Source organism: Streptomyces hygroscopicus subsp. hygroscopicus, from assembly GCF_001553455.1.
Lineage (GTDB): Bacteria > Actinomycetota > Actinomycetes > Streptomycetales > Streptomycetaceae > Streptomyces > Streptomyces hygroscopicus.
Window position 1 is genome coordinate 1 of record NZ_BBOX01000051.1, and the last position, 55,713, is coordinate 55,713.

At 70.6% G+C, this 55,713-nt stretch carries 48 protein-coding genes and 3 pseudogenes; 26 read left to right on the forward strand and 25 right to left on the reverse strand.

The window, feature by feature from the left end:
- Positions 1 to 287: 287 nt before the first annotated feature.
- The 4 genes from AXW62_RS06815 to AXW62_RS06830 all read right to left on the reverse strand — a co-directional run bounded on the left by AXW62_RS06815 (position 288) and on the right by AXW62_RS06830 (position 2,788).
- Positions 288 to 1,193, reverse strand: a complete 906-nt coding sequence (locus AXW62_RS06815) for an RNA polymerase sigma factor SigF (protein WP_370682892.1) — start codon at positions 1,191 to 1,193, stop codon at positions 288 to 290.
- 17 nt (positions 1,194 to 1,210) lie between these two features.
- Positions 1,211 to 1,624 carry an ATP-binding protein gene (locus AXW62_RS06820; RefSeq protein WP_014054819.1) on the reverse strand — a complete coding sequence of 138 codons (414 nt, stop codon included), beginning with the start codon at positions 1,622 to 1,624 and terminating at the stop codon, positions 1,211 to 1,213.
- Between the two features lie 245 nt (positions 1,625 to 1,869).
- Positions 1,870 to 2,415 carry a GNAT family N-acetyltransferase gene (locus AXW62_RS06825; RefSeq protein WP_060943689.1) on the reverse strand — a complete coding sequence of 182 codons (546 nt, stop codon included), beginning with the start codon at positions 2,413 to 2,415 and terminating at the stop codon, positions 1,870 to 1,872.
- A gap of 112 nt (positions 2,416 to 2,527) precedes the next feature.
- Complete coding sequence (locus tag AXW62_RS06830) at positions 2,528 to 2,788, reverse strand: UBP-type zinc finger domain-containing protein (protein WP_030823102.1); 261 nt, start codon at positions 2,786 to 2,788, stop codon at positions 2,528 to 2,530.
- Between the two features lie 77 nt (positions 2,789 to 2,865).
- On the opposite strand from AXW62_RS06830, the gene AXW62_RS06835 reads away from it, so the two are divergent.
- Complete coding sequence (locus AXW62_RS06835; protein ID WP_060943721.1) at positions 2,866 to 4,479, forward strand: Na+/H+ antiporter; 1,614 nt, start codon at positions 2,866 to 2,868, stop codon at positions 4,477 to 4,479.
- A 190-nt stretch (positions 4,480 to 4,669) separates the two neighbouring features.
- Here AXW62_RS06835 and AXW62_RS06840 read toward each other — a convergent pair whose 3' ends face one another.
- Positions 4,670 to 5,260, reverse strand: coding sequence for a peptidoglycan recognition protein family protein (locus AXW62_RS06840; protein ID WP_060943690.1), 591 nt, complete (start codon positions 5,258 to 5,260; stop codon positions 4,670 to 4,672).
- Positions 5,261 to 5,466: 206 nt separating this feature from the next.
- Between AXW62_RS06840 and AXW62_RS06845 the strand changes: the two genes are divergently transcribed.
- From AXW62_RS06845 to AXW62_RS06855, 3 genes are all read left to right on the forward strand, one after another.
- Positions 5,467 to 6,378 (forward strand): glutaminase, encoded by a 912-nt coding sequence (locus AXW62_RS06845; protein WP_060943691.1) that lies wholly within the window; start codon positions 5,467 to 5,469, stop codon positions 6,376 to 6,378.
- A gap of 243 nt (positions 6,379 to 6,621) precedes the next feature.
- Positions 6,622 to 6,846: a hypothetical protein gene (locus AXW62_RS06850; RefSeq protein WP_030823122.1), complete on the forward strand. Its 225-nt coding sequence runs from the start codon at positions 6,622 to 6,624 to the stop codon at positions 6,844 to 6,846.
- Positions 6,843 to 7,643 (forward strand): helix-turn-helix domain-containing protein, encoded by an 801-nt coding sequence (locus AXW62_RS06855; protein ID WP_060943692.1) that lies wholly within the window; start codon positions 6,843 to 6,845, stop codon positions 7,641 to 7,643. Before AXW62_RS06850 ends, AXW62_RS06855 begins: the two co-directional genes overlap by 4 nt.
- An 18-nt stretch (positions 7,644 to 7,661) precedes the next feature.
- On the opposite strand, the gene AXW62_RS43790 is transcribed toward AXW62_RS06855, so the two are convergent.
- The 3 genes from AXW62_RS43790 to AXW62_RS06865 all read right to left on the reverse strand — a co-directional run bounded on the left by AXW62_RS43790 (position 7,662) and on the right by AXW62_RS06865 (position 9,241).
- Positions 7,662 to 7,829 carry a hypothetical protein gene (locus AXW62_RS43790; protein ID WP_159060822.1) on the reverse strand — a complete coding sequence of 56 codons (168 nt, stop codon included), beginning with the start codon at positions 7,827 to 7,829 and terminating at the stop codon, positions 7,662 to 7,664.
- A gap of 11 nt (positions 7,830 to 7,840) precedes the next feature.
- A complete protein-coding gene (locus AXW62_RS06860; RefSeq protein ID WP_060943693.1) occupies positions 7,841 to 8,224 on the reverse strand; it encodes a VOC family protein in 384 nt (127 codons plus the stop codon).
- Positions 8,225 to 8,302: 78 nt separating this feature from the next.
- Entirely contained in the window at positions 8,303 to 9,241 is a 939-nt protein-coding gene (locus tag AXW62_RS06865) for a beta-ketoacyl-ACP synthase III (RefSeq protein ID WP_060943694.1), read from the reverse strand.
- Between the two features lie 423 nt (positions 9,242 to 9,664).
- Between AXW62_RS06865 and AXW62_RS06870 the strand changes: the two genes are divergently transcribed.
- Both AXW62_RS06870 and AXW62_RS46895 read left to right on the forward strand, forming a co-directional pair.
- Positions 9,665 to 10,057, forward strand: coding sequence for an STAS domain-containing protein (locus AXW62_RS06870; RefSeq protein WP_030823135.1), 393 nt, complete (start codon positions 9,665 to 9,667; stop codon positions 10,055 to 10,057).
- A 275-nt stretch (positions 10,058 to 10,332) separates the two neighbouring features.
- Positions 10,333 to 10,935, forward strand: coding sequence for an STAS domain-containing protein (locus AXW62_RS46895; protein ID WP_079115504.1), 603 nt, complete (start codon positions 10,333 to 10,335; stop codon positions 10,933 to 10,935).
- A 107-nt stretch (positions 10,936 to 11,042) separates the two neighbouring features.
- Here the strand turns inward: AXW62_RS46895 and AXW62_RS06880 are convergent, their stop codons facing one another.
- The gene (locus tag AXW62_RS06880) at positions 11,043 to 11,255 is read right to left on the reverse strand and encodes a hypothetical protein (RefSeq protein WP_030823140.1); all 213 of its coding nucleotides are present in this window, start codon (positions 11,253 to 11,255) and stop codon (positions 11,043 to 11,045) included.
- 260 nt (positions 11,256 to 11,515) lie between these two features.
- Entirely contained in the window at positions 11,516 to 12,181 is a 666-nt protein-coding gene (snpA, locus tag AXW62_RS06885) for a snapalysin (RefSeq protein WP_060943695.1), read from the reverse strand.
- Positions 12,182 to 12,486: 305 nt separating this feature from the next.
- Between snpA and AXW62_RS47405 the strand changes: the two are divergent.
- Positions 12,487 to 13,296: pseudogene (locus AXW62_RS47405) on the forward strand (LysR family transcriptional regulator); the annotation flags it as partial.
- A 449-nt stretch (positions 13,297 to 13,745) separates the two neighbouring features.
- On the opposite strand, the gene AXW62_RS06895 reads toward AXW62_RS47405, so the two are convergent.
- Entirely contained in the window at positions 13,746 to 14,405 is a 660-nt protein-coding gene (locus AXW62_RS06895) for a TetR/AcrR family transcriptional regulator C-terminal domain-containing protein (protein ID WP_242438192.1), read from the reverse strand.
- Positions 14,406 to 14,475: 70 nt separating this feature from the next.
- Here AXW62_RS06895 and AXW62_RS06900 point away from each other — a divergent pair, with 70 nt between their 5' ends.
- A complete protein-coding gene (locus tag AXW62_RS06900) occupies positions 14,476 to 15,438 on the forward strand; it encodes a PDR/VanB family oxidoreductase (protein ID WP_060943696.1) in 963 nt (320 codons plus the stop codon).
- Positions 15,439 to 15,483: 45 nt separating this feature from the next.
- Positions 15,484 to 16,173 carry an MSMEG_1061 family FMN-dependent PPOX-type flavoprotein gene (locus AXW62_RS06905; RefSeq protein WP_060943697.1) on the forward strand — a complete coding sequence of 230 codons (690 nt, stop codon included), beginning with the start codon at positions 15,484 to 15,486 and terminating at the stop codon, positions 16,171 to 16,173.
- 364 nt (positions 16,174 to 16,537) lie between these two features.
- Here the strand turns inward: AXW62_RS06905 and AXW62_RS06910 are convergent, their stop codons facing one another.
- Positions 16,538 to 18,979 carry a SpoIIE family protein phosphatase gene (locus AXW62_RS06910; protein WP_060943698.1) on the reverse strand — a complete coding sequence of 814 codons (2,442 nt, stop codon included), beginning with the start codon at positions 18,977 to 18,979 and terminating at the stop codon, positions 16,538 to 16,540.
- A 207-nt stretch (positions 18,980 to 19,186) separates the two neighbouring features.
- On the opposite strand from AXW62_RS06910, the gene AXW62_RS06915 reads away from it, so the two are divergent.
- The 4 genes from AXW62_RS06915 to AXW62_RS06935 all read left to right on the forward strand — a co-directional run bounded on the left by AXW62_RS06915 (position 19,187) and on the right by AXW62_RS06935 (position 26,898).
- Positions 19,187 to 19,747, forward strand: coding sequence for a TetR/AcrR family transcriptional regulator (locus AXW62_RS06915; RefSeq protein WP_060943699.1), 561 nt, complete (start codon positions 19,187 to 19,189; stop codon positions 19,745 to 19,747).
- A gap of 340 nt (positions 19,748 to 20,087) precedes the next feature.
- Positions 20,088 to 20,630, forward strand: a complete 543-nt coding sequence (locus AXW62_RS06920; protein ID WP_060943724.1) for a DUF5994 family protein — start codon at positions 20,088 to 20,090, stop codon at positions 20,628 to 20,630.
- Complete coding sequence (locus AXW62_RS06925) at positions 20,627 to 21,121, forward strand: DUF5994 family protein (RefSeq protein WP_060943700.1); 495 nt, start codon at positions 20,627 to 20,629, stop codon at positions 21,119 to 21,121. The genes AXW62_RS06920 and AXW62_RS06925 overlap by 4 nt, the downstream gene beginning before the upstream one ends.
- A 674-nt stretch (positions 21,122 to 21,795) precedes the next feature.
- A complete protein-coding gene (locus tag AXW62_RS06935) occupies positions 21,796 to 26,898 on the forward strand; it encodes a hypothetical protein (RefSeq protein ID WP_214516845.1) in 5,103 nt (1,700 codons plus the stop codon).
- 155 nt (positions 26,899 to 27,053) lie between these two features.
- On the opposite strand, the gene AXW62_RS06940 is transcribed toward AXW62_RS06935, so the two are convergent.
- A complete protein-coding gene (locus AXW62_RS06940; protein WP_060943703.1) occupies positions 27,054 to 27,584 on the reverse strand; it encodes an NUDIX domain-containing protein in 531 nt (176 codons plus the stop codon).
- A 1-nt stretch (position 27,585) separates the two neighbouring features.
- A pseudogene (locus tag AXW62_RS06945) lies at positions 27,586 to 28,861 on the reverse strand (NsdA family TPR-like regulatory protein).
- Between the two features lie 222 nt (positions 28,862 to 29,083).
- Between AXW62_RS06945 and AXW62_RS06950 the strand changes: the two are divergent.
- The 4 genes from AXW62_RS06950 to AXW62_RS06965 all read left to right on the forward strand — a co-directional run bounded on the left by AXW62_RS06950 (position 29,084) and on the right by AXW62_RS06965 (position 32,128).
- Positions 29,084 to 29,833, forward strand: a complete 750-nt coding sequence (locus AXW62_RS06950) for a hypothetical protein (RefSeq protein ID WP_060943704.1) — start codon at positions 29,084 to 29,086, stop codon at positions 29,831 to 29,833.
- Positions 29,834 to 29,909: 76 nt separating this feature from the next.
- Complete coding sequence (locus AXW62_RS06955) at positions 29,910 to 30,821, forward strand: phosphotransferase family protein (RefSeq protein WP_060943705.1); 912 nt, start codon at positions 29,910 to 29,912, stop codon at positions 30,819 to 30,821.
- A gap of 1 nt (position 30,822) precedes the next feature.
- Complete coding sequence (locus AXW62_RS06960; protein ID WP_060943706.1) at positions 30,823 to 31,515, forward strand: class I SAM-dependent methyltransferase; 693 nt, start codon at positions 30,823 to 30,825, stop codon at positions 31,513 to 31,515.
- Positions 31,516 to 31,549: 34 nt separating this feature from the next.
- Positions 31,550 to 32,128, forward strand: a complete 579-nt coding sequence (locus AXW62_RS06965) for an HAD domain-containing protein (RefSeq protein WP_060943707.1) — start codon at positions 31,550 to 31,552, stop codon at positions 32,126 to 32,128.
- A gap of 356 nt (positions 32,129 to 32,484) precedes the next feature.
- Here AXW62_RS06965 and sodN read toward each other — a convergent pair whose 3' ends face one another.
- Positions 32,485 to 32,880: a superoxide dismutase, Ni gene (gene sodN, locus AXW62_RS06970; RefSeq protein ID WP_030823187.1), complete on the reverse strand. Its 396-nt coding sequence runs from the start codon at positions 32,878 to 32,880 to the stop codon at positions 32,485 to 32,487.
- Positions 32,881 to 33,039: 159 nt separating this feature from the next.
- Here sodN and sodX point away from each other — a divergent pair.
- A pseudogene (gene sodX, locus AXW62_RS45535) lies at positions 33,040 to 33,348 on the forward strand (nickel-type superoxide dismutase maturation protease); the annotation flags it as partial.
- A 56-nt stretch (positions 33,349 to 33,404) separates the two neighbouring features.
- Here sodX and AXW62_RS06975 read toward each other — a convergent pair.
- Positions 33,405 to 34,067 (reverse strand): CGNR zinc finger domain-containing protein, encoded by a 663-nt coding sequence (locus AXW62_RS06975; RefSeq protein ID WP_060943708.1) that lies wholly within the window; start codon positions 34,065 to 34,067, stop codon positions 33,405 to 33,407.
- A gap of 111 nt (positions 34,068 to 34,178) precedes the next feature.
- Here AXW62_RS06975 and AXW62_RS06980 point away from each other — a divergent pair, with 111 nt between their 5' ends.
- Complete coding sequence (locus AXW62_RS06980) at positions 34,179 to 34,955, forward strand: class I SAM-dependent methyltransferase (RefSeq protein ID WP_060943709.1); 777 nt, start codon at positions 34,179 to 34,181, stop codon at positions 34,953 to 34,955.
- A gap of 485 nt (positions 34,956 to 35,440) precedes the next feature.
- On the opposite strand, the gene AXW62_RS06985 is transcribed toward AXW62_RS06980, so the two are convergent.
- Genes AXW62_RS06985 through AXW62_RS06995 form a run of 3 tightly spaced genes read right to left on the reverse strand, consistent with a single transcriptional unit; the run spans position 35,441 to position 38,134 of the window.
- A complete protein-coding gene (locus tag AXW62_RS06985; RefSeq protein WP_060943710.1) occupies positions 35,441 to 36,202 on the reverse strand; it encodes an amino acid ABC transporter ATP-binding protein in 762 nt (253 codons plus the stop codon).
- Positions 36,199 to 37,137 (reverse strand): amino acid ABC transporter permease, encoded by a 939-nt coding sequence (locus AXW62_RS06990; protein WP_060943711.1) that lies wholly within the window; start codon positions 37,135 to 37,137, stop codon positions 36,199 to 36,201. The genes AXW62_RS06985 and AXW62_RS06990 overlap by 4 nt, the downstream gene beginning before the upstream one ends.
- 43 nt (positions 37,138 to 37,180) lie before the next feature.
- Positions 37,181 to 38,134, reverse strand: a complete 954-nt coding sequence (locus tag AXW62_RS06995; protein WP_060943712.1) for an ABC transporter substrate-binding protein — start codon at positions 38,132 to 38,134, stop codon at positions 37,181 to 37,183.
- 519 nt (positions 38,135 to 38,653) lie between these two features.
- Between AXW62_RS06995 and AXW62_RS07000 the strand changes: the two genes are divergently transcribed.
- Together AXW62_RS07000 and AXW62_RS07005 are read left to right on the forward strand one after the other, a co-directional pair.
- The gene (locus tag AXW62_RS07000; RefSeq protein ID WP_030823207.1) at positions 38,654 to 39,886 is read left to right on the forward strand and encodes an NAD(P)-dependent malic enzyme; all 1,233 of its coding nucleotides are present in this window, start codon (positions 38,654 to 38,656) and stop codon (positions 39,884 to 39,886) included.
- A gap of 322 nt (positions 39,887 to 40,208) precedes the next feature.
- A complete protein-coding gene (locus AXW62_RS07005) occupies positions 40,209 to 41,171 on the forward strand; it encodes a zinc-binding dehydrogenase (RefSeq protein WP_060943725.1) in 963 nt (320 codons plus the stop codon).
- Positions 41,172 to 41,400: 229 nt separating this feature from the next.
- Here AXW62_RS07005 and AXW62_RS07010 read toward each other — a convergent pair whose 3' ends face one another.
- From AXW62_RS07010 to AXW62_RS07020, 3 genes are all read right to left on the reverse strand, one after another.
- Positions 41,401 to 42,177, reverse strand: a complete 777-nt coding sequence (locus AXW62_RS07010; protein ID WP_060943713.1) for an antibiotic biosynthesis monooxygenase — start codon at positions 42,175 to 42,177, stop codon at positions 41,401 to 41,403.
- 154 nt (positions 42,178 to 42,331) lie between these two features.
- Positions 42,332 to 43,396, reverse strand: coding sequence for a PadR family transcriptional regulator (locus AXW62_RS07015; protein WP_060943714.1), 1,065 nt, complete (start codon positions 43,394 to 43,396; stop codon positions 42,332 to 42,334).
- The gene (locus AXW62_RS07020; protein ID WP_060943715.1) at positions 43,396 to 44,283 is read right to left on the reverse strand and encodes a DUF4097 family beta strand repeat-containing protein; all 888 of its coding nucleotides are present in this window, start codon (positions 44,281 to 44,283) and stop codon (positions 43,396 to 43,398) included. The genes AXW62_RS07015 and AXW62_RS07020 overlap by 1 nt, the downstream gene beginning before the upstream one ends.
- Before the next feature lie 464 nt (positions 44,284 to 44,747).
- Here AXW62_RS07020 and AXW62_RS07025 point away from each other — a divergent pair, with 464 nt between their 5' ends.
- From AXW62_RS07025 to AXW62_RS07035, 3 genes are read left to right on the forward strand one after another with little or no spacing between them, the layout of a single operon-like run.
- The gene (locus AXW62_RS07025) at positions 44,748 to 47,594 is read left to right on the forward strand and encodes a non-ribosomal peptide synthetase (protein ID WP_060943716.1); all 2,847 of its coding nucleotides are present in this window, start codon (positions 44,748 to 44,750) and stop codon (positions 47,592 to 47,594) included.
- 55 nt (positions 47,595 to 47,649) lie between these two features.
- Positions 47,650 to 48,594 (forward strand): NAD-dependent epimerase/dehydratase family protein, encoded by a 945-nt coding sequence (locus AXW62_RS07030; RefSeq protein ID WP_060943717.1) that lies wholly within the window; start codon positions 47,650 to 47,652, stop codon positions 48,592 to 48,594.
- Between the two features lie 15 nt (positions 48,595 to 48,609).
- Positions 48,610 to 49,116 carry a nuclear transport factor 2 family protein gene (locus AXW62_RS07035; protein WP_252368519.1) on the forward strand — a complete coding sequence of 169 codons (507 nt, stop codon included), beginning with the start codon at positions 48,610 to 48,612 and terminating at the stop codon, positions 49,114 to 49,116.
- 160 nt (positions 49,117 to 49,276) lie between these two features.
- On the opposite strand, the gene AXW62_RS07040 is transcribed toward AXW62_RS07035, so the two are convergent.
- The gene (locus AXW62_RS07040) at positions 49,277 to 49,897 is read right to left on the reverse strand and encodes a malonic semialdehyde reductase (protein ID WP_030823230.1); all 621 of its coding nucleotides are present in this window, start codon (positions 49,895 to 49,897) and stop codon (positions 49,277 to 49,279) included.
- A 147-nt stretch (positions 49,898 to 50,044) separates the two neighbouring features.
- Here AXW62_RS07040 and AXW62_RS07045 point away from each other — a divergent pair, with 147 nt between their 5' ends.
- Together AXW62_RS07045 and AXW62_RS07050 are read left to right on the forward strand one after the other, a co-directional pair.
- A complete protein-coding gene (locus tag AXW62_RS07045; RefSeq protein ID WP_060943718.1) occupies positions 50,045 to 50,728 on the forward strand; it encodes a TetR/AcrR family transcriptional regulator in 684 nt (227 codons plus the stop codon).
- A 20-nt stretch (positions 50,729 to 50,748) separates the two neighbouring features.
- Positions 50,749 to 51,564, forward strand: coding sequence for an AfsR/SARP family transcriptional regulator (locus AXW62_RS07050; protein WP_060943719.1), 816 nt, complete (start codon positions 50,749 to 50,751; stop codon positions 51,562 to 51,564).
- Positions 51,565 to 51,743: 179 nt separating this feature from the next.
- Here AXW62_RS07050 and AXW62_RS07055 read toward each other — a convergent pair whose 3' ends face one another.
- Positions 51,744 to 51,926, reverse strand: a complete 183-nt coding sequence (locus AXW62_RS07055; protein ID WP_030823239.1) for a DUF6104 family protein — start codon at positions 51,924 to 51,926, stop codon at positions 51,744 to 51,746.
- 333 nt (positions 51,927 to 52,259) lie between these two features.
- On the reverse strand, positions 52,260 to 55,713 hold a 3,454-nt coding region (locus tag AXW62_RS07060), incomplete at its 5' end, for a multifunctional oxoglutarate decarboxylase/oxoglutarate dehydrogenase thiamine pyrophosphate-binding subunit/dihydrolipoyllysine-residue succinyltransferase subunit (protein ID WP_060943720.1).

Below are 55,713 nucleotides of genomic sequence, written 5' to 3' on the forward strand. Positions count from 1 at the left end.
ACTTGGACGATCCCGACAACGCAGCGAGCGCGCGTGCCAGGCGTCGCGGGGCAGGCGGGACTTTCGAAACACGCCCTAGGTTCCCAGGGACTGTCGCCACAGGACGCGCCCCGCTCCCGACGCCTGACCGGGTACGTATGCGGCCGGGCACGGATGCGACCAGGTACGCGTGCGGCCGGGTACGCGGCCGGGGTGTCCGCACGGCCGGGCGCGCGGGTGGGCGGGCGGCCGGCGGGGTGCGGCCGGTGCCCGGGGGAGGCCCGGGCACCCTGGGCCAGGTGTGCTCGCTACTCCTCGACCAGCAGCTTGTCGCGCAGCTGCGCCAGGGTGCGGGCCAGCAGCCGGGAGACATGCATCTGGGAGATGCCGACCTCCTGCGCGATCTGCGACTGCGTCATATTGCCGAAGAAACGCAGCAGCAGGATCTTCTTCTCGCGCGGCGGCAGATCCTCCAGCAGTGGTTTGAGCGACTCCCGGTACTCGACGCCCTCGAGCGCCTCGTCCTCCGCGCCGAGGGTGTCGGCGACCGCCGGGGACTCGTCGTCCGTGTCCGGTACGTCCAGGGACAGGGTGCTGTAGGCGTTGGCGGACTCCAGCCCCTCCAGCACCTCCTCCTCGGAGATGGACAGATGCTGGGCCAGCTCATGGACGGTCGGGGCGCGGCCATGCCGCTGGGAGAGCTCCGCGGTGGCCGTCGTCAGCGACAGCCGCAGCTCCTGAAGCCTGCGCGGCACCCGCACCGCCCAGCCCTTGTCGCGGAAGTGCCGCTTGATCTCGCCCACGACGGTGGGGGTCGCATAGGTCGAGAACTCCACCCCGCGGTCCGGGTCGAACCGGTCCACGGACTTGATCAGCCCGATGGTGGCGACCTGGGTGAGGTCGTCCAGCGGCTCGCCGCGGTTGCGGAAGCGCCGGGCCAGGTGCTCCACCAGCGGCAGATGCATACGCACGAGGTTGTTGCGCAACTCGGCCCGCTCGGCGGAGCCCTCCGGTAGCCGTCGCAGCTCGGCGAACATCGCCCGCGCGCCGCTCCGGTTGTGCGGATCGGGTTGCTGGTGCACCTGCTCGTGCTGATCCATGTGGTCCGCCCGCTCTGGTCGGTCCCCTGCCGCCTCCGAGTCCGCGGGATGCGGCCGGGCCGGCGGGTGCGGGATGGCCGGGGTACCCACTCCCCGCGATGATGCAGTGCTCACGGAGCCCCCTTGTTCCGTCACGGCTGTCCGGGGCCGGCGCCGCGCTCCTTGTACAGGCTGATGCTGACCGTTCGGTCCTCGGCCACGGTCGAGTCCACCTTGCCCGCCAGTGCGGAGAGCACCGTCCAGGCGAAGGTGTCGCGCTCGGGCGCGCGGCCGTCAGTGGTGGGAGCCGAGACGGTCACCTGAAGTGCGTCGTCGATCAAGCGGAAGACGCAGCTCAGCACACTGCCGGACACGGCCTGCTGCAGCAGGATCGCGCATGCCTCGTCGACGGCGATACGCAGATCCTCGATCTCGTCGAGGGTGAAGTCCAAGCGGGCTGCGAGGCCGGCGGTCGCCGTACGCAGCACCGACAGATAGGCACCCGCAGCGGGCAGCCGGACTTCCACGAAGTCCTGGGTCCCGGGCTCGCCTGCGATCTGGGACACCCTCACCTCCAAGGTGACACAAGCTAGTTGAGCTGAGCTGATTGGAGCGTCGGCCCCGAACCCTTATGGTGGAGGGTGACGGACCGGCGCTGTATGTAGTTCGGCTGCGACGCTATCGCGATCTGCGGTGCGGTGTCGCCCGGACGAAGCACGGCCCTCATCACGGGTGAACCCGGCCCCGCAAAGTCGCGTTATCACTCATAGTAAGCACATGAGTACGCAGCGTGGCTAGAGGGTTGGCGGTCTCAATTCGAAAGAGATGTCGCCTCATTCAGGGAATCGCTGGTCACGGCGGTGCCACCGGCCTGGGCGGCCAGCGCTCGCAGGGGCTCTCCCGAGAGCCTGCGCACCGTCCATTCGTCCATCGGCTCCGCACCGATCGCGGCGTAGAAGCCGATCGCGGGCTCGTTCCAGTCGAGCACCGACCATTCGAAGCGGGCGTAGCCCCGCTCCACGCAGATCCGTGCCAGCTCGGCGAGCAGCGCCTTGCCGTGGCCGCCCCCACGGGCCCGCGGGGTGACGTACAGGTCCTCCAGATACACGCCATGGGTGCCTGTCCAGGTGGAGAAGTTACGGAACCACAGGGCGAACCCCACGGGCACGGCGGGCTCTCCGGCGCCACCGGCCTCCTCGGCGATCAGCGCGAAGACCGCGGGATGCGCCCCGAAGAGCGCCTCGCGCAGTTGCTCCTCGGTGGCCTTCGCCTCCTGCGGAGCCCGCTCGTAGGCCGCCAGCTCTCGGATCATCGTGTGGATCGCCGGGACGTCGGACGGCTTCGCTGATCGGATCATGTGGTGAAGGCTAGCGGGCCGTGGCGGCAAACGCGGCAGTCGATCCCCGCCAGAGCGCGGAAAACGCGAAGTCCGGGCGCCCGCGATACGCGGTGGCCGCCCACGGTGAGCGCTACACGATGAGCTGGTCCACGTAGCACCAGCGCCACTCCTCACCCTCCTCGAAGCTGCGCATCACCGCATGGCCGGTCCCCTCGAAGTGGCGGGTGGAGTGCTGGTGCGGCGACGAGTCGCAGCAGCCCACATGCCCGCACACCAGACACTTCCGCAGCTGGACGGGGTGGCTGCCGACCGCCAGGCACTCGGGGCAGGTGACGGTCTGGGGCTCCGGCTCGGGGCGCGGCAGTGCGGGAACATGTGGACACTCGCTCATGATTGCCAGACTAAAACGCCGCGTGAGCGGAACACATGGACGACCGGTGGCACGACCGCCGGGGACGGGGTCGGGCGATGGATGTACTGCCGCTGTTGATGCTGGTCGCGGGGAGCGCGGTGGTCGCCGGCGCGGCCCGCCGGACCCCGGTGCCCGCGCCGCTGCTGCTGGTCGCGGCCGGGCTCATCTGCTCGTACGTCCCGGGCGTGCCCGACTACACCCTCGACCCGCACATCGTGCTGCCCCTGGTGCTGCCGCCGCTGCTGCACACCGCGGCGCTGGACAGCTCGTATCTGGATCTGCGCGCCAATCTGCGGCCCGTCGCCCTGCTCTCGGTCGGCTATGTCCTCTTCGCCACGGTCGCGGTCGGCGCCGTCGCCCATCTGCTGATCCCGGGGCTGCCGCTGACCGCCGCGCTGGTGCTGGGCGCGGTGGTCGCCCCGCCCGACGCCGTGGCCGCCACCGCCATCGCCCGCCGCATCGGGCTGCCCTCCCGGCTCACCACGGTGCTGCAGGGCGAGTCGCTGTTCAACGACGCGACGGCGATCACCGGCTACCGGGTGGCGCTGGCGGCGGCGGTGGGGGAGGGGGTCAGCTGGACCGAGGGCGTGCGGGAGTTCGTCTTCGCGGCCGTCGGCGGCGTCGTGGTCGGTCTGATCCTGATGGTGCCGCTGCACTGGCTCCGCACCCGGCTGCGGGACCCCCTGCTGCAGAACACCCTCTCGCTGCTCATCCCCTTCGTCGCCTACGCCACCGCCGAACAGGCCGGGGCCTCGGGCGTGCTGGCCGTCGTGGTGGTCGGGCTCTACCTCGGACACCACTCCTGGCAGGTGGACTTCGCGACCCGGCTCCAGGAGGCGGCGGTCTGGCGGATGATCGCTTTCATCCTGGAGTCGGCGGTGTTCGCCCTGATCGGGCTGCAACTGCGGGTCGTGGTGGCCGGTCTGGGGGAGTACGGGGCGGGCCAGGCCGCCTGGTACGCGGCCGTCGTCTTCCTGGCCGTGGTGGCCGCCCGCTTCGTCTGGGTCTTCCCGGCGACCTTCCTGCCGCGCATGCTCTTCCCCGGCATCCGCGAGCGCGAGCCGGGCACCGACTGGACCGCGCCGGTCATCGTCGGCTGGGCCGGGATGCGCGGGGTGGTCTCACTGGCCATCGCCTTCTCGATCCCGCAGACCGTGCACGGCGGGGCGCCCTTCCCGGCCCGCAACCTGATCCTCTTCCTTACCTTCACGACCGTCATCGGCACCCTGGTCGTCCACGGGCTCACCCTGCCCTCCCTGATCCGGCTGCTCGGGGTGCCGGGCCGTGATCCGCGGGCCGAGACGCTCGCCGAGGCACAGGCGCAGAACAGCGCGTCGCTGGCGGCCGAGCGCCGGCTGGAGGAACTGCTCGCCGACGAGCGCAACGCCCTGCCGCCGCCGCTCGCCGACCGGCTGCACACGGTGCTGGAGCAGCGCCGCAACGCCGTATGGGAGCGGCTCGGAGCGGTCAACGAGGTGACCGGCGAATCGGCCGACGACACCTACCGGAGACTGGCCCGGGAGATGATCGAGGCCGAGCGGAAGGTGTTCGTGGACCTGCGGGACGCCCGGCGGATCGACGACGAGATGCTGCGGTCGCTGCTGCGCCGGCTGGACCTGGAGGAGGCGGCGCTCTACCGGGAGGGGGCCACGGAGGGGGAAGGGGGCTGAGCCCCCGGCCCCTCCGCGTCCTCCGCGTCCTCCGCGTCCTCCGCGTCCTCCGCGCCCGCCCGCCGCCCTCGGCGCTACGTGAGCCGGATTACGTGAGTCGTTCCCGGGTTACGCGAGCTGTTCCCGGGTTTCGTGGGCCGTTCCCGGGTCACGTGAGCCGTTCCCGGGTCACGTGAGCCGTCTTCCCGTATTACGTGAGCCGCTCCCGGATCCGGGCGCGCATCGCGTCCATGGTGAAGCCGCGCGGATCCACCTTGCCCGGCTGCCATTCCAGGTGGCCGATCACCGAGCGCTCGGTCCAGCCGTGATGGCGGCACACGGCGGCCGCGGCCCGCGCGATCGCGTCCAGCTGGTCCTCGGGCCACGGGTCCTCGCCGTCGCCGAGGTTCTCGCATTCGAAGCCGTAGAAGGCGCGGTTGCCGTCGGTGTCGGCCTCGTTGTCCGGCGGGAGGGGCTTCTCGGCGATCACCGCCCGCAGGACGTCGCCATCGCCCAGCCCGGCGTGGTTGGCGCGGCCGTAGCCGACCAGATGGACCCCGCCGTCCTTGGCGATCACGCCGTGGCACAGCGGACCGGGCAGCGACTCGAAGCCGTCCCGGCAGATCTCCACCGTCTGCTCGGTGCCGGAGGTGACGGTGTGGTGGATCATCACCCCGTGCACCGGGCCCCAGGGCCCCTTGTGGTTTCTGTTGTGGTGCTGCCAGTCGCCGACCTGCGTCACCCGCACGCCCTCGTTCGTCAACGCCGCCAGGAAGTCCCCCGCGGACATGGGTGAGGCCATGACCGCCTCCGTTCTGGTCGTACGGCGGGCCCCGGTCGCGGCCCGCCTGGTTCACTCGCTTGCTTACCCATCGCACCTCCATAAACACATGGCGTGATGATCGGTGCGGCGGAGGCTGGGGCGCGGGATGCGGCGGGGGATACGGCGGGGGATATCGTGCGAACCCGGCAACCCGCTCGACGTCGCACAGGAGACGCATCGCAACCATGGACTACCAGGCAGTGCTGGAGGAGGTCGCGGCCCATGTGGAGCCGCAGATCGGCCGGGGCCGGGTGGCCCAGTACATCCCGGCGCTCGCCTCGGTGGACGCGGACCGCTTCGGGATCGCCCTCGCCGACGTCGACGGCCGGGTCACCGGGGTCGGCGACTGGGAGCGGCCCTTCTCGGTGCAGTCCATCTCCAAGGCGTTCAGCCTCGCGCTGGTCCTGGCCGAGGACGGCGAGAAGCTGTGGCGGCGGGTCGGCCGCGAGCCCTCGGGCAACCCCTTCAACTCCCTGGTGCAGCTGGAGTACGAGAACGGCATCCCGCGCAACCCGTTCATCAACGCCGGGGCGCTCGTGGTCACCGACCGGCTGCACACCCTCACCGGCGACGCCAGCACCACCATGCTGGACTTCCTGCGCGCCGAGAGCGGCAACCCGGACCTCGCCTTCGACCGGGACGTCGCCGTCTCCGAGTCCGCCCATGGCGACCGCAATGCCGCCCTCGCCCACTTCATGGCGAGTTACGGCAACCTCGACAACCCCGTGCCGACCCTCCTGGAGCACTACTTCTGGCAGTGCTCGATCGAGGCGAGCTGCCGCGACCTGGCCCTGGCCGGCGGTTTCCTGGCCCGCCACGGGCTGCGCGCGGACGGCTCACGGCTGCTGTCGCGCAGCGAGGCCAAGCAGGTCAACGCGGTCATGCTCACCTGCGGTACGTACGACGCGGCCGGTGACTTCGCCTACCGCGTCGGGCTGCCCGGCAAGAGCGGGGTCGGCGGCGGCATCATCGCGGTGGTTCCCGGCCGCTGCACGCTGTGCGTCTGGAGCCCCGGCCTCGACGCACGCGGCAACTCGGTGGCCGGAGTGGCGGCGCTGGACCACTTCACCACGCTGACCGGCTGGTCCGTCTTCTGATGCCCCCGGTGCATGCGTCCTGCGGGTCGAGGGGCCGGTCCGGCGTTTCGGTGTCCATGCCGGATGCCGGATGTCTGGATGTCCGGATGTGCAGAGGCCCGGTCCGTCGCGTGGCCGCACGCAGGGGCGCGGGGGAGCAGGGGAGCGTGGGCGGCGCGAGGGCGGCCCGCGGACGGAGGTGGCGCCCGCCCCGGCGCGGCGGGAGCATGGAGGGGAGTGGTGGTGAGCAGGAGGTGTCCCGCCATGCAGCATGAGATGCGCGCCGAATACGAGGAGGGCAGCCCCGGGCGGGTCGCGGGCGCGCCGGTCAAGATCTGGCACATGGTCCGCGCCAACGGAACGACCGCGATGTGCGGGCGAGAGCTGGACCCGGACGCCGAGACCCAGGCCGCCGACCTGTGGGGCGCGGCCGACTCGGGGCCCTTCTGCCACTCGTGCGGCGCGATGTACCTGCGCGAGGTCCCGTGAGCGATTACCGGGAGCGGAAGGCGCTGATCGGTGGCGGCGCCGTGGTGTGGACCCGTACGGCAGGGGCCGGGCCGCAGCGGGTGCTGCCGGACGGCTGTACGGATCTGATCTGGAGCGGCACCGGACCGGACGGCGAGCTGATCGTCGCCGGTCCGGACACCCGTGCCCATCTGGCCTCCGGCCCGCCGGGCACCCACGCCGTGGGCCTGCGCTTCGCCCCCGGCGCCGGCCCCGCCGTGCTCGGCGTACCGGCGCATGAACTCCGTGATCTGCGGGTGCCGTTGGCCGCGCTCTGGCCGGACGCCGAGGTCCGGCGGCTGGCCGAACGGATCGCCGAACGGACCGCCGGGCGGGCCGCCGAACGGATCGCCGGGCGGACCGACGGGGGGATCACCGGGCGGGCCGCCGAACGGATCGCCGGGCGGGAGTCGGCGCCCGGCCGCGTGCTGGAGGAGGCCGCCCTGGGCCGGCTGCGGACGGCGGAACCGCCCGATCCGGTGCTTGCCGCGATCGTCGCGGGGGCCTCCCGCGGAACGGGCGTGGCCGGGATCGCCGCCGCCGTGGGGCTGGGGGAACGGCAGCTGCACCGCCGTTCCCTCGCCGCCTTCGGCTACGGCGCCAAGACGCTGGGCCGGGTGCTGCGGCTGAACCGGGCCCTGGACCTGGCGCGCACCGGTGTCCGCTTCGCGGAGGTCGCGGCGACGGCCGGCTACGCCGACCAGGCGCACCTCGCCCGCGAGGTCAGGACCCTGACCGGCGTCCCGCTGAGCCGTCTGCTCCGGGCGCCGGGAGGGTAGCGAGAGGCGAACCGGGCGTCAGCAGAAGAGGTCCACGCCGTCGGGGCGGGCGTGGGTGTCGGGGTCGGTGATGACGAGGCCGTCCACCAGCTCGGGACGGGCCGCGAGCGCGGCATCCCCGCGCTTCCCGGCCGGCGCTACCTCGCCCAGGCCGTGGACCCGGCCGACTCGGCAGAACAGGTCCACGCCGTCGAGCGTCAGCAGAACAGGTCCACGCCGTTGCCGTCGGGGTCGAGGACCACCGCGTAGCGCTGGCCCCACACCGCGTCCCACGGCTCCTTCTCCCCGCGCACCCCCGCCGCCACGAGGTCCTGATAGGTCTTGTCCACATCGGCCGCGCTGTCGCAGGCGAACGCCAAGGACACCCGGTGGGACCCGGTCGGCGGTGTCCACTCCGGGTCGAAGGAGCGCACCGTCTCGACGGTGTCCCACAGCAGCCGCGTCCCGCCGGGCAGGGTGGCCTCGGCGTGGGGCTGGGTGTCGGCCTCGGCGGGGATGTCGAGGCCGAGGCGGCGGTAGAAGGCGAGGGACGCGGCCATGTCCGCGACGACCAGGCCGATGGCGTTGAATCGTGCTGTCATGCGGGCAGCGTAGGCGGCGCGCCGACTGGTGGTCTTGAACGAATCGGACCTCCCCGGCCGTGCGGCCGGAGAGCGCGGTCAGGGGCAGAGGATGACCTGGCCGGCGTATGAGAGGTTGCCGCCGAAGCCGAAGAGGAGCACCGGGGCGCCGGAGCGGATCTCCCCCCGCTCGACGAGTTTGGAGAGCGCGAGCGGAATGCTGGCCGCCGAGGTGTTGCCCGACTCCACCACGTCACGGGCGATCACCGCGTTGATCGCGCCCAGCTTGCGGGCGACCGGTTCGATGATCCGCAGATTGGCCTGGTGCAGCACGACCCCGGCCAGGTCCTCGGGGGCGGTCCCGGCCCGTTCGCACACCTCCCGCGCGATCGGCGGCAGATGGGTGGTGGCCCAGCGGTAGACGGTCTGGCCCTCCTGCGAGAACCGGGGCGGTGTGCCCTCGATACGGACCGCGTCGCCCATCTCCGGGACCGAACCCCACAGCACCGGGCCGATACCCGGCCGCTCGGCGGCCACCACCACGGCCGCGCCCGCGCCGTCGCCGGTCAGGACGCAGGTGGAGCGGTCGGTCCAGTCGGTGGCCGCGCTGAACTTGTCCGCGCCGATCACCAGCGCCGCGGTGGCCGCACCGGCCCGGATGGTGTGGTCGGCGGTGGCGAGGGCGTGGGTGAAGCCGGCGCACACCACGTTGAGGTCCATGGTGGCGGGGCGGGGCAGCCCGAGCCGGGCGGCGACCCGGGCCGCCATATTGGGGCTGCGGTCGATCGCCGTGCAGGTGGCGACGAGCACGAGGTCGATGTCGGAGGGGGCGAGACCGCTGTGCGCGAGCGCCTTGGCGGCGGCCGCCGCGGCCATCTCGTCGACCGTCTCGTCGGGGCGCGCGAGATGCCGGGTGCGGATGCCGACCCGGCTGCGGATCCACTCGTCGCTGGTGTCGACCATGTCCGCGAGGTCGTCGTTGCCGAGCACTTTCGCGGGCTGGTAGTGGCCGAGGGCCAGTACGTGCGAGCCGGTCATCGGTCATCCCCTTTTCGCGCCGGTGTCGACGGATCCATGCCTTTTGCGTGGATCTCGACGCACAGTCTGCGGTGTGCCCAGTCTTGAGCCGAGCAGACGTGCCGTGCGCGGGCGTACCCGCCAATCTTGTGCGCCGAGATCTGGAGCTTTCCGCCTTCCCCCGGCGTGGGCCGGACCGGACGGACACCGCACGGGGTCCGGCGGTGCCGTGCGTGGTGGGGGTCATGTCCCGCGTTACCGGTGGGTCATGGGCGGCGGCCGAGGGGTCCAAATAGGCCAACGACACGTGCCTGGGCGTTCGTTGACTGGTCAGCCGGTAGGTGGGTATGTCATCTACTGAAGGGCCGGCCTGGACCCCGGCGATGACCGGTGTGGCCGCGGGCTCCGGTGTCGCGCGCCTCCCCCAGGGGCAAGGAGGCTTGCATGTTCGATGATCGGCCCGCCTTCGGCGTCCGAGTCCACGCGGTCGGCGGCGTCACTGTCGCCGAGATCGCGGGGGAGCTGGACATCTTCGCCGCGGGGCGGATCGTGGCGCGGCTCGATTCTCTCGCTCAGGCACCGGGTCCGGACCTGGTCCTGGACCTCCGGCCGGTCACGTTCCTGGACTGTGCCGGGTTGTCCTTACTGTGTCGATTGCGTAATCGCGTGCTGGAGCGGGACGGGCGGCTGCGGCTCGTCATCGACGAACCGCGGTTCCTGCGGCTGCTGCGCATGGTCCGGCTGGACGAGGCGTTCGAGGTGTTGGAGGATCTGACACCGGCGATCGCGGGGGCGGCGGGCCCGGTGACCGGAGGGGGCGGTGACACCCTCGCGTAGGTTGGATCTGACGAAGTGTCAATACTAAGAACCGAAATTCACTCGAACGAGCGGTCTTCATCGGCGGAATACCGCGTCCCTGCCTCTGTAACCGAGGGTTACCCTTTTACGCTCGCGAGACCTCGCCCAGGACCCGGCGGATTCGCACCCGACGCCCGACCCTGCCCGCTTCCGGGACCTTGACGAAGGTGAGAGGGGGCAGTGTGCCGTTCCGAGGGGATATCGCGATGACGCAGCCAGGCGCTCCCCGTCGTGCGGCTGCCCGTCGTACGCCGATGCCACTGGACCGCGGTGCCCGGAGCGCCGCCCAGGGCCCGGCCGACGGGGACCCGGCCGCGCAGGGCTCGGCCGACGGGGATCTCGCCGCGCGGGGCTCGGCTGATGGGGGTCTCGCCGGGCAGGGCTTCGCCGACGGGGATCTCGCCGCGCAGGATTCCGCCGATCACCTGGCCGCGCGGGGCTCGGCTGATGGGGACCTGGCCGCGCAGGGCCTCGCCGATGGGGATCCGGCCGGGTGGGACGGGGCCGCCGCGGACGCCGCCGCTCCCCGCGTCCATACGCACCGGGTCGGCGCGTACACCGTCGTGGAACTCCACGGCGAGATCGACATCGCCGGGGTGGGAATTGTGGGACCTGGGCTGGACGCGGCCACGGCCGGGGACGAGCCCGCGGTGATCGTGGACTTACGGCCGACCGCCTTCTTCGACTGTTCGGGCCTGGGGCTGCTGTGCCGGGCCCATCGGCGTGTCATGGAGTGGGGCGGGCGGATGCGGCTGGTCTGCGACAACGCCTTGATCCTCCGCACCCTGCGCGCGGGGAGGCTGCTGGATGTGCTCCGCCCGGTCGCCACACTGGACGAGGCGCTGCGCGAGGAATAGGGGTGCCCCCGGGGGCCGCGGTACCGGCTTCAGGGTCTCGGGTCCGGCGTCACGGGAAGCGGTTTCAGGGTCTCGCGTCCGGCGTCATGGGAACCGGCCTCAAGGTCTCAGACTCGGCGGTCCTGGGGAGGGGGCGTCCGGTGGCCCCGGCGCTGCCGACCACGGCCCCAGCCGCGATGGCGGGCCCGGCCGCCGGCCGGAGCGACGTCATGGCTCTCCGGGGACATGTGGTTGCCGTTCTGGACATTGGTCCGGTGGATCAGCAGGGCGCCCACGGCGATCAGCGCGAGAATCACGACCACGGTGATCACAGTCTCCATGGTGCTCACTCCCTGGGGCCGGGCCCCAGCTGGACGGAATCCGGCCGGTTTGTGCGGAATGCTCCTGTGTCTACACGGTACCTCCGGCCGGAGGCGGCGTCGCTTCCCGCACACGCCGACCGCCCGCACCCGGCGTCGGGAACCAGGTGCGGGCGGGTCATGCCCTGATCCAACCCTGATCCAGGGGATCAGCGGATTCGGTGGGCCCGGTGGGCCCGGTGGGCGCAGTGGGGCCAGTGTGTTCCGCGGGCCCAGTGGGCTCAGTGGGTCTTGGCGAGCTTCTTCTCGAGCGAGGCCAGGCCGTTGGCCCAGAGCTGGTTGACGCGGTTGATCTCGTTCTGGTTCGGCTGCGAGTTGGTGCAGGACGGGCCGGGGCCGCCGCCGGACATCAGCTCGCTGCACGGACCCTGGTAGTGGTCCGGCAGGCCCAGCACATGGCCGGTCTCGTGTGCGGTGACCCGGGTGGAGTCGTACTGCTGGTTCTGGGCGTAGTCCAGGAAGACGTAACCGCTGCCGTGGCCGTCGGTGCTCGCGTACGAGCCTCTGGGGTCGTTGCCCTCCCGGTAGGTGAAGTCCGGGTTGCTGCCCTCCTGCAGCTTCACGTTGCTCACCGCGGAGTTCCAGATCTGGGTGGAGCGGGCTATCACCGACCGGAAGGTCGGGGCCTGGCTCGCGCTGTAGGTCACGGTGACGGCGGCCGTCGCGCTGGGCGACTTCGCCCGCTTGGCCAGCGCCGACTTCATCACGGCCTTGATGAAGGCGTCGGTGTCCGCCCGCTCCTCACCGCTCGGGGTGTAGGCGGCGGTCGCGGCGCCCCGCTGAGCCGTGGCGTGGTCGGGCGTGGCCGCGGACGCGGGCACGGCGGCCAGGGTCGCCGCCAGGCCGAGGCCGATGGTCGCGGACAGCGCCAGCTTCGGAAGTGACATGTGGGGGGCTCCTCATCGTCCTCGGGCCCCGGTCGCCGTGTGGGGAGGCGGCCGGGGCCGTGGGATGAACTCTTGGCTGACGCCGAGTCTTGAGGAGATCCGGCCGTACGCGGAGATATCAACTGGTGATAGGACCACGACATATCCCCCGCCGGTGTCCCGGATCCTGCCGGACGGCGTTCGTTTGACCACCCGTCGACCGGTGTTTGGCCAGCTATTGATCATTCACGGTACGGGTTTGGCGGGGTTTCAGAGTCTGGTGTGACCGATGAAGGCGCAGTTATGCTCCCGCCGTGGAGCTCGAGGTGAGGCACCTCCGTGCACTGTGCGCCATCGCCGACACCGGCAGCCTACGGAAGGCGGCGCGGCAACTGGGCATGACCCAGCCGTCCTTGACGACCCAGCTCCGGCGCATCGAGAACACCATCGGCGGCCGGCTGTTCTCCCGCGAGGTCACCGGCAGCCGGCCGACTCCGCTCGGGCGGTCCGTGCTGTGCCGCGCCCGGCCGATCGTGGCCGAAATGAACGCCTTGCTGAACGAGGTCAGACAGGAGGCGGGGCAGACCGCCGACGCCCGGCTGCGCATCGGCAGCACGGGCAGCCGGGCCGTGGTCGGCTGGCTGCGCAGGCTCCGCGCCCGCTACCCCGACACGGACACCACCATCCACATCGACGTCTCCGCCAACGCGCTGCTGCAGATGGTCGCCGCCAACCAGCTGGACGTCGCCTTCGTCCATGAGGTCGAGGGCGCGCCGCTGCGGGTGCCCGAGGGGGTGGAGCGCCGGGTGCTGGTCGCGCGGGAGCCGCAGTTCGTGGCGCTGGCCGAAACCCATCCGGCCGCCGCGCGGTCCGTGGTGCGGCTCGCCGACCTCGCCGCCGACCAGTGGATGGTCGACCCCAGCGTGGACGGCGAGGGCCCCGGGCTGCGCCGGGTCCTGGCCGCCGCGGGGCTCAACCCGCGGGTCGTGTACGGGGACTATCTGACCGCCGCCGATCTGGTCGCCTCGGGCGAGGTGGTCACTCCCTGCCAGCCGACCGCGCGGTCCCGGCAGGGCGTGGCCGTACGTCCGCTGTACGGCGATCCGCTGATGGTCCGGCTGTTCCTGGCCTCACGGGTGACCCCGGCGACCCGCACAGGGGTCGTCGGTCCTGCTGGGGCCGCTGGGCCTGCTGGGCTTGCTGGATCAGCTGGATCAGCTGGGGCCGCTGGGTCGGCTGGGCCTGCTGAGGTCGCTGGGTCTGTTGGGTCAGGTGGGCCTGCTGGGGTCGCTGGGCACGCTGGATCTGCTGGGGCCGCCGGACCTGCCGAGTTCGCCAGGTCCACCGGGTCTGCCGCTCCCGCCGGGCACACCGCTCCCGCCGGGGCCGGTTTGGGCGTGGTGCCCGGTGGTCCCCTCGACGTCGATGCCCTCTTCGGCGACCTGGAGGATGCCTACTTCGAGATCGCCTGGGCGAGCGCTGCGTACCGCCAGTGGCTGGTGCGCAACGAGAGTCCGCTGCTGCGCTTCCACGCGGGCCGTGACGCGCTCGAGGCCATAGGTCTCGCCGGGCCCGCCGAGGGCTCTTAGCCAGGCGAGGCCGTCCGCTCGGCGGCCCCGATGCCCGTCAGGAGGAGTTCGAGCCCGAAGGCGAAGCGCGCGTCGAAGTCGAGCAGCCGGTGCGCCGGGCCCGCCGTGAGATGCGGGTAGCCGCCGGCGCGTAGGACGCCCTCGAGCATCTCGGTCTCTCCTCCGGCAGCGCCCTGTTGTTCGAGCGTCTCGCCCAGCACGTAGCAGAAGACCGAACTGGCGGCCCACAGGCTGTGGTCCCGGGCGAGACCGGCCTCGCGCATGCAGCCGACGAGGGTGTCGACGTACGTCAGGTTGTTGCGCTTGGCCGTGTAGTTGCCGCCCACGATGCGCGCCCCGTCGCGCTGCGCCAGCAAGGCCGCGCGCAGGCTTCCGGCCAGATGCCTGACGTGGTCGGTCCAGTCCGCGCCGTCGAACGGGTCGGCGGGCAGGGCCCGGGCGAGGATCGCCTCGGCCATCTCGCCGACCAGGGCGCCCTTGTTCGCGAACGACCGATAGATGGTCGGCAGATGCACACCGAGCCGATCGGCCAGCCGCCTCATCGTGAGTGCTTCCAGACCGCCTTCGTCCACCAGCGTGAGCGCCTCGCGCACCGCCTGGTCGGCGCGTGCGGCGGCCAGCGTGCCGCGCGTGCGGCCCGTCCCCTCGTTTGACACGTTAACGATGTTATCAGTAGCGTGGGCGGACCCGTTGATAACGTTGTTAACATGAGGGTCGGGTGACGAGATGAGTTCTCCCTCTTCCGTGTCCGCCGGGTTCGAGGTCACCGTGCGACAGCTGCGCTGGGAGGCGGACGGTGTGCTCTCGCTCCAGCTGCAGAAGGCCGCGGGCGGGCCGCTGCCGCCCTGGGAACCCGGAGCGCACGTCGATCTCGTGCTGCCGACCGGGATCCAGCGCCAGTACTCCCTGTGCGGTCCGCTCGGTGAGCGGTCGCACTACCGGCTCGGGGTACGACGGGAACGGGCCAGCCGCGGCGGCTCCGAGTACGTGCACGCCTTCCTGCGCCCCGGGCAGCGCCTGTACCTCAAAGGCCCCCGCAGCAACTTCGCCTTCCAGCCGGCCGCGTCGTACGTGTTCGTCGCCGGCGGCATCGGGATCACGCCGATTCTGCCGATGATCCGCCAGGCCGAGTCCTGGGGCCGGCCCTGGCGGCTGCTGTACGCCGGCCACACGGCGGCGTCGATGCCGTTCCTCGACGAGCTGAGGACCTACGGGTCACGGGTGAGCCTCCACCCCGCCGACACCGTCGGCCGTATCCCCCTGGCCTCGTACTTCGCCCAGGTCAAGCCCGGCGTCAAGGTGTACGCCTGCGGCCCGGCGCCGCTGCTGGCCGCGCTCGAGGACGCCGTGGGCCACTGGCCGCCGGACACCCTGCACGTCGAACGCTTCAAAGCCCGCCCGCAGGGCTCCGCCGAAGAGGACAAGCCCGTCGAGGTCGTCTGCCGGGCCTCCGGAAGGACCGTCACCGTCCCGGCCGGCCGCAGCGTCCTCGACGCCGTCGAGGAGGCCGGGATCCCGGTCCCGGCCTCCTGCCGGTCCGGGCTCTGCGGCTCCTGCGAGACCGCCGTGCTCGACGGCGTGCCCGACCACCGCGACGAGATCCTCTCCACGGACGAACGGGCGGCCAACGACCGGATGTTCGTCTGCGTATCACGCGCCCGGACGCCGCGTCTCGTACTCGACCTGTGACCACGAAGGCTCGACCTGTGACCACGAAGGAAAGGAAGGCACGCCATGGCAACGGCCGGTACCGCACGCCCACCGACCACCACCGCCGCGGACCTCTACACCCCGATCACGATGGAGCGGGTCCGCGAGGTCATCGGGAACCCGCCGAAGTTCATCGTGGAGAAGAAGGACTCGAAACTCGGCGAGTTCGCCGCCCGGTTCATCGCCCACAGCCCCTTCTTCTGCATGGCCACCGTCGGGGCCGACGGGCAGCTGGACACCAGCCCCAAGGGCGACCCGCCCGGCTCCGTGCGCATTCTCGACCCGTGGACGCTGGCCATCCCCGACCGGCCCGGCAACAAGCTCGCCGACGGCTTCGAGAACATCACCCGCAACCCGGCGGTCGGGCTCGTCTTCTTCGTCCCCGGCGTACGCGAGGTGATCCGGGTGAACGGCGACGCGTTCGTCACCGACGACCCGGAACTGCTCGACATCCTCAGCGCGGACGGCAAACCGGCCGTGCTCGCGACCATCGTGCGCATCCGCGAGGTGTTCGGCCAGTGCGGAAAAGCGGTCATCCGGGCCGGGCTCTGGGACGGCGACCCCCGCGGACTGGCCGACGCGGTCCTGCTGAACGGGGACTTCTACACCCTGACGATCGCGGAGAACGCCGCCAAGATGGCCGACAGCCTCGGTGACCTGGCTGACGGCCTGCACGACGTCATCGACGACCACTACAAGAACGACCTGTACTGAAGCCGCACGGCGGGTAGACGCTCGGCCGCGGCCCCAGACGCTCGGCCGCGGCCCGGCGGCGCCCCTCGGCAGGACGCCATGTGCCGGACCGGGCCCGGCCCCGTCCACCGGGCCCGCCCCGTGCGGCTCGCCCGGCGGGCCCGGCCAGGGGAGCGGGCACGCCCACGCGAGGCGCCGCCGCGCGAGGTGCCCGCGCGAGGGGTCGGCCCGGTGGCCGTGGGCCGGTGCGGTCGTGGGCCGACGCGGTCGTGGGCTCGGCCAGCCCAGGTGCGGCCAGTCCGGGTCCGGCCAGTCCGGGGCCGTCAGCCCAGGCCCGGTCAGCCCCAGGTCCGGTCAGCCCCAGGTCCGGTCAGCCCAGGTCCGGTCAGCCCAGGTCCGGGAAGACGGCGGACAGCCCGACCGGAAGAGTCTGCTCCGACCAGATCGTCTTGCCCTCGGTGGTCTGCCGGCTCCCCCAGCGCTGGCTGAGCCGCGCGACCAGCAGCAGACCGCGGCCGCCCTCGTCGAAGGCGCGGGCGCGGCGCAGGTGCGGGGCGGTGCTGGAGGCGTCGGAGACCTCGCAGATCAGCGAGTGGTCATGGATCAGCCGCAGCTGGATGGGCGGGGCGGCGTGCTGGATCGCGTTGGTGATCAGCTCGCTGACGACCAGCTCGGTGGTGAAGACGGCCTCGTCGAGCCCCCATTCGGTCAGCCGTTCGGTCACGTCCCGGCGGGACCGGGCCACGAACGCCGGATCGGCGGGCACGTCCCAGGTGGCCACGTGCGCCGCGTCCAGGGTGCGCACGCGGGCGAGCAGCAGCGCGACATCGTCGAGCACGCCCTCGCTCGGGCGGAGCGTCCGCACAATGGCCTCGCAGGTGCTGTCCAGGGACCGGGCGGGGCGGGCCAGCGCGCCGGCCAGCAGGCGCCGCCCCTCGTCGACGTCGCGCTCCCAGCTGCCCATCAGCCCGTCGGTGTAGAGGGCGAGCACGGCGCCCTCGGGCAGTTCGGCCTCCATCGTCTCGAAGGGCAGCCCGCCGACCCCCAGCGGTGGCCCGACCGGCACCGGCAGGAACTCCACGGTGCCGTCGGGCCTGGCCAGCGCCGGGGCGGGGTGCCCGGCCGCGGCCAGTGAGCAGCGGTGCGAGACCGGGTCGTAGACCGCGTACAGACAGGTGGCCCCCATGTCCCCGGTGGTCTTCCCGGCCCCGGTCTCCGCGGCCAGACGGATCACCAGGTCGTCCAGGTGGGTGAGCAGCTCGTCCGGCGGCAGATCGACATCGGCGAGGGTGCGGACCGCTGTCCGCAGCCGGCCCATGGTGGCCGACGCCTGGATGCCGTGGCCGACCACATCGCCCACGACCAGCGCGACCCGTTCCCCGGACAGCGGGATGACGTCGAACCAGTCCCCGCCCGCGCCCGTGCGCGGGCCCGCGGGCAGATAGCGGGAGGCGACCTCGACCGCCGCCGGCCGGGGCAGGGTCTGCGGGAGCAGACTGCGTTGCAGGGCCAGGGTGGTTTCGCGCTCCCGGGTGAAGCGGCGGGCGTTGTCCACGCAGACGGCGGCCCGGGTGGTGATCTCCTCGGCCAGCAGCGCGTCACCCCGGGTGAACGGCCTGGGGGTGTGGTGGCGGACGAACACGACCACCCCGAGCGTCGTTCCCCGCGCCCGGATCGGTACCGACATGATCGAGTGGACGCCGAACCGCTCGAGGGTACGGGCGCGGGCGGGCTTCAGCGCGCCCCATTCGGCGATCGTGGGATCGGTGGCCGCGTGGATGACCGGACGCCCCGCCACCAGACATTCGACCATCGGCGCGACCTCTGGGTAGCTGTCCACCTTCCCCAGCGCCACCACGGACTCGGGGCACCCCTCGTAGATGGACTGCCGGGCGGCGCGGCGCAGCATGACCGGGCCGGTGAGCGGCCCGGCGGGCAGTTCGTCGTCCTGGTCCAGCCGGTCCAGCAGATCGACGGTGGCGAAGTCGGCCAGCCGCGGTACGGAGACGTCGGCGAGCTCCTGCGCGGTCCGGTCGATGTCGAGGGTGCTGCCGATCCGTTCGCCGGCCTCGGTCAGCAACAGCAGCCGCTGGCGGGTCAGATACTGCTCGGTGGTGTCGTGTGCCGCCAGGCAGACCCCCCGCACCCGGCCGTCCGCCGTCTTCAGCGGGGCGAACTCGACCGACCACGTGTGCTCCCCGGCCTCGCCACCGCCGCGCAGATACGTCTCCACATCGCGCCGCTCCCCGGTGACCAGCGCCTGACGCATGACCGCCTCGAGCTCCTCGTCCTGGAGCTTGCCCCCGATCTCCGGCAGCCGCAGGCCCCGCATCTCCGCCTCGGTGAGGCCGAGGACGCGTGACATCTCGGCGTTGACCTTGCGCAGCCGCAGATCGGTGTCGTAGATCACCATGGGGCAGGGCGACTGGGCGTAGGCCCATCGCAGCAGCGCGTCGTCCGGGGCCCCGGGGGACGGCCGGTCCGCCCGCGGGGCCGCGGCCACCAGCAGCCAGTCGCCCTCCGGCGACCCGCGGTGGGCCAGCAGCCGTACCGGCATCTCATGGCCGTCCCGGTGGCGCAGCGCCACCGTCCCGTGCCACCGGGGCTGGGCCCGTGCCTCGAGGACCTCGGCGGCCGCCGGGGCCGGATCGGCCAGCAACTCGGCGGCGGGCCGCCCCACGACCTCCCCGGCGGTGTGCCCGAGCAGCCGACGAGCACCCTCGTTCCAGCTGGTCAGCGTCCCGTCAGCGCTGACGGTGGCCCTCGCCGTACCCGTTTCGTCGAAGCCGCCCCACTCCTGTGCGGAGCCGCTGTCGTGGCGCTTCATGGTCGCCCGTCCCTCCGGGGACGGCACCGGGTCCGTCCACCAGCGTTCCCCTCCAGCCTCGTCCACTCCGGGCCGGGCATCAACCAGGGCCGGGCGCGGTGGGGCACAGCCGGGCACGGCCGGGCGAGCCAACCGGCGGGGCCCGCCGCTTACGCCTCGGTACGGTACGGAGTGCCCTGCCGCATGAACCCACCCGGAGGTGACGCCATGCCCGCCCAGCGTGCGGACGCCCGGCGCAACTACGCACGGATCCTCGCCGTGGCCGAGGACGAGGTCGCCGCGCACGGGGCCGACGCCTCCCTGGAGCAGATCGCCCGCACCGCGGGGGTCGGCTCGGCCACCGTGCGCCGCCACTTCCCCACCCGCCGCGCCCTGCTGGAGGCGGTCTTCCGCGAGCGGATCGAGGCTCTGGCGGCCCGCGCCGGTGAACTGGCGGAGGCGGACGACGTACGGGCCGCCCTGCTGGAGTGGCTGGGCGCGCTCACCGCCTACTCCGCGTCCGCGCGGGGCCTGGCCGCCGTGGTGGTGCGGGACGGGGAGTCCGGTACGGGGCATGAGAACGCCTGCGCGGCGCGGCTCACCGAGGCCGGCGGGCCGCTGCTGCGGCGGGCCGAACGGGCCGGCGCGGTGGCGCCCGGGGTGACGATGGCCGATCTGCTCACACTGATCGCCGGGATCGCGCTGGCCACCGAACGCCACCCGGACCCCGCCGCCGAGGCGGACCGGCTGCTCGCCCTGGCCGTGGCGGGGATCAGCCCGCGCGGATGAGGGGCGTACGCCCACGTCGGTCAACCTTTCCGCCCGCCAAGGCGGTTCCCCAGGAGAAAGACCGCATCCGGGCCGTCGGGCGGCGGTCCGGATGCGGTGGAGCGCCCCGCGGCACCCGGCGTTCGAGCGAGAGGGCCGGTGCTGACCGGGCGGGGGCTTCGGCGCCGGGGAGGGGCCCCGAAGGAAGGGGAAGTATCTGGCCATGACCGGCTTTCCGGTCGATGAGCGGAGTAATGTGAAGAGGCCGGAGGTTCTTCGCGCACCGGCTCAGCTGTGGGTGCCGTTTCCGGTGATCGACAACGCCGGGTCGCACCCACGAGCCCGGGGACAGGTCCTTGCCATGCCCGTGACCATTGACCGTACGACGTCGAGCAGGCGGGCGCCGCCGCCTCCGGTCCGGCTCTCATGGGCGCCCGCGCCGGGCGGGCTGGACGGCGTGTGGTGGCCTCGCTCCCGTGCCCTCACCCGTGAGCTGCCGCCCTTGACGGCCGCGCTGGGCCGCCTGTGGGACCGTGTGACGGGTGTCACCGTGCACCCGGCCTACTGGCCCGTCATTCCGCATTGGGTGTCCGTAGCCGGGCGCATCGTGCGTGTGGGCTGGTCCACCGATGAACGGGATCCGCACAGACTGACTCTGTCCTCTTCCGATGGCCGCCGAGACGTCCTGGTGATTCCACCGGAAGCCGGCGCGGAGGCCGCCGCACGTCTGATGGCCAGCGACGACGTCGATGCCCCGGGCCGGGAGGAATCGGCCGATGGGATCGATGCTCGAAGCAGGGAAGAGGCGTGGGAGACCGATGGCGGAGCGGGTCCGCCGTCGTCCCGGCGGATGGAGGCGGAAGAGGAGAACGTCGCCCCGTACGAAGGGCGCGCGACAGCATGACCCACTCCGCCGACACCCCCGACGCATCCAGGCTGCTGCCCGACGCCGTCCACGAGGCGGTGAGACCCGGAACGGCCCTGCTGAGGCTGGAGACGACACACACGCGCGAGGGAATCCTGGACGGCGCCTGGTGGCCGCGGTCCCGGGACGTCTGTGCGGAGCTCCCCCCGCTGGTCACCGCGCTGACCGAGCATCTCGGACCCGTCTCCCGCGTCGGTCTGGACAGCGGCGCCTGGGACGAACTGCCGACCCGGCTGACGATCGACGGCCGGGTCGTGCACATCGACTCCTTCCCGATCGGTGACGACACCGTCCTCATCACCCGGGGTGCCCAGGACCTTTTCTCCCTGCTCGTGGTCCCGCCGGATACGAAGCCCGACGCGGCACGCGCCGCAATGGCCAGGGCCGTCCGGGCCGACAATGTCACCGAGGCCGAACAGATCCTCATCGAGATCGGCACCGGCGGCGACACGTCATCTCCGCCGACCTGACACCTCCGTCCCGGACCGGCCCCAGACGTCAGGAAGCTGGATAGGGGCGAACGTCCCGGTCTGCCGGCGAACTCGTGGGCCATGGCGCTGCTGACCGTGGGCTCGGTGCCGTGGGTCGTAGCCAGATAGTCGTCGGTGGTGGCTCGGTCCGGGGCGCAACAGGCGCCGGCCGTCGGTGTGATCAGCCGGCCGACCCGCGCCACTTCTTCGGATCCGCGCTCATCTCCGCAGGGGCGAGCGTTCAGCAGATGCAACTCGTCCTCGGCCTCGCGTCCGTCGTCATCGCGCCGTGGATCCGCGCGCCCCTGTGGCCGGGCGAAGAAGACCGCACCCGGTCCGCCATGGACGCCGTTCTCGGCGGCCTGCGGACCGGGTGCGGAGAGGGAGACCCCGCAAGCAAGGAGATCGCGGGTCGAGGGGGCATGATCCAAGATCAAGCCTTCTTGGTCTCCTGGTAACGGGGCGGGTCGGTGACCTGCGGAGATGATCACTGCAGGTTGCTGACCTGGCCTTTTCGTGATGGATGGCGATGGGGCGCGATGGTCTTGATCGGGTGTCCTGCGGACTGTGTGTGGACTGGGCAGGGATTGATGCGATATATCGCTGTACGGTTGACGACGCACCGCTACGGTGAGCCGTGCGGCCACTGATAGCACGACGCCACCGAGGAATACATGAACGAGCCTCTTGCCCCGGATGCTGCTGCTCGGTCCGAGGGCGAGACGGCATCTGGACCCGTCGCTGCTCCTCAGGACGCGACCGCCGGAGGCGCCACCGCCGCAACCGGTGAAAGTGGGCGAGGATCGAGCACCTACGCGACGGGCGGCGGTGGCGTTTCGTTCGCGCATCGCGTCGCGGCTGTCTATCTCGCTGGCATGTTGACCGGTGTACGACGGACGGAGGCATCTGAGCTGCCGGTCTGGAGGGTGTCGTTCCAAACTGGTCCGGCGCATCCGGTAGATGACCTTCTTGTTGAGTGCGGCGATGAGTCAGGCGAGGTCACCCTTGCCGTGGCATGCCGCGCAACGCCGAACTTCGTCCGGAGCCATGACGAGACGGTGAAGCTCGTCGGGTCGCTGCTTGCCGAAGTCGAAAAGTTCGACACGGACACTCACCAGGTCGCCGTCGCGACCGCCGACCGGTCCAATCAGTGGGACCACCTCGCAACGCTCTGCGATATCGCGCGGGCCCATGCCGACCCGGAGTCATTCCAAGCGTCCATGGACGTCGATGGCCGCTGGTCGAAGCCGGTGCGTGAGCGGCAGAAGCATTTTCTGAAGGTGGTCGAGGAGGCCGTCGAAGACGGCACAGCACCGAAAGAGGTCCTGCGGCTGGCGTGGCGGCTGCTTGGTCGGCTGCACATCCTCAGTTTCGCGGTCCAGAGCCCGGACGAAGGTGACCGCGCGGCGGTCGCAACGTCGCTGGACGGCGTGGCCTCGGCTGCCACCGACGGAGTGGTGGTCCGGAACCAGCTCGAGGTCGAGGCAACCCGCTACGACGCGATGGGCGCCGTGGTGGACCTCAAGGTGCTTCGCCGTGACATGCACGTGCTCTTGGACTCGGCCGCGACTCGAAGCCGGCACGCGTGGTCAGTGCTCGCTGAACAACGCAAGCTGGCTGTTGCCCGCGTGCGGACCACGATCGGTGATGAGGCATCTGGCGGGCCGGTCGAGATCTCGTTCGCCGACCGCCGCGAGCAACTTGCTGGGGCCTTGAGCGATGCAGGTACTCGTGTTTCGGCTCTGTTGGTATCCGGCGAGTCGGGCATCGGTAAGAGTGCGCTGACGCTGTCGGCTGTCGCAGAGTTGGAAGCCGAAGACCCCACCGGATTCCAGGGCGTGGTGGTGAACTTCCGCGGCCTGCCGCAGTCGAGCTTGGAACTGCGGGCTGCGCTCGGGATGTCGCTGGAGGATGTGCTCGCGGAGATATCGGCACCGTCTCGGGTCCTGGTCATCGACGCGGCTGATGCTGCTCTGGAGCGGTCTGCCGGCCTGTTGAGTGACCTGGTGCTGGCAGCGGCTGCGGCGGGTGTTGGACTCGTTGTGGTGACATCTGACGTGGCACTGGGTTTCGTGCGGGAACAAGTGGAGCTGGGGTTCGCGAAGTCCATTTCATCTTTCGAGATGCGGCCGTTGGGCGATGAGGACATCTCCGTTGTCTCAGACCACTTCCCGCTTTTGCGTACGGTCCTGCGAGACCTGCCCGCGAACTCGCTGCTGAGAAGGCCCGTTGTACTGGACCTTCTGGCTCGGACCGGGGCAGAGCCGGAGAGCTCACTGGGTGAGTGGGAATGCCTTGATCTGGTGTGGAGCCGGATTGCTCGCGGCGATGGGCGGCCCGGTGTCGGCTCGGCGGAGGCACGCGAACAGACATTGCTCGCAGTAGCCGCAGAGACCATGAAGCTGCCCGAGGACCGTCGACCAGGCGCAGGCGTCGATGCTGCAGCGGTCGACGCGCTGCGTCGGGATCATTTGCTCGCACCACCGAGCCGGTATCGGACTCAGCCGGAATTTGCACATGACGAAGTCCGGCGGTACGCGACCGCCATTCTTCTCGTCCGTGGTCAGAGCCCCACCGAGTTGCTGCAGTCAGCGGGAGCACCTCGGTGGGCGCTGTCGGCCGCCACTCTTGCGTGCGAGGGACTACTGAAAGCACCTGACGCTCGGCCTGTCCGGAAGTTCATCGAACTGAGCTCGCAATTCGAGGCATTCGCGGCAGCACGCGGACCCCGCTGGACTGACGTTCCGGTGGAGGCGGTACTGGAGACACGATTCGGGTACGAATGCCTGAAGTCAGCGTGCTCGGACCAGTCGGTCGGCCTGGTGCTCGGCGACGCAGTTCGAGTTGTTCAGCAGCGACATAAGGTCAACGGGTTGGTCGACCGTCTAGTCACAAACCCCGTTGTGCAGCTCCTCCTCGATGAAAAAGAGCCGTGGGACGTGTCGAAGGAGTCGTTCGAACTGCTCGCGGACTGGCTGCAAGCCCTGTCCATAGCGGACGCTCCGGCTGGCAACGAACTACGAATCAGGCTTCGGGACCGTCTCCTTGCCTACTGGAAGTCGTTCCCTCTACGCAGAAACGGCGGGGAGACACCGTCTGGGTGGATGCCGCAGCGTCGGCGACGCCGACGCGAGCTGGATTACCACCTGACGAAGGAAGAGTTCGTCGAAACGTTGGCCCTGCTCGGTCCGGACATCGATGATGCCGTCGAAGCGTGCCTTCGGGCTATCGCGGACGACGCGCCAGCGTTCCTGGCTCCGGCCGTGGACTCGCCGCTGAGCGCCCGAGCCTTGGCGCAGAAGGACCCAGAGCTACTGGCGGCGTTGATGACGGCCTACTACATCGACGACGAGCCGAGCTGGCACCGAGATGAAGGTGTCCGGGGGCATCAGGGTCGGTGGACAGGTTTCGGACCACCGTTCTTCCAGTACTACTTCGGTGGATTCTGGCAGCTGGTCCAGACAGCGCCGTTGCCGACATCGGTGCGGGTGCTGAACGACATTCTGAACAGCGGTGCGCAGGCGCGCGCAGCGACGCTGTCGCGGCTTAGTTCGCCTGACGCGTTTGCTGGGCCCGTCCACGCCCGGAACGAGAGTGTTGATGGCGATACAGAGAGCGGAGAAGGTGAAGACCGCGGTGCGGTCCTGAATCTTGACGGCACCGCCCGCCTGTACATCGGCGACAGTCATGTGTGGAGCTGGTATCGGGGGACCTCAGTTGGCCCATACTCGGCCATGAGCGCGCTACAGGCGGTGGAGCGTCTTGCCGACACATGGTTGAGCCAGGGTGCGCCACCGGGGGTGGTTGTCGAGGCTCTCTTGAACGGCTGCGAGAACCTGGCGATGCCGGGGATGCTATTCGGTCTGCTAGTGCGCCACATTGAGGAAGTTGGCAACGAGCTCGACCGTTTTCTCGCCGAACCTGTCGTATGGCGGTTGGAGTTCAGACGCAGGACGAGCGAGTACGTAGGGCGGCGGGCAGCAACCGAAGGGCTCGCAAACCTTGAGCGTCGCCAGTGGACCCCGCGCGAGGTGGCCATGTGGCTGATGATGCACGGCGGGAAGGAGCGTGCCCAGACTTTGAAGAAGGTCGCTGACAAGCTTGTCGAAAACGGCGACCGGCTGGGCATTAGCCAGGAGTATACGAAGAACTGGGCCGCCAGCCTTAATCCGGATCAATATCGAGTTAGGCGGCATGGGGATGAGGTCTATATCGAGGTCGAACCACCGTCTGAGTTGCAAGCCGCGCAAGAAGCGCATGAGGCTCATCAGGAGGTAGTGCAGACCAGCCTGCGCCTCCAGAATCGGTACTGGGGGTCGGCCAAGCGTGACACCGAGTACTGGCTGCCCTCGTCGGAGGAGATCGCTGCGGACCTAGCGGCAGGACGTGCCCTAGTCGAAGCCGATGAAGACCTGATGCCGAACCGGCCTGTAGACGTTGTTGCTCACGTCGTCCGAGCAGCCGTCGAACGAGCCTGTGCTGGCGATTTGGAGGCGCTGGGCTGCGAAGAGCAGTTCGCAACTGAGCTCGTCATCGGCATCGCATCGTCGTTCCAGGACGCTCAGGATCAGAGCCACGAGGACCAGTACTTCGACCTCAGTGCCGATCGAGCTGTGGCTCAAGCCCTGCCAGCGTTCCTCACACCCGCACTGGCCGCACCGCTGGAAGGGGCCGATGTCTCGACCGACGATGTTGCCCAGGCTGGTCTTGCGATGGCAGGCAAGGCGTCCTTGGAGACTCGGCTGTACCTGGCGCGTGGAAGCGATGTCGTCTGGAGGTCTCCATGCCACTTCGATCCTTGCATCCACCGGACTGTGTTGAACTGGTTGCTTGAGACCGCCCGTGGCGCAGAGATCGGTCCGTGGGATCAGGAAGGACAGCGACGGCTGCATGTCCAGATTGCTGGCGACGTCGCCGAACGCCTCCAGGAACTATCTGGTGACTCCATTGACATCGCGGTTCTGGACGCAGCCATTCGCGGACTCGGGGCGGCGGCGTCGACGGACCACTGTTGCACCGACGACGCAGCCGCGCTCCTCGCCGCGTTTCTCGACGTCGAGCGATGCGCCATGGTTGCCCAGGAGAAGGAAGGTTGGACCGCGGACGACCGAGGGATGCACACCCTCGTTGCCGCACGGGCCCTGCTCGAAGGCTTCGCGAAGAACGGTGACGCCGGACCAGTGCTCGAGCACCTCGATGTCCTGCGCCAAGATGCAGGGCCAATGGCGAATTTTCTCCATGGTCTTGCCGCAGTAGGTGCAGAGAACGGACGCTTGGCTGAAGCTGCCCGAGGTGTCTGGCCGTTGTTGTTGCGCCATGCCATTGGCTACCTCAGCGACGGCTCGAGCCCCTACCGTGACCATCATTGGGGTGACTGGGCTGCCGCTTCCTTGCTGCCGGACCCTCTTCCATGGACGCAGGGCCTGTACAACGAGGTCGTCGGTGAACCTGTCGACTGGGTCCGCGCTGAGGACCTCGTTGAGTTGATCGACGATTGGCTGCCGGCCGCTCGTGGGACGGCCAAGTCCGTTGACGCGCTCATCGGAATCCTGCGGAAGCTCCCGGAGGAAGTCCAGGCTACCCGTGGCGTGTACTGGGTTTCCGGCCTCTGCATTCAAGACGGCCGTGTCACGGTCAAGCAGTCGTGGCTCTCGAACAGCTGGCTCAAGGAAATTCGTAGGACGGCCGAGGAACTCGGTGAATTGGGCGAGTGGCAGATGCTTGTCGACTCCTTGGTCGTCGCCGGAAATAAGGGGCTGGCGCCGCACAGCAGATGATGATGCCTCAGGGACCCGTCAGACCCCTCGTGAGACTTCCGGATCGCTGGGCGCGGAGGCGACGGGCTTGACTTTGACGACGCGCGAACCACCGTGGCGGGCGACCGCCTATTGCGAACGGTCGCCCTGGCAATAGTCGGGGGCGGTTGGTACCGCTATTGCCAGCCGTCAAGGGAGACCTCTGAGCCTCCCCCTAGATAATGGTGGAGGGCGTTTGAGGTGGTGACTACGAAGTTTTCGGGGATGGCGGTGGCGTCGACCCAGCGGACCTGGGAGTGTTTGCGGGGTTCGCGGTTTTCGGGTTCGCCGGTCCATTCGTGGGCAGCGAATACGACCGTGAGGAAGCCGTTGGGGGCTTCCACGCCCCAGGCGCCGTGGATGATGTGGGCGACCTTGAGGGACTCGGGCTTCACGGTGAGGCCGGTCTCTTCGTAGAGCTCGCGGACCGCGGTTTCGGTGATGGGCTCGCCCGGCTCGCTCTTGCCGACGGGGAGGTCCCACATTCCCTGGGCGAACTTCGCGTTCTCGCTGCGCTGGAGGAGGACTACGCGGTTGGTGGCCTTGTCGTGGACGATGACGGCCGCGACCAGCAGGGTCATCGATTCGAGCGCCGGCTTGAGGGCTTGGGAGCGGTCGTCGGTCGGCTGGGCCACGGTGTTCCCTTCGTCGGGCGGGTTGTTGGGCATGTTAGGCGAGGGCTTCGCGGGCGCGACGGGCGAGATCGGCGGCACCGGGAACGCGGCGGCGCTGGTAGACCGCGAGCGTGGAGCGGATCGAGGTGATCGCCTTTCGGGTCCGGTCGGAGGTCATGCCCTCCATGAGGACCAGGGCCCGGGTCCAGGCGGCGACGGCTTCGTCAGCGCGGGCCTGGGCGGCGAGGCTGTCGCCGAGGTCGGCGTGGGTGAGGGCATGGACGCGCTTGTACTTCGCGGGGTCCCAGCGGGTGAGGGCGTCGCGGTGCTGCTGTTCGGTGCCGATGTGGTCGGCGAGGTCGGTCAGGGTGCGGGCGGTGTGGCTGGCTACGGTGCCGACGGCGGGGCCGCTGACGCGGGAGTAGCTGGGCTGGGGACCGTCGTACCGTAGGAGGGCGTCCTCGGCGGCGAGCAGGGCGCGTGCGGCCGAGGCCGCGTCGCAGGGCGCCTTCGACGAGGTCGACGCAGTGGCGGGGCTGCCTGAGGCTCAGGGCCTGGTGGGCGAGGGCGCGCATCATCCAGGCGGCGTGGCCGTGGGGGTCGGCTTCGCAGGCGAGCTGGTAGCCGACCTGGTAGTAGCGCTGGGCGGCGCCTTCCTGGCCGAGGTCGTGGTGCTTCCACCCTGCGAGGTAGGCGAGTTCGGCGACGGCGCCGAAGGCGGCCCGGCGTAAGGCTTCGCTGGGGAAACGTCCGCGCAGCATGGGGGCGGCTGTGTCGGCGAGGTACGCGGTGACGGTGGTCAGGCCGTGCCCGCCGCCGAGGCGCTCGTCGGCTGCGCTGAAGGCCGCGGTGATCTGGCGTACGACGTCCACGTCCTCTACGCCGACCAGGGATGTGCCGGTGCGGGCGCGGAGCATGCGGGCGGTGGGTTCGTGGTCGTAACCGAGCGGCATGGCGACGCCGGCGGTGGTGAAGGCCGCGATGGCGAGGAAGCGGTGGCGTTCGACGTCGGCACGGCCCAGGTCGGTGACGGCGAGGACGGGGTCGGATTCCGCCGGTGCATCGGCATCACCGACGTGGAGGCCGATCTCGGTCTGGGTGATCACCCGTTCCGCTCGGCGGGACAGCGCCTCGGCCAGGTACTGACCTACCCGGCCCGACGGGGCACGGGTGCCGTTCACCCAGTGCGAGATGGCCGACTTGTTGGTCTGGAGGATCTCGCCGTTCTCGGCGGCGATACGCCGCACGTCTCGGGCGAGGGCCTCGTAGGTGCAGTTGATCGCGTCGATGACGTCACGCAGACGGGTGTTGTGATCTCCCTGCACTGCCACGATCGCCTCCGCTCCGGGGCTGTAAACCGCGTATACCGCTTCAACTGCCTCCCACCGTACCCACTGAGCGTGATCGAGGGTTCACTTATCAGTAGCCGCCCGGAACAGCGCGACCGTGATCCAGGCTCCCCCATGGTCCGGGTGGCACCCCGAGTTCCGTACGCCCACAACGGGCTCGGGCATTCCTGTGCCCGGACCCGGCCGAACAGAGACGGAGACACGGTGACCACCATCGACACCGCGGCCATCACGGTCGAGTTGCCCGAGGCGTTCGACCCGCGCTGGAACCGCCTGCCCGGCATCCAGGTCGACGGCCGGCGCATCACGATCGACCCGGCCGAGTACTTCTTCCGCTTCGAGTCCAACACCTGGCTCGTCGCCGACTGGGAGCTGGTCAAGGCCCAGCTCCTGGACGCAGACGAGACGGCCGAGAGCGCGGTCGAGCAGCTCGCGCTCGACTTCATCAAGTACCACGGTGAGTCCACCTCCGACGCGGCCCGCGTCATGGCCACCGCGTACGAGGTGTACGCCCACCTCTTCCGCGAGGAGCACCTGGCCGGCCTCGGCCTGCCGCAGATCACCGCCGAGCACCTGCGGATGCTCCGCGAGGCGGCCACGCTCATGGCGCTCAACAAGGTCGAGCTGGACGGGCACATCTCCAACGTCGGCCCGTGCTGGTTCTTCCCCGCCGCCACCTCCGTCGTCTTCGACCTGGACGACGAGACGGGCGGGATGCTCGACGAGGTCTACCACGGCGGCTGGTTCAACGAGCACCGCCGGATCGAGTCCATCAAGGCCCACGCCGCGCTCGGCGGCCGGCTCGTGCACGGCTGCCAGTCCGTGCCGGACCAGTCCGGCGGCGTGGTCGCGCCCTACGGTGCCTCGATGGCGAACTTCCGCGACGACCTCGCCGCGTTCAAGGCGGGCTGGATCGAGCAGGTCTACGCCCACCGCGTGAACCCCGCCGCGTAACCCCACCGATCAGGCTCCGGGGCGGGCCAGCATCTCTCGCCCGCCCCGGACGCCACCATCTCTCCGGAGCCCCCACGTGACCACGAACCCCAGCGCCGAACTTCTCGACAACCTGCTCACCGCGACCGGCCAGACCACCGCCGTACGAGATGAGGTACGCGCGTGGTCCATGTCCGGCGTCGAGCGCGTGACCTTTCCCGGCGGCTCCACCGCCGTCTTCAAGTACGCCAAGAAGCCCTTCGACAACGAGGACCAGGCCCTCCGCCTGGCCCACACCCTCGGCGTTCCCGTCCCCCAGGTCCACGCCTCCGCCGTCCTGGACGGATGGCTCGGCATGCTCATGGAAGACCTCGGACCGTCCGTCCGCGAGGCCGACGACCTCGACGGCGTCGCCGCGGCCGTAATCCTGCACGGCACCCGTACGGCTCCACCCTTGCCCGTCCTCGACCAGGAGCGGCTGCGCACGCTCCCGTCCCGGGCGCTGGAGCACCTCGAACGGCTACGCAAGGCCGACCGGTGGCAGGACGCCGACGACGTCGAGGACGCGCTCGACCAGATCGCCAAGGCCGCCGAGGCCCGCTCGGCCGGAGCAACAACGGAACCGTTCGGCTGGGTGCACTCCGAGTTCCACCCCACCAGCCTCCACATCGGCGAGCGCGGCTGGCGGCTGCTCGACTTCGCCCGCGCCTTCACCGGCCCCGGCCTGCTCGACCTCGCCAGCTGGCACGGCACCATCGAGCCCCCGCACCCCATCCGCCTCCGCGTCTTCCTTGAGCAGTACGTCACCGCCGACGGCACCCCCGACGCCCTCGCCCCGCGCGGCGGGCTCACCGCCGAACACTGGGCCCTGGGCTGGCACCGCATGTGGGCCGTCGAGTGGTTCATGGAGCAGTCCGTCCGCTGGATCAACGACCCGGCCACGGACCCCGCCTACATCAAGGCCGTCCGCCGCCACCTCACCGACATCCTCCACCTCCTGGAGATCTGACGTGCTCGCCCAGGCATCCCCATGGCACGCCCACGCCGTCCAGCGCACTGCCGCCGGACTCGCCGAACCTCTGGCGGTACCCGCCCGGATGGAATGGACGACCAGACCCGGCCAAGGGCCCGGCGCCGACGTCCTCGGCCCCGACCTGCGCGGCAAGCGACTCCTGGAACTCGGCTGCGGCCCCGGCCACAACGCCGCCCACCTCGCCACCCGCCACGGGGCCCACGTCACCGGCGTCGACCTGGTCGGCCTCCAGGTCCGCCGCGCCCGCTCCCACTACGGACGGCTGAACAACCTCACCTTCGTTGCTGGCCACGCCCTGCACTGCCTGCACGCCTCTGACGAGCAGTTCGACGCGATCTACTCCGTCTTCGGAGCCATCGGTCTCGTCGCTCCCGAGCTCCTGCTCCCGGCCATCGCCCAACGCCTCACGCCCGGGCGCGTGCTGGCCTTCTCTGTCCCCCACCCGCAGCGCGGCGGTCGAAGCCCCTCCGGCGACGACCGGCCCCGCCGCGACTTCGTCACCTTGCCCGACCGCACTCGGCTCCCCATCGCCCGATGGGAGTTCGATACCGACCGTTGGGAGAGGCACCTCAGCCGGGCGGGCTTCTGGCTCACTTCGGCCCAGGAGTTCAACGGCCCCCGCATGGGCCACTGGCCCACCGCCCTGCTGATCCGCGCTCGCAGGCTCTGACAGTCATTCGCCCTGGCTTCCCCTGGAGGAACCAATGCGCCCGCCCTATCTGCTTCTCGACATCGACGGCGTCCTCATCCCCTTCCCCGGCGCGGACGGCTCGACCCCGGCCACCCACGTCCGCTACGACATCGTCCCCACCGGTCGCAGCGCCGACAACCCAGTCACCATCTGGCTCAACCCCGCCCACGGCCGCCTGCTCATGGACGTGATCCGTGCGGGTCTGGTCACCCCCGTCTGGTGCACCAGCTGGCGGCAGGACGCCGCCGCCCTGATCGGGCCGCTCCTCGACCTTCCCACCTGGCCGTACGTCGACCTCCCGCGCCCCCGGATCACCACCAGCCACCCCAATGGTTACTTGTGGAAGCGGGATCCTGTCCACACCTGGCTGGGCGATGCCCCCGCCGTGTGGATCGACGACGACTTCACCAGCCTTGACCACGACTGGGCCGCAGAGCGCACTATCCGCGGCGCGGCGACCCTCCTGATCCAGTCTGACCCCCGCGCCGGGCTCCAGGCTGAGCACCTGGCCGAGGCACGAGCGTGGGCCAGGCGGCTGCTCGCTGTGCGGACTGCTGCGTCGGCCACTTCGAGCGAAACCGAAGCGGCCTGACGCGAACCGGAGCCAAGAGCGTCGATGCTCTCGTCGTGAGGCGTGGCGGGGGGCACCGATCGGGATCGCGGTGTCGACCGCGCTCCTCGGGCCTCATGGCCACTGGTGGCAGTGGCAGGAGGCTGCGGCGTAGCGGAGGTGGACGAGGCATCGTCTCCGGAGGCGCGAGCGTCAGGCAGGGCCGGCTCGTCCTCGGGCACGCGTCCGCCGTCGTCATACCGCGGAGCACCTGTGGCCGGGCGAAGAAGACCGCACCCGGTCCGCCATGGACGCCGTGCTCGGCGGCCTGCGGACCGGGTGCGGACCGGAAGACCAAGCGATCAAGGAAATCGCAGGTCAAAAGGCGTGATCGAAGATCAAGCCTTCTTGGTCTCCCAGAAGATCTTGTCGATCTGGGCGATGTAGTCCAGTGCCTTCTGCCCCGTGGCCGGGTCGGTCGAGCCCTTGGCCGTGCTCAGGGCCTTGAGGGTGTCGTTGACCAGCTGGTGCAGCTCCGGGTACTTCTCGAAGTGCGGGGGCTTGAAGTAGTCGCTCCACAGCACCGAGACGTGGTGCTTGGCGAGCTCCGCGCGCTCCTCCTTGATGGTGGTGGCACGGGCGCGGAAGTGCGGGTCCTCGTTGGCCTGGTACTTCTCCTGGATGGCCTTCACGGACTCGGCTTCGATACGGGCCTGGGCCGGGTCGTACACACCGCAGGGCAGGTCGCAGTGCGCGCTGACCTTGACCTTCGGCGCGAACAGGCGGGAGAGCATAGAGCTGTCCTTCCATTCGTGATCGTCTTCTCAGGTGCGAGATTACTCCGTGGGGGAAGCCTTTTCTCGGGTGCCCCGGGGGGCTTAGGTCAAAAGTCCAGTGCCAGGCTGGGACGCCTGGGATCCTGGTGGGTGCGGTTGAGGACCGGAGGTGCCGTGATGCGGGAGCAGCTGGGCGATCGCGGGCAGGAGCGTGACCGCGACCAGCGCGGGCTGCTGCGGATCGGGCTGGCGGAGGTGTACAACCCCTCGATGCAGCCGACGCTGTACCCCGGCGACCAGCTGGTGGTGCGCTACGGGGCGCCCGTGCGGCCGGGCGACGTGGTGGTGCTGCGCCATCCGTTCCGGCAGGACCTGCTGATCGTCAAGCGCGCCGTCGAGCGGCGCGAGGGCGGCTGGTGGGTCAGGGGCGACAACCCGTACGTGGAGAACGACAGCCGGGAGTTCGGCGTCGTGCCGGACGAGCTGGTGGTCGCGCGGGCCTGGGTGCGGCTGCGGCCGCGGCCGGGCGCGGGGCGCGGCGGTCAGCGGTCGGTGGCCGGGCTGGTCTCCTGGGCGGTGTCCGCCGTACGGCCCGTGCGCTCGCGGTCCTGGCGCCGGCTGCGCTCGGCGTCGGCCGACCGCTCGGCGTCCAGGCGTTTGCGGGCGCGGTAGGCGGCCACGTTGGCGCGGGTGGCACAGCGGTCGGAGCAGTAGCGCCGGGATCGATTTGTCGATGTGTCGAGATAAGCGTTGCGACAGGGTGACGCCTCGCAGATGCCCAGCCGGTCGGCGCCCAGTTCGGTGAGGTGGAAGGCCAGCCCCATGGAGGCGGTGGCGGCGTACCCGGCGCCCGCGTTGGCGGCGTAGTCCGCGATGTGCATGTGCCACTTGGGGCGGCCGTCGTCGTCCCGGGTCTCGTGGCCGGAGATCTGCGGGCTCACCGGGAACTCGATGAGCAGCGCGTTCAGCAGGTCCACCGCCAGCACCTCATCGCCGCCCGCCGCCGCCTCGAAGACGGCGCGCAGCCGGGCCCGTACCGACCTCAGCCGGGTGACATCGGCGTCCGTCGCGCGCCGGGCCGCCTGCTGGCTCTCCCCGAAGAGCGCGCGTACGGCATCCACCGAGGTCAGGGTGTCCGTGCCGCGGCCGGGCTCCTCGCTGTTGACCAGGCGCACGGCGAGATCCGAGTAATAAGCCAGTTCCACTTGTGGTCCTTACGACGGGCGGTCTAGAGTCGGTAATAGGCGGTCTGCCTACGAGGGTATTACGGGCGGCTTCCGCCGGACGAACGACGACGCAGGGCATGGAGGGGCACGATGACGGACACCGCCGCCGTGACGGACTGGCAGGCCTGGCAGCGGAGCTGGGACCGGCAGCAGGAGTGGTACCTCCCCGATCGTGAGGAGCGGTTCCGGGTGATGCTCGACGCGGTCGAGGCCGTCGTCGGACCGGAGCCGCGGATCCTCGATCTCGCATGTGGCACGGGCAGTATCTCGGACCGGGCGCTGCGCCGGTTCCCGGGCGCCACCACGACCGGCGTCGACCTCGACCCCGCCCTGCTGACGATCGCCCGCGGCCACTTCGCGGCCGAGCCGCGCGCCGAGTTCGTCACCGCCGATCTGCGCGACCCCGGGTGGACCGAGCGGCTGCCGCACCGCGCGTACGACGCGGTGCTCACCGCCACGGCGCTGCACTGGCTGCGCTCCGACGAGCTGCGGGTGCTGTACGGGCAGGTGGCCGGTGTCGTGCGGGAGGGCGGCGTGTTCCTCAACGCCGACCACATGCCCGATCCGGCCACCCCCCGGCTCAACGCCGCCGATCACGCCTACCAGAAGGCGCGGCAGGCGCGGGCCAAGGCCGAGGGCGCCCAGGACTGGGCGGACTGGTGGCAGACCGCCGCCCGGGACGAGGCGCTGGCGGGGCCGGTCGCCGAGCGGTTCGCGATCTTCGGCAATCCGGCCAACGGCGACCACGCGGACGGTGAGACGCAGTCCGTCGCCTGGCACGTGGAGACGCTCCGCGCGGCGGGCTTCGGGGAGGCGCGGGCCGTGTGGTGCTCGCCCTCGGACGCGATGGTGCTCGGGCTGAAGTGACCGCTTGGTCGGTAGTGGCCTCCCGGCCGGTACCGCCCTCCTGGTTGGTACCGCCCTCCTGGTTGGTGGTGGCCTCGTGGTCGGTGGTGGCCTCCTGGTCACCGCCCTCCTGGCCGGTGGTGGCCTTCTGGTCGGCACCGGCCGCCCGACCGGTCCCGGCCTCCTGGTCGGTGGTGACCGTCCGCCCGGCAGTGGCCCTCACCGCCGGGTAGTGGCCGTCCCACCAGTGGACCTCACCGCCCGGTAGCGGCCGTCCCACCGGTCGCGGACTCCTGCCCGGTCGTGGCCTCCTGCCCGGTAGCGGCCGTCCGATCGGCCGTGTCCCCGACGTGGCCGTCCGACCGTCCGTGCCCCCTGCCCCGCCGTGGCCGTCCGGCCGTCAGGGGCCTCCTGGCCGGCAGCGGAGTGGCGCCAGGGCGGTACGGGTACGTGCCCGTACCGCCCTCGCAGCCGTGACGGCGTCCGCGGCGGCTACGGCACCTTGACTACAGCACCTTGGAGAGGAACGACTTCGTCCGCTCGTGCTGCGGATTGGTCAGCACCTCCCGGGGGTGTCCGGACTCCACGACCACCCCGTCGTCCATGAAGACGACCGAGTCCCCGACCTCGCGGGCGAAGCCCATCTCATGCGTCACGACGATCATCGTCATGCCGTCCTCCGCGAGCCCGCGCATCACATCGAGCACATCGCCGACCAGCTCCGGGTCGAGCGCCGAGGTGGGCTCGTCGAAGAGCATCAGCTTCGGCTCCATCGCCAGCGCCCGCGCGATCGCGACCCGCTGCTGCTGGCCGCCGGAGAGCTGGGAGGGGTAGTTGCCCGCCTTGTCGGCGAGGCCCACCCGGTCCAGCAGCTTCCTCGCGCGTTCCCGGGCGACCGCCTTGGTCTCGCCCTTGACCTGGACCGGCGCCTCGATCACGTTCTCCAGCGCGGTCATGTGCGGGAAGAGGTTGAAGCGCTGGAAGACCATGCCGATGTCGCGCCGCTTCGCGGCGACCTCGCGGTCCTTGAGCTCGTAGAGCTTGTCCCCCTTCTGGCGGTAGCCGACCAGGTCGCCGTCCACGTACAGCCGCCCGGAGTTGATCTTCTCCAGGTGGTTGATACAGCGCAGGAAGGTGGACTTCCCGGAGCCGGACGGGCCGATCAGACAGAACACCTCGCGCGGGGCGACCTCGAGGTCGATGCCCTTGAGGACCTGCACCGCGCCGAAGGACTTGTGCACGCCCTCGGCCTTCACCATGGCGGTCATGCGCCGGCACCTCCCTGACGGTTGGAGAACGAGAGCAGATTGGCGCGGACGCGCTGGAACGGGGTGGCGGGCAGGTTCCGGCTGGAGCCACGCGCGTAGTACCGCTCCAGATAGAACTGGCCCACGCTCAGCACGGAGGTGAGGATCAGGTACCAGGCGGCGGCGAGGAAGAGCATCTCCGCGGTGGCGCCGGAGTTCTGGCCGACCTCGGAGGTGGCCTGCAGCAGGTCCCAGTACTGCACCGCGATCACCAGCGAGGTGGTCTTGAGCATGTTGATGAACTCGTTGCCGGTGGGCGGCACGATGACCCGCATCGCCTGCGGCAGCACGACCCGGCGCAGCGTCTTGGCGTGGCTCATGCCCAGCGCGTGGGCGGCCTCGGTCTGGCCCTCGTCGACGGACTGGATGCCGGCCCGGCAGATCTCGGCCATGTACGCGGCCTCGTTCAGCCCCAGGCCCAGCAGGGCGGCCAGGAACGGGGTCATGAAGTCCGACCACTCGTCCTTGTAGATCGGCATGATGTCGATGTAGTCGAACACCAGGCCGAGGTTGAACCAGACCAGCAGCTGCACATAGACCGGGGTGCCGCGGAAGAACCAGATGTAGCCCCAGGCGATGGAGGAGGTCACCGGGTTCTTCGACAGCCGCATCACCGCGAGGACGATGCCGAGGACCACCCCGACCACCATCGAGAGGATGGTGATCCAGACGGTGTTGCGGACGCCCTTGAGGATCTCGTCGTCGAAGAAGTAGTCCGGAATGGCACCCCAGTTGACGTCGCCGCGGGCGAAGGCGGAGACGAGCAGGGCGAGCAGCGCGATGGTGATGACCGCGGTGACCCAGCGGCCGTAGTGCCGCACCGGGATGGCCTTGATCTTGTCCGGGGCCGGCGGCGGGGCGTCGACCGGACCCGCCTTTTCGATCTTCAGTGTCACGGATGGTGCCTTTCAGCGCGTGCGCGGACGGGGGAGGGCCGGATCACTTGCCGCCGTTGATGACGGCCTTGGTGACCGCGCCGTCCTGGACCCCCCACTTCGCGATGACCTTGTCGTATTCGCCGTTCGCGATGATCAGGGCGAGTGCCTGCTTGAGGGCGTCCCGCAGCTGGGTGTTCTTCTTGGCGACGGCGATCCCGTACGGGGCCGCCTCCACCTGCTCGCCCACGAGCTGGAAGTCCTTGCCGCCGCCCGAGGTCTTCACCGCGTACGCGGCCACCGGGAAGTCGCTGGAGCCGGCGACGGCGCCGCCGCCGCGCAGCCGGGTCTGGGCCTCGGTGTCATTGCCGAACGCCTCGACCGAGATCTTGCCCTTCTTGTGCTTCACGCACTTCTTGGACTCGGTCTTGGCGAGGTCGTGGGAGACGGTGCCGCGCTGCACGACGATCTTCTTGCCGCACAGGTCGTCCCACGTCTTGATGCCCTTGGTGTCGCCCTTCTTGGTGTAGATGGAGACGCCCGCGGTGAAGTAGTCGACGAAGTCGACGCCCTCACCGGCCTTCTTGCCGGTTTCCGGATCGACGCCCTCCTGGCGGCCCTTGTTGTCGGTCATGGCCGACATGGCGATGTCGTAGCGCTTGGAGCGCAGGCCCGAGAGCAGGGTGTCGAAGGTGCCGTTGTTGAACTCGAACTTCACCCCGAGCACCTTGCCGAGCGCGTCGGCCAGGTCCGGGTCGATGCCCATGACCTTGCCGTTCTTCTTGAACTCGACCGGCGGGTAGTTGATGTCCGAGCCCACCTTGATCACGCCGGCGCTCTGGATCTCCTTGGGGAGCTGACGGAACAGCGGGGCCGTGTTGGTGGTGGACCCGCCCGTGGCCTTGTCGGTCTGGTCGCCGCAGCCCGTCAGCAGCAAGGCGCCTGCCACCGCTATCGCGCCGACGGGGGCCATCCGGGACTTCGTGGTGGCCCCACGGCGCGTGAAGCTGGCGGTCATGCTCGTTCCTCCGGCAGGGTGAGGGGGCGTCCGAGATGGCGGGAACACAGTTGTGGGTGTCGCGATCTCGTGTGATTGGGGCATCTTGCCATCGGGTGGACTCATCCGGGTCACCGACCATGTCAAAATCGGGTAACGGGCGATCCCCGTGGTGCACAACCGGACAGCGGTTACCGGCCGGACAGTGGCGGCCGGAGGCGCGAGGCGGGCTCATGGTCACGCGGAGAACAATGCGTGACGATGGCATGGACTTTCCGGAGCGCTTCGCCCGCTTTCAGGCGTTATGCCAGCTTTTCCGGCGTCATCGCACCAGAACTCGGTCGTCCCCCGGCGCGCGCTTCAGGTAGAACAGACGGTTACACCCCTCACCCGGGGCTCAGGGCGTGTGTGCGACGCGCCCGGCGTCCGTATTCACACCCATGCGGTGGTCATCCGCTGTCATGGGGACCGACGCGGTGCCCGCCCGCTCCGAACCTGGGGCGGATACCCTCGACAGAAAAACGACAAAGGGGTCAAAAAGTGGCAGCGGAGATGGCGAATCCTCGCAGCGACAGCACAAGCGGCAGCGGCGAAGGGGCCGAAGGCGTGACCGACGGCGAGCCCTTCGATCCGGCTTTCGCCCTGCACCGCGGCGGCAAGATGGCCGTCCAGGCGACCGTGCCCGTGCGCGACCGGGACGACCTGTCCCTCGCGTACACGCCGGGCGTGGCCAAGGTCTGCAGCGCCATCGCGGAGCAGCCCGAACTCGTCCACGACTACACCTGGAAGTCCCAGGTCGTCGCCGTGGTGACGGACGGCAGCGCGGTGCTGGGGCTCGGCGACATCGGCCCGGAGGCGTCCCTCCCGGTGATGGAGGGCAAGGCGATCCTCTTCAAGCAGTTCGGCGGTGTGGACGCGGTGCCGATCGCGCTCGACTGCCGGGACGTGGACGAGATCGTGGAGACCGTCGCCCGGTTCGCGCCCTCGTTCGGCGGCGTCAATCTGGAGGACATCTCCGCGCCCCGCTGCTTCGAGATCGAGCGCAAGCTCCAGGAGCGCGTCGACATCCCGATCTTCCATGACGACCAGCACGGCACGGCGGTGGTCACCCTCGCCGCACTGCGCAACGCCGCCAAGCTCACGGACCGGTCGCTGGGCCAGCTGCGCGCCGTGATCTCCGGGGCGGGCGCCGCCGGTGTCGCCATCGCCCGGATCCTCACCGAGGCGGGCATCGGCGACGTCGCCGTCTGCGACCGCAAGGGCGTCGTCTCGCAGGACCGCGAGGACCTCACCGACGTCAAGCGGGAGCTGGCCGGCTTCACCAACAAGGCCGGGCTCACCGGCTCCATGGAGGCCGCGCTGGACGGCGCCGACGTCTTCATCGGGGTCAGCGGCGGCACGGTCCGCCAGGAGGCGGTGGCGAAGATGGCGCCGGGCGCCTTCATCTTCGCGATGGCCAACCCCAACCCGGAGATCCACCCGGACGTCGCCCACCAGTACGCGTCCGTGGTCGCCACCGGTCGCAGCGACTTCCCGAACCAGATCAACAACGTCCTCGCCTTCCCCGGCATCTTCGCGGGTGCCCTCCAGGTCCGGGCCTCCCGGATCACCGAGGGCATGAAGCTCGCGGCGGCCGAGGCGCTGGCCGCGGTGGTCGCCGACGAGCTGAGCGCGGACAAGGTCATCCCCTCGCCGTTCGACGAGCGCGTCGCCCCGGCCGTGACCGCGGCCGTCGCCGCGGCCGCCCGCGCGGAGGGCGTCGCCCGCCGCTGACGCCCCGCGGCCGACCGGCGTTCACGCGCACGGGCCGCACCCTCCGCCGGAGGGTGCGGCCCGTGCGCCGTGTCCGGTCCGGGTGTTCCGTCCGTGTGGTCGGTGCGGGTGTTCGGTGCGTGTGGTCGGTGCGGGTGTTCGGTGCGGGTGTGGTGTCCGGACGGGGTGCTGGGTTCGGCCTGCGTGCTGGGTTCGGCCCGTGTCGGGTCCGGGCCGTCGTTCTCGGTCCGTGTCGGGTCCGGGCCGTGCCGTGTCCGGTGGCGAGCGGGGTCACACCGTGGCGTGGTTCCGCGGCGTCCCCGTACGGCCTATGGTCGGGATCATGTTCGCTGCCTACGCCGCACGTTTCGACCATGACCAGCCGCTGAACGGCCTCGAACTGGGGGAGCGCCCCGAGCCCGAGGCCCGGCCCGGCTGGACGACCGTGAACGTCAAGGCCGCCTCGCTCAACCACCACGACCTGTGGTCGCTGCGTGGTGTGGGCCTCGGCGAGGAGTCGCTTCCGATGATCCTCGGCTGTGACGCGGCGGGGATCGACGAGGACGGCAACGAGGTCGTCCTGCACTCCGTCATCGGCCAGAACGGACACGGTGTCGGACCGAACGAGCCCCGGTCCATCCTCACCGAGCGCTACCAGGGCACCTTCGCCGAGAAGGTGACCGTCCCCAGCTGGAACGTGCTGCCCAAGCCCAAGGAGCTCTCCTTCGAGGAGGCCGCCTGCCTGCCCACGGCCTGGCTGACCGCGTACCGGATGCTGTTCACCAACGCGGGCGTGCGTCCGGGCGACAGCGTCCTGGTCCAGGGCGCCGGCGGCGGTGTGGCCACCGCCGCGATCGTGCTGGGCGCCGCCGCCGGGCTGCGGGTGCTGGCCACCAGCCGGGACGCGACCAAGCGGGCCCGCGCCGTCGAGCTGGGCGCCGAGGGCGCGTACGAACCGGGTCAGCGGCTGCCGCGCCGGGTGGACGCCGTGATCGAGACGGTGGGCGCCGCCACCTGGTCGCATTCGGTGAAGTCCCTCAAGCCGGGCGGCACGCTGGTGATTTCGGGGGCGACCAGCGGCCCCAACCCGAAGGCCACCGAACTCAACCGGATCTTCTTCCTGGAACTCAAGGTCGTCGGTTCGACGATGGGCAACCGGGACGAGCTGGAGGACCTGCTGAGTTTCTGCGCCGCCCGCGGCGTACGGCCGGTGATCGACTCGGTGCTGCCGCTGGACCGGGCCCGTGAGGGGTTCGAGAAGATGGCGGGCGGCGATCTGTTCGGCAAGGTCGTGTTGACGGTCTGACGCCGATATCGCGCGTGCCGACATCTCGCCCGACATGTCACCGCGGACATCTCGCGGTGTCACCGCGAACATCTCGCCGTGACATGTCACCGTGACATCTCGCCGCGACATCCGCCGTCACCATCCGGGCCGGGGATGCGCGAGGGAATTCGAGGATGCCGGAGGGGCCCGTCCGCCGGGAAGGCGCCGCGCATATGCCAGGGGTTTGCGACGGAACGGGCCGGGCGATCTACTCGGCCGTGCCCGCCGGGGAATTCGTGAATTCCGGCGCCGACTTCGACGCCGGTACGAAGCTCCGCCGGAAGTGATAGCGGCGGGACGCGGAACCCACCAGACCGGGAAAGGCGCGCACCCGGCCCCAGGCGGACGATCCGGCCCGCGGTGCCTCGGCCGCCATGGCCGCCTCGTACGCCTCCGCACCGGTCCAGCGCGCGTAGCTGAGCACCCGGGCGCGGTCGGTGCTCAGATGGCGCTCGCCGTCCACGATCAGGTGGAAGTCGGCGGAGAGCAGGCCCGGGTCGGGTTCGCTCTCCAGCGCCTCGACGACCAGGTCGACCCAGTTCCGGCGGAGCCGCGGGTCGGCGTCGTCGAAGTCGGTCTCGGCCACCACGAACAGCCCGGGATCCGCGCCGTCCGCCTGGGCGGCCGGCGCCGAGAAGCTCCGGTAGCGCTGGTAGGAGGAGAGGCCGAGGCGCTTGATGTCCGGGACGGCGCTGTCGATGGCGTCGTTGCGCTCCTGGCGCCGGGTCCGGAAGAAGACGTGGTACGCCGCCTCGTCGGCCCACTGCGAGTGGTGCATCAGCGTATCGCCGTCGGTGCCCGCGTAGACGGTGTAGGAGAGCAGTTCGGGGGCCGGCCAGGGGCGGCTGTCCCAGGTGGCGGCGATGGCCTCGACCGCCGCCCGCTGCCGCTCCGGTGTGCCCACGCTCCAGGTGCTGAACAGTGCGGCACCCACATCGGGCCGGGCGGCGTCGGGCAGCGGACCGGGGATGGTCAGGACGGACATGGCGGTCACCTCGCGGTCGAAGGGATCAGAAGGACCTGACGGTCCGAAGGATCCGGAGAAAGCGGATCGGGGGTGGAGGGGCACCCCCGTGGCGCCCCTCCGGCCCCGATCCTGAAACTTCAACCGCGCTTGAAGTCAACAGGGCGCAGGGCGCTTACGCCCCCTGCGCCCGTCCGCCCCGCAGCAGCCCGCTGATCCGTGCCGCGGCCGCCGCCAGCTGGTGGCGGGCGTCGGTCAGCTGGGCGCCGGTCACCCCGTGGTCGCGGGCCGCGTCGCGGATGTCGTCGCGGAACCGGTCGAGCAGCCGTTCCAGATCGCGGGCGGGATCCGCCGAGGGGGTGAAGTCCCCGGGCCACTCGGACTCCCGTACCCCGGCCGCACCACCGCCGTCCTCCCCGCGGCCGCTTTCCGGCTTGGTCATGTCCACGGGCCCGGCCGCGGCCCCGGGCCCGGACGTCCCGTCGTCCCAGCCCCCGTCCGAGCGCGAGGTGCCCTGCCGGGAGAGCCGGCCCATCCCGCGTGACACCTCGGCCAGCCCCTCGCGCACCGCCCGCTGCCAGTCGCCCGCCCGGATGTGCTCCTGCGTCTGCTCCTGGACCCGCCGGGCGATCCGCTGGATCTCCTCGTGGGCGAACTCCTGCGCGTCCTTGGCCTGCTGACGGGCGCGCTGTGCGTCCTGCCGGGCCCGCCGGCTCTCCTCCTTCGCCCGGCGCGCCTGCTCCTTCCACTCCTCCTTCGCGCGCCGCATTTCCTCCTTGGCCTGCCGCCAGGTCTCCTTGTCGTGCCACGGCCACTCCCAGGGGGCGTGCGCGTCCCGGGCGCCGCCGGAGGTACGGGCCTGCTGGGCGGCCTCGCGCATCTCCTGCCGCAGGTCGCTCGCGGAGCCCCGGACGTCCTCCCGGATCTCGGCGGCGAGTTCGGCGACCGACTCGCGGATCTCCAGCTCCAGATCGGCCAGCTCACCGCCGCGGCCGGCCAGTTCGGCCCGTCCGGCGTCGGTGATGGAGTAGACCTTGCGGCCGCCCTCGGTGGTGTGGGTGACCAGACCCTCGGCCTCCAGTTTGGCCAGGCGTGGATAGACGGTGCCGGCCGAGGGCGCGTACAGCCCCTGGAACCGCTCTTCCAGCAAGCGGATGACCTCATAGCCGTGGCGCGGCGCCTCGTCGAGCAGCTTGAGCAGATACAGACGCAGTCGGCCGTGGGCGAATACGGGGGGCATCAGAGGACCTTTCCCTGGGTGCCGTCGGTGGTGTCCGGGGCGTCGTCCTCGGACGGCGGACGGCGCAGCAGCGCGATGGCGCCCGAGACGGTGGTGGCCTTGAGGCTGCCATGGCCCGCCCCCAGCCGACCGGTGATCTTCCTGCCCCAGCTGCCGCCGGGGGTGCCACAGGCGCCCCTCGGGCCGCTGACCCGCAGGTCGTCGAAGCCGTTGGTGACGGAGCCGCTCGCCGTATTGGCCTCGACCTGGGCGTCGGCGGGGTGCGGCAGCCGGATGGCGATCTCGCCGGAGACGGTGGTCAGGCCGATGTCGGCGCACGTCGGCGAGGGGGCCAGGTCGAGCACCATGCCGCCGCTGACCGACTCGCCCCGTATGCGGGACCCCGTGCCCTCGATCACGGTGAGGTCGCCGGAGACCGAGTGGAACCACAGGTCACCGGTGACGGCCTGCGCCTCGACCCGGCCGGAGACGGTGTCGGCCCGGATCGGCCCGGTCAGCCCGAGCAGGGTGAAGTCACCGGTCACACCGTGCAGATCGGCCCGGCCGGCCAGTCCGGAGACCACGGCGGAGGCCCCGATGACGCTGATCGTGGCGTCGGTCCCGGCGGGCACGGTGAGGGTGACGTGGACGGTGCGGTTCCACTGGCCGAGCCATGCGCGGAAGCCCTTCCGGCGCAGGTCGGGGTAGCCGAGGCTCAGGGTGTCGCCGGTGTGGGTGACCTCCAGCGGCGGGCCGTCGATCTGTGACACCTCGAGGCGGGCGGGGCCGGTGCCGGCGCCGACCACGTTGACCGTGCCGCCCGCGATATGGACGTGGAGGGCGGACACCGGGCCGTCGAGGGCGAGCTTCCGCGGCGCGCTGATCGACCACTCTGATCGGGCTGACATCCCTGGCCTCCCCTTGGCTGGACGCGCGACGCGCCTGCCTGGACGCAACATATCGTGTTTCCTGCTGAACACGATATATCGCGGTTGTGTCGAGTCAAGCCCCGTCCCGCTCCGGCCCGGCCTCGCCCGGCCTGGCCCGGTCCCGGCTCCGCTCCGGCCCGGCGCAGCCCACCCCGGCCTGGTCTCGGCTCCACCCCGGCCTCGGCGCGGCCTGGCCCTGGCTCCGCCCCGGCCCCGGCGCGGCCTGGTCCCGGCTCCGACCTGCCCCCGCCCGGACCCCGGTCCCTCCCGGGTCTCGCGCCTATTTCCCGGTCGGCTGAATCGCCCTTCTTCGAGAAAGCTCTCCACCCGGGGAATTTACGCTAGAGCCACGCTAGAGTCCTGGTAGAGCCTCATGGAGGACGAATGTTCGAGACTGTTACCTTCGTGCCCTCGGAATCGGGAGGGAAGAGGGCCGTGGGGTAATGACGTCACCATCTTTGAAAAGCTCGGTGCCAGAGGAAACCACGGAGCCGCGTTCGGTCGCCCGGTTACTGTTGCGGGCGGCCCGCGACCATCCCCATTCGGGGGTGCGGTATCTGGTCGGACCGGCCGCGGAGGAATCCGTTCGCCAGTCCTACCCGGAACTTCTGGAATCGGCGCTCGGCCTCCTCTCCGCGCTCCGGGACCGGGGATTGCGGCCGGGGGACAAGGCGGCCCTGCTGCTGGACCGCCAGCCGGAATTCCTGGTGGCCTTCTGGGCCTGTCTGCTGGGCGGCTTCGTGCCCTGCCCGATGGTGCCGGTCCCCGGTGACCCGGCGCGCTGGGCCGCCCAGCTCGCCCATGTCGACCGGCTGCTGGACGGCCCGCTGCTGGTCACCACCGAGGCGATGCGCGCCGACCTGCCCGATGTGCCCGGACTCGCGGTGGCCGTGATGGAGGAGCTGCGGAAGGCCGGGGAGCCCACCGGCGCCGAGGGCGGGCAGCCGCCCGCCGTGCACTCCGCGGCCCCGGAGGACCTCGCCCTGCTGGTGCTGACCTCCGGTTCCACCGGGAATTCCAAGGCGGTCATGCTGACCCATGGAAATATCCTGGCGGCCATGGCGGGAAAGGCTGGAAAGCAGCGGCTCACCGCCACCGACACCACGTTCAACTGGATTTCCTACGACCATGTGGCAGCGCTGCTGGAAGCGCATATGCTGCCGTTGTACGTGGGTGCCGAACAAGTGCACGCGGAAGCCGGGGTCATTCTCGAGGAGCCGCTGCGGTTTCTCCGTATCATTTCCCGCCACAAGGTCACGATGACCTTTACCCCGAACTTCCTCCTCGGCCCTCTCAATTCCTCGGCGCGCGCTGTCGCGGAGGAGATATCGGCGGGCGGTGAAGGGCTCGATCTCAGCGCGTTGCGTCATATCGTCAGCGGTGGCGAGGCGAATGTCGTGGCGACCGGCGAGGCATTTCTCGCCCATTACGCCCCGTACGGTCTGCGGGAAACCGCGCTCTGGCCCGCCTTCGGCATGACCGAGACCTGCGCCGGCAGCATCTACAACCGCGCGTTCCCGGTCGCCGACGTGGGCCAGGAGTTCGCCAACCTCGGTACCCCCGTCGAGGGCCTGCGGATGCGCGTCGCCGACGACGACCACCGGCCGCTGCCCGCGGGCGAGATCGGCGAACTCCAGCTCAGCGGGCCGATGATCACCCCCGGCTACTACCACGACGAGGAGGCCACCCGGGCCGCCTTCACCCCCGACGGCTGGTTCCGCAGCGGCGATCTGGGCCGGATCGACGAGGGCCGGCTGACCCTCGTCGGACGCAGCAAGGACAGCGTCATCGTCAATGGCGTCAACTACTTCAGCCATGAGATAGAGGCCGCCCTGGAGCAGCTCGACGATGTCGTGAGCGGCTATGCCGCGGCGTTCCCGACCCGCCGCCCCGGCAGCGACACCGAACAGCTGGTGATCGCCGTCAGCCCCGAACCGGCGGACGACGACGAGGCGGGGCTGCACCGCATGATCACCGCGGTGCGCTCCACCGTCGTGATCCACTGGGGCTTCCGGCCCTCCCTCATCCTGCCGCTGCCCAAGGACGCCTTCCCCAAGACCAGCCTCGGCAAGACGCTGCGCCGGCGGATGCGCCAGCGCCTGGAGTCCGGCGCGTACGACGAGGTCATCGCGCGGGTCGCGGAGCTGACCACCCGCCGGCTCGGCGGCCACACCCCGCCCGAGGGCGAGACCGAGCGAGTGCTCGCCGAGATCTACGCCGATATGTTCGACACCGTTCCGGAGCGGATCAGCGCCACCGCGAGCTTCTTCGAGCTGGGCGGCACCTCGCTGGACATCCTGCGGCTGCGGCGCCAGGTGCACCGGCGCCTGGGCGTCCCGGACCTGCCGGTCATCACGGTGCTCACGGCGCCGTCGGTGCGGCAGCTCGCCGCCCGGCTCGCCGACGGCGGCGCGCCCGCCGCCGCGGCGTACGACCCGGTCGTACCGCTGCAGACCGGAGGCGGGAAGACCCCGCTGTTCTGCGTCCACCCCGGGGTCGGCGAGGTGCTGGTCTTCGTCAATCTCGCCAAGTACTTCGTCGGCGACCGGCCGTTCTACGCGCTGCGCGCCCGTGGCTTCGACGAGGGCGAGAAGCCCTTCACCAGCTTCGAGGAGATGGTGGACTGCTACGTGGCGGCCATCCGCGCCCGCCAGCCGCACGGCCCGTACGCCGTGGCGGGGTACTCCTACGGCGGCGCCGTGGCCTTCGAGATCGCCAAGGCGCTCGAGGCCCAGGGCGAGCGGGTCGACTTCGTCGGCAGCTTCAACCTCCCGCCGCACATCAAGTACCGCATGGAGGAGCTGGACTTCGTCGAGACCGCGACCAACCTCGCCTTCTTCCTCGACCTGATCAACAAGAAGCAGTCCCTCGACCTTCCCGCCGAACTGCGCCCGCTGCCCAAGGAGGAGCAGCTCGCGCGTCTGCTGCGGATCGCCCCGCGCGGCCGATTGCGAGAACTCGACCTGGACCTGGGGAAGTTCACCGCCTGGGCGGAGCTGGCCCACGGCCTCACCGCGCTGGGCCGCGACTACCGGCCCAGCGGCACCACCCGGTCCATGACCGTCTTCTACGCGATCCCGCTGCGCGGCACCAAGGAGGACTGGCTGGAGCACGAGCTGCGCCGCTGGGACGAGCACACCACCGAACCGAACCGGTATGTGGACGTACCGGGTGAGCACTACACACTGATGGGCCCACGGCATGTCGCGGCCTTCCAGGCGATTCTGCGCAGGGAACTCGACCGCGCGCTGGGCGACGCGGACCGGGCCCGGACCACGGGCCAGGCATAGGCCCGAGTGGGTCAGGCATAGGCCCGAGCGGGCCAGGCACAAGGAGAAGAGCAGGGTGGAAGGAAAGAAGATCCTGGTCACCGGGGGAACCGGGCAGGTCGCCCGGCCGGTGGCCGAGGCGTTGGCCGAGCGCAACGAGGTGTGGTGCCTGGGCCGGTTCGGCACCCCGGGTGTCGAGAAGGAGCTGAACGACCGCGGGATCACCACGTTCCACTGGGACATGGACGACCCGGGCGCGGCGGCGTACGAGGGGCTGCCGGACGACTTCACCCATGTCCTCCACTCGGCCGTGCGCCGCGGTGAGGACGGCGACGTCAACGCGGCCGTCGAGGTCAACTCGGTGGCCTGCGGCCGGCTGATGACCCACTGCCGCGGGGCGGAGGCGTTCCTGTTCGTCTCCACCGGAGCGCTGTACAAGCGGCAGACCCTCGACCACGCGTACACGGAGGACGACCCGGTCGACGGGGTGGCGGACTGGCTGCCCGCCTACCCGGTGGGCAAGATCGCCGCGGAGGGCGCGGTGCGGGCGTTCGCCCAGGTGCTGAACCTGCCGACGACCATCGCCCGGCTCAACATCGCCTACGGCCCTGGCGGCTACGGCGGGGTGCCGATGCTCTACTTCAAGCGGATGCTCGCGGGCGAGCCGATCCCGGTGCCCAGGGAGGGCCAGAACTGGTGCTCGCTCCTGCACACCGACGATCTCGTCGCCCATGTCCCCCGGCTGTGGGAGGCCGCCGCGACACCGGCCACGCTGGTCAACTGGGGCGGGGACGAGGCGGTCGGGATCACCGACTGCGTGCGGTATCTGGAGGAGCTCACCGGGGTGCGGGCCCGGCTCGTGCCCAGCGACGTCACCCGTGAGACCTATCGGTTCGACCCCACCCGGCGGCGGGAGATCACCGGCCCCTGCCGGGTGCCGTGGCGCGAGGGCGTGCGCCGCACGCTCCAGGCGCTCCACCCCGAACACCTTCCGTCCGAGTCGCGGCACAGCGCCGTCTGAGGAGTGGCGAACACCATGGCATCACCGAACACCCCGGCACCGCCGAACGCCGCGGCATCACCGAACACCTCGGACTCACCGAACACCTCGGACTCACCGAACCCCTCGGACTCACCGAACCCCCCGGCCTCACCGAACATCGAGGCCATCCTCGCCTCCTACGCGGGTTTCCGCGACCGCGACATCGAGGGGATCCTGTCGGGCATGCACCCCGATGTGGAGTGGGTCCATCCGGAGGGGATGGGCAAGTACGGGCTCGGCGGCACCAAGCTGGGCCATGCGGGGATCAAGGAGTTCCTCGCCCATGTGCCGACGGTGCTGGGCGGGATGAGACTCGCGCCGAGGGAGTTCATCGAACAGGGCGACCGGGTCGTGGTCTTCGGCACCCGTGAGGTGACCTCGCTCCGCGGTACGACCGCGACCTTGGACTTCGTCCACTCGTGGACGATGCGGGACGGCAAGGCGACGAGGATGGAGGACATCTTCGACACCGTGGCGTTCCACGAGCTGATCGAGAGCTGATCGAGAGCTGATCGAGAGCAGGCCGGGAGCCGATCGAGAGCTGAGCTGACCGAGAGCTGGTCGAGGGGTACGGCCCCCGGCCCGCCCGCTCCCGTGCCGCGCGGGAGCGGGCGTACGGGCCGCAGACGGTACTGCGGCCCTCACCCGGTGCCGTGTGCCCTCAGACGGTGCTGAAGACGTCCTCGTACGCCAGGCGCGGCAGCCGGCCCATCCAGGCGTCCGGGCCCGGCTTGCCGATGTTGACCACACAGACCGCCGCGTGCCGCCCGTCGCCGAAGAACTCCTTGGTGACGGCCGCGTGGTCGAAGCCCACCATGGGCCCGGCGGCGAGCCCCGCGGCGCGTACGCCCAGGATGAAGTAGCCCACCTGGAGCGCGGTGTTGAACCGTGCCGACGCCTCCCGGACGCCGGGGTCGGCGAAGATCTCCTGCGGGTTCTCCAGGAACGGCACCAGCCGCGGCAGCTCCTCGTGGAAGTCCAGGTCCGCGGCGAGCACCGCCACCAGCGGCGCCTTGGCCGTCTTCTCCTGGTTCCGTCCCGTCATATGCGCCAGCAGCCGGGTGCGCGCCTCCTGGGAGCGGACCAGGACCACCCGCAGCGGCTGCTGGTTCATCGAGGTGGGCGCGTACTTGACCAGCTCGTGGATGGCGCGCATCTGCTCGTCCGTCACCGGCTCGTCGGTGAAGGTGTTCGCCGTACGGGCCTCCAGGAACAGCTGCCGCTGCGCCTCCGGCGCCAGGGTGAGAGGGCTCAGGGCCTCGCTGCTCTCCGGTGCGCTCATGGAGCTCTCCTTGTGAAGCGGTGGTGAAACCACGTGATGTGCCGGTGAATGCATTGGACTGGACTGGCTAGTCCAGTGCGGTGATCGAAGGCTAGACTCACAAGTCCAGCGGAGGCAAGACCGGTTCGGAGCGAGGAGGTTGGGCCGTTGCGGACGGACAACGGTCCCCGGCGCAGTGCCGCGGGGCGGCCCGCGGGCCCCCAGCCCGCCAAGCGGCAGGCGATCCTGGAGGCGGCCGTGGCCGTCTTCCTGCGCGAGGGATACACGCGGGCGAGCGTGGACGTCATCGCCGACGAGGCCCGCGTGTCCAAGCAGACCGTCTACAACCACTTCGGCGACAAGGAGCGGCTGTTCATCGCCGCCGTCGAGGGGGAGCGGGAGCGGGTGGCGGCCGGTTTCGCCGACGGTTCCCCGTACGCCCTCGGGCCGGACGGCCCCGGGACCCCCGGGCCGTACGACGGCGGCGACGCCCGCGACGCGCTGATCGCCTTCGGCCGCCGGGTGCTCGCCGTGCTCCTCGACGAACGCGCCTCCGCCCTGCGCCGCCTGGTGATCTCCGAGGTCGCCCGGCACCCCTCGCTGCGCCCCGCGTGCGCGGAGGGGGAGCCCCGGCAACTGGTGAAGTACCTCGCCGAGATGTTCGGCCGGCGCACCGACCGCGGCGAGCTGAGCGTGCCGGACCCGGCCGCCGCCGCCGGGCAGTTCGTGGCCCTGGTCGTCCAGCAGGGGCTCCACCAGTCGATGTACGGCACCCATCCGCTCGCCGACGGGGAGGCCGCGGCCATCTGCGAGGGCGCCGCCGATCTGCTCGTCCGCGCGTACCGCCCATGACGTCCGGAGAGGTGCCACCCATGCGTGTGAGCGTGCTCGGACCGCTGACACTCGGCCTCGGCGCCCGGTCCGGGGTGCCCAGCGCGATGAAGCCGCGCAAGGTCCTGTCCCTGCTGCTGCTCCACGCCGACCGGATGGTGCCGGTGCGGTCGCTGATGGCCGAGCTGTGGGGCGATCAGCCGCCGCGCACCGGGCTGACCACGCTGCAGACGTACATCCTGCATCTGCGCAAGCTGCTCGCCGAGGTGCTGGGGGTGCCGTCGGCCGCCGTCACCCGGGACGTGCTCCAGACCCGGCCCGGCGGGTACGCCATGGTGCTCGGGCCGGGCCAGCTCGACGTCCACGAGTACCGCGCCCTCGTCGCCGAGGGCGAATCCGCGCTGGAGGCGGGCGACGAGCGGACGGCGGACACCTCCTTCCGGCGGGCGCTGGACCTCTGGCAGGGCCCGGCCCTGGTGGACGTCACCCCGCATGGCCGGCCGCTCCAGGCGGAGGTGGCCCGGCTGGAACAGTCCCGGCTGACGGTCACCGAGCGCGGCATCGAGACCCGGCTGCGGCTCGGCGGCCATCTGGAGGTGCTGAGCGATCTCGCCTCGCTGGTCGTGGAGCACCGCTTCCACGAGGGGCTGCACGGGCAGTACATGCTCGCCCTCCACCGGTCCGGACAGCGCACCCGCGCCCTGACGGTCTACCAGCGGCTGCGCACGGCGATGACGGAGGAGCTGGGGCTGGAGCCCTCGTCGAAGCTCCAGCGGTTGCAGCAGGCGGTGCTGGTCTCCGACCCCCGGCTGGACCACGAGGCGGGAACGCCGGGGCGCGGTCCGGTGGTGGCCTGACACCCGCCGCGGACGGCGCCCTCGGCGGACCGGACGCCCGGACGGCGCCTGCGGACGGCGCCTGCGGACGGCGCCTGCGGACGGCGCCTTCGGACGGCGCCTTCGGACGGTGTCCTCAGACGTCGGCCTCAGACGTCGGCCTCGGACGGTGGCTCAGACCACGCCCTCGGACGGTGTCCTCAGACGTCGTCGTCCTCCTCGTCGAGCCGGGCCAGCCAGGTCGCCAGCCGCTCCACCGGGACCTCGAAGTCCGGGTTCAGGTCGACGAACGTCCGCAGCTGCTCGGCGAGCCACTCGAAGGTGAACTCCTCGTCGCCGCGTCGCTGCTCCAGCTCCTCGATACCGCGATCGGTGAAGTACAAGGCTTGCTCCGGAAGGGATGGTGTGGATGTGCCAGCCCAGGATATGCGGCCCCCCGGCCGGGCGAGCGACCGGAGACGCCCGGTGGAGTTGACGTTGGGTGAGCGGTCCGCCCGGTGAGCGGTCCGCCCCGGTGGCTCTCCCGCCCCCGGCGGTCCGGCCGCCCGGCTGCTGCCGCGAGGGGATCCGCCCCGTCCGGGACTTCGAACCGCTGCCGGTCTGACCCGTTACCCGGTACGCCGGAAGGCCCGGTCCCGCGCGATGCGGGGCCGGGCCTTCCGGGTCTTTTCCGGGCCTTCCGGTCCGGGCCTTCCGGGCCGGAACGAGGCGGTGGCTCAGATGTCGAAGACCTCGCCGACCAGCGTCTGCTGCTCCGCCTGGTGCCGCTTGTTCGACCCCACCGCGGGCGAGGACGAGTGCGGACGGGAGACCCGGACCAGGCGCTCGGCGGCGGGGACGTCCGCGCCGACCGACAGCTCCAGGTGGTCGATCAGGTTGAGGGCGACGAACGGCCAGGCACCCTGGTTGGCCGGCTCCTCCTGCGCCCAGACGAACTTCTCGACGCCCGAGTACTTGGCGATCTCGGCCTGCAGCTCGGTACCCGGCAGCGGGTACAGCCGCTCCAGACGGATGATGGCCGTGTCCGTCACACCGCGCTTGTCCCGCTCCGCGGCCAGGTCGTAGTAGACCTTGCCGGAGCAGAAGACCACCTTGCGCACCGCGGCCGGGTCGATCGTCTCGTCGCCGATCACCGGGCGGAAGGAGCCGGTGAGGAACTCCTCGGTCTTCGACGCCGCGGCCTTCAGCCGCAGCATCGACTTCGGGGTGAAGACGACCAGCGGCTTGTGGTGCGGGTTGTGGACCTGCCAGCGCAGCAGGTGGAAGTAGTTCGACGGCAGCGTCGGCATGGCGACCGTCATGTTGTTCTGCGCGCACAGCTGGAGGAAGCGCTCGATACGGGCCGAGGAGTGGTCCGGGCCCTGGCCCTCGTAGCCGTGCGGCAGCAGCAGGGTGACCCCGGAGGTCTGGCCCCACTTCTGCTCGGCCGAGGAGATGAACTCGTCGACGATGGTCTGCGCGCCGTTGACGAAGTCACCGAACTGCGCTTCCCACATGACCAGGGCGTCCGGACGGGCCAGCGAGTAGCCGTACTCGAAGCCCATCGCCGCGTACTCGCTGAGCAGCGAGTCGTAGACGTTGTACCGGGCCTGGTCCTCGGTCAGGTACAGCAGCGGGGTGTAGTCGTCACCGGTCTCGCGGTCCACCAGCACCGCGTGGCGCTGGCCGAAGGTGCCGCGGCGGGAGTCCTGGCCGGCGAGCCGGACCGGGGTGCCCTCCATCAGCAGCGAGCCGATGGCGAGGGTCTCGCCCATGCCCCAGTCGATCGTGTCGTCCTCGATCATCGCCGCGCGCCGCTGGAGCTGCGGGAGCAGCCGCGGGTGGACGGTGATCCGGTCGGGGATGTTGACCTGGGACTCGGCGATCCGCTTGACGACCTCCTGGGAGACGCCCGTCTGGACCGCGACCGGGAACTCCGGCTGCGGCTCGGGGACCTCGGCCGGGGCCGGGGCCGAGACCGCGTCGCGGACCTCGGTGAAGACCTTCTCCAGCTGGCCCTGGAAGTCCTGGAGCGCCTGCTCGGCCTCTTCCAGGGTGATGTCGCCGCGCCCGATCAGCGACTCGGTGTAGAGCTTGCGCACCGAGCGCTTCTTGTCGATCAGGTCGTACATCAGCGGCTGGGTGAAACCGGGGTTGTCGGTCTCGTTGTGGCCGCGGCGGCGGTAGCAGATCAGGTCGATGACCACGTCCTTGTTGAACGCCTGGCGGAACTCGAAGGCGAGCCGCGCGACGCGGACGACGGCCTCCGGGTCGTCGCCGTTGACGTGGAAGATCGGCGCCTCGATCATGCGCGCCACATCGGTGGCGTACATCGAGGAGCGGGACGCGGCCGGGGCGGCGGTGAAGCCGACCTGGTTGTTGATCACGATGTGCACGGTGCCGCCGGTGCGGTAGCCGCGCAGCTGCGACATGTTCAGCGTCTCGGCGACCACGCCCTGGCCCGCGAAGGCCGCGTCGCCGTGGAGGGCGACGGGCAGCACGGTGAAGTCGGTGCCGGCCTTGCCGATGATGTCCTGCTTGGCGCGGACGACGCCCTCCAGGACCGGGTCCACGGCCTCCAGGTGGGAGGGGTTGGCGGTCAGCGAGACCTTGATCTGCTCGCCGTCCAGGCCGGTGAAGGTGCCCTCGGCGCCCAGGTGGTACTTGACGTCACCGGAGCCGTGCATGGACTTCGGGTCGAGGTTGCCCTCGAACTCGCGGAAGATCTGCGCGTACGACTTGCCGACGATGTTGGCGAGGACGTTGAGCCGGCCGCGGTGGGCCATGCCGATGACGACCTCGTCCAGGCGCGACTCGGCGGCCGCGTCCAGCACCGCGTCCAGCAGCGGGATGACGGACTCGCCGCCCTCCAGGGAGAACCGCTTCTGGCCGACGTACTTGGTCTGCAGGAAGGTCTCGAACGCCTCCGCCGCGTTGAGCCGGCGCAGGATGCGCAGCTGCTCCTCGCGCTCCGGCTTGTCGTGGCTGCGTTCGACGCGGTCCTGGATCCACTTGCGCTGCTTGGGGTCCTGGATGTGCATGAACTCGATGCCGGTGGTGCGGCAGTACGAGTCGCGCAGCACGCCCAGGATGTCGCGCAGCTTCATCATGGTCTTGCCCGCGAAGCCGCCGACCGCGAACTCGCGCTCCAGGTCCCACAGGGTGAGCCCGTGCTCGACGATGTCCAGGTCGGGGTGCTTGCGCTGGCGGTACTCCAGCGGGTCGGTGTCGGCCATGACGTGGCCGCGGACCCGGTAGGCGTGGATCAGGTCGAAGACCCGCGCCGCCTTGGTGACGTCGTCGTCGTGGCTGACGTCGATGTCCCGCAGCCAGCGGACCGGCTCGTAGGGGATGCGCAGCGCCTTGAAGATCTCGTCGTAGAAGTCGTTCTCGCCGAGCAGCAGCTGGCTCATGATCCGCAGGAACTCGCCGGAGGCGGCGCCCTGGATCACCCGGTGGTCATAGGTGCTGGTCAGCGTCATGACCTTGGAGATGCCCAGCTTGTTCAGGGTGTCCTGGGAGGTGCCCTGGAACTCGGCCGGGTACTCCATCGCGCCGACGCCGACGATCAGGCCCTGGCCGGGCATCAGCCGCGGCACCGAGTGGACGGTGCCGATGCCGCCGGGGTTGGTGAGGGAGGCCGTGACGCCGGTGAAGTCCTCCATCGTGAGCTTGCCGGCGCGGGCGCGGCGGACGATGTCCTCGTACGCCTGCCAGAACTCGAAGAAGTTCAGCGTCTCGGCCTTCTTGATCGCCGCGACGACGAGCTGGCGGTCGCCGTTGGGCTTGACCAGGTCGATGGCGAGGCCGAGGTTGACGTGCTCGGGCTTGACCAGGGTCGGCTTGCCGTCCTTCTCGGTGAACGAGTAGTTCATCGAGGGCATCGCCTTCAGCGCCTGCACCATGGCGTAGCCGATCAGGTGCGTGAAGGACACCTTGCCGCCGCGGGCGCGCTTGAGGTGGTTGTTGATGACGATGCGGTTGTCGAACAGCAGCTTGACCGGGACGGCGCGCACCGAGGTGGCCGTCGGCAGCGCGAGCGACGCGTTCATGTTCTTCGCCACGGCGGCGGAGGGGCCGCGCAGGGTGACCAGCTCCGGGCCGGCGGCGGGCGCGGCGGGCTCGGTCTTCTTGGCGGAGACCGTCCGCTCGGCCGGGATCGGCTTGACCGGCGCGGGCTTCGCCGGGGCC

Bases quoted from the DNA above. Each gene is read 5' to 3' on its own strand.
- AXW62_RS06825 (WP_060943689.1), bottom strand. From the start codon at position 2,415: ATGATCCGATCAGCGAAGCCGTCCGACGTCCCGGCGATCCACACGATG.
- AXW62_RS06830 (WP_030823102.1), bottom strand. From the start codon at position 2,788: ATGAGCGAGTGTCCACATGTTCCCGCACTGCCGCGCCCCGAGCCGGAG.
- AXW62_RS06835 (WP_060943721.1), top strand. From the start codon at position 2,866: ATGGATGTACTGCCGCTGTTGATGCTGGTCGCGGGGAGCGCGGTGGTC.
- AXW62_RS06840 (WP_060943690.1), bottom strand. From the start codon at position 5,260: ATGGCCTCACCCATGTCCGCGGGGGACTTCCTGGCGGCGTTGACGAAC.
- AXW62_RS06845 (WP_060943691.1), top strand. From the start codon at position 5,467: ATGGACTACCAGGCAGTGCTGGAGGAGGTCGCGGCCCATGTGGAGCCG.
- AXW62_RS06850 (WP_030823122.1), top strand. From the start codon at position 6,622: ATGCAGCATGAGATGCGCGCCGAATACGAGGAGGGCAGCCCCGGGCGG.
- AXW62_RS06860 (WP_060943693.1), bottom strand. From the start codon at position 8,224: ATGACAGCACGATTCAACGCCATCGGCCTGGTCGTCGCGGACATGGCC.
- AXW62_RS06865 (WP_060943694.1), bottom strand. From the start codon at position 9,241: ATGACCGGCTCGCACGTACTGGCCCTCGGCCACTACCAGCCCGCGAAA.
- AXW62_RS06870 (WP_030823135.1), top strand. From the start codon at position 9,665: ATGTTCGATGATCGGCCCGCCTTCGGCGTCCGAGTCCACGCGGTCGGC.
- AXW62_RS46895 (WP_079115504.1), top strand. From the start codon at position 10,333: ATGCCACTGGACCGCGGTGCCCGGAGCGCCGCCCAGGGCCCGGCCGAC.
- AXW62_RS06880 (WP_030823140.1), bottom strand. From the start codon at position 11,255: ATGGAGACTGTGATCACCGTGGTCGTGATTCTCGCGCTGATCGCCGTG.
- snpA (WP_060943695.1), bottom strand. From the start codon at position 12,181: ATGTCACTTCCGAAGCTGGCGCTGTCCGCGACCATCGGCCTCGGCCTG.
- AXW62_RS06900 (WP_060943696.1), top strand. From the start codon at position 14,476: ATGAGTTCTCCCTCTTCCGTGTCCGCCGGGTTCGAGGTCACCGTGCGA.
- AXW62_RS06905 (WP_060943697.1), top strand. From the start codon at position 15,484: ATGGCAACGGCCGGTACCGCACGCCCACCGACCACCACCGCCGCGGAC.
- AXW62_RS06910 (WP_060943698.1), bottom strand. From the start codon at position 18,979: ATGAAGCGCCACGACAGCGGCTCCGCACAGGAGTGGGGCGGCTTCGAC.
- AXW62_RS06915 (WP_060943699.1), top strand. From the start codon at position 19,187: ATGCCCGCCCAGCGTGCGGACGCCCGGCGCAACTACGCACGGATCCTC.
- AXW62_RS06920 (WP_060943724.1), top strand. From the start codon at position 20,088: ATGCCCGTGACCATTGACCGTACGACGTCGAGCAGGCGGGCGCCGCCG.
- AXW62_RS06925 (WP_060943700.1), top strand. From the start codon at position 20,627: ATGACCCACTCCGCCGACACCCCCGACGCATCCAGGCTGCTGCCCGAC.
- AXW62_RS06935 (WP_214516845.1), top strand. From the start codon at position 21,796: ATGAACGAGCCTCTTGCCCCGGATGCTGCTGCTCGGTCCGAGGGCGAG.
- AXW62_RS06940 (WP_060943703.1), bottom strand. From the start codon at position 27,584: ATGCCCAACAACCCGCCCGACGAAGGGAACACCGTGGCCCAGCCGACC.
- AXW62_RS06965 (WP_060943707.1), top strand. From the start codon at position 31,550: ATGCGCCCGCCCTATCTGCTTCTCGACATCGACGGCGTCCTCATCCCC.
- sodN (WP_030823187.1), bottom strand. From the start codon at position 32,880: ATGCTCTCCCGCCTGTTCGCGCCGAAGGTCAAGGTCAGCGCGCACTGC.
- AXW62_RS06980 (WP_060943709.1), top strand. From the start codon at position 34,179: ATGACGGACACCGCCGCCGTGACGGACTGGCAGGCCTGGCAGCGGAGC.
- AXW62_RS06985 (WP_060943710.1), bottom strand. From the start codon at position 36,202: ATGACCGCCATGGTGAAGGCCGAGGGCGTGCACAAGTCCTTCGGCGCG.
- AXW62_RS06995 (WP_060943712.1), bottom strand. From the start codon at position 38,134: ATGACCGCCAGCTTCACGCGCCGTGGGGCCACCACGAAGTCCCGGATG.
- AXW62_RS07005 (WP_060943725.1), top strand. From the start codon at position 40,209: ATGTTCGCTGCCTACGCCGCACGTTTCGACCATGACCAGCCGCTGAAC.
- AXW62_RS07010 (WP_060943713.1), bottom strand. From the start codon at position 42,177: ATGTCCGTCCTGACCATCCCCGGTCCGCTGCCCGACGCCGCCCGGCCC.
- AXW62_RS07015 (WP_060943714.1), bottom strand. From the start codon at position 43,396: ATGCCCCCCGTATTCGCCCACGGCCGACTGCGTCTGTATCTGCTCAAG.
- AXW62_RS07020 (WP_060943715.1), bottom strand. From the start codon at position 44,283: ATGTCAGCCCGATCAGAGTGGTCGATCAGCGCGCCGCGGAAGCTCGCC.
- AXW62_RS07025 (WP_060943716.1), top strand. From the start codon at position 44,748: ATGACGTCACCATCTTTGAAAAGCTCGGTGCCAGAGGAAACCACGGAG.
- AXW62_RS07035 (WP_252368519.1), top strand. From the start codon at position 48,610: ATGGCATCACCGAACACCCCGGCACCGCCGAACGCCGCGGCATCACCG.
- AXW62_RS07040 (WP_030823230.1), bottom strand. From the start codon at position 49,897: ATGAGCGCACCGGAGAGCAGCGAGGCCCTGAGCCCTCTCACCCTGGCG.
- AXW62_RS07050 (WP_060943719.1), top strand. From the start codon at position 50,749: ATGCGTGTGAGCGTGCTCGGACCGCTGACACTCGGCCTCGGCGCCCGG.